This is a genomic window from Bacillus salacetis, assembly GCF_003581585.1.
Lineage (GTDB): Bacteria > Bacillota > Bacilli > Bacillales > Bacillaceae_B > Rossellomorea > Rossellomorea salacetis.
Genome location: NZ_QXIR01000013.1, coordinates 57,672 through 113,758, shown reverse-complemented (window position 1 = coordinate 113,758; position 56,087 = coordinate 57,672). Strand labels below are relative to the sequence as shown.

55 protein-coding genes (1 of these 55 only partly in view) are annotated in these 56,087 nt (G+C 44.5%); 51 read left to right on the top strand and 4 right to left on the bottom strand.

The genetic code is table 11. The features are described from left to right. Positions 1 to 384: 384 nt before the first annotated feature. The 24 genes from spoIIIAA to D3H55_RS11160 all read left to right on the top strand — a co-directional run bounded on the left by spoIIIAA (position 385) and on the right by D3H55_RS11160 (position 22,776). Positions 385 to 1,308 (top strand): stage III sporulation protein AA, encoded by a 924-nt coding sequence (gene spoIIIAA, locus D3H55_RS11275; RefSeq protein WP_119547007.1) that lies wholly within the window; start codon positions 385 to 387, stop codon positions 1,306 to 1,308. Beyond that, the gene (gene spoIIIAB, locus D3H55_RS11270; protein WP_119547006.1) at positions 1,309 to 1,824 is read left to right on the top strand and encodes a stage III sporulation protein SpoIIIAB; all 516 of its coding nucleotides are present in this window, start codon (positions 1,309 to 1,311) and stop codon (positions 1,822 to 1,824) included. It begins immediately after the preceding gene. A gap of 18 nt (positions 1,825 to 1,842) precedes the next feature. Next, positions 1,843 to 2,049: a stage III sporulation protein AC gene (gene spoIIIAC, locus D3H55_RS11265; protein WP_119547005.1), complete on the top strand. Its 207-nt coding sequence runs from the start codon at positions 1,843 to 1,845 to the stop codon at positions 2,047 to 2,049. Positions 2,050 to 2,062: 13 nt separating this feature from the next. Further along, entirely contained in the window at positions 2,063 to 2,455 is a 393-nt protein-coding gene (gene spoIIIAD / locus D3H55_RS11260) for a stage III sporulation protein AD (protein WP_205685475.1), read from the top strand. A gap of 28 nt (positions 2,456 to 2,483) precedes the next feature. Beyond that, positions 2,484 to 3,677: a stage III sporulation protein AE gene (spoIIIAE, locus tag D3H55_RS11255; RefSeq protein ID WP_168413049.1), complete on the top strand. Its 1,194-nt coding sequence runs from the start codon at positions 2,484 to 2,486 to the stop codon at positions 3,675 to 3,677. A gap of 11 nt (positions 3,678 to 3,688) precedes the next feature. Next, positions 3,689 to 4,303: a stage III sporulation protein AF gene (spoIIIAF, locus tag D3H55_RS11250; protein ID WP_119547002.1), complete on the top strand. Its 615-nt coding sequence runs from the start codon at positions 3,689 to 3,691 to the stop codon at positions 4,301 to 4,303. Then, positions 4,293 to 4,949 carry a stage III sporulation protein AG gene (gene spoIIIAG / locus D3H55_RS11245; protein WP_119547001.1) on the top strand — a complete coding sequence of 219 codons (657 nt, stop codon included), beginning with the start codon at positions 4,293 to 4,295 and terminating at the stop codon, positions 4,947 to 4,949. The genes spoIIIAF and spoIIIAG overlap by 11 nt, the downstream gene beginning before the upstream one ends. 14 nt (positions 4,950 to 4,963) lie before the next feature. After that, positions 4,964 to 5,533: a SpoIIIAH-like family protein gene (locus tag D3H55_RS11240; RefSeq protein ID WP_119547000.1), complete on the top strand. Its 570-nt coding sequence runs from the start codon at positions 4,964 to 4,966 to the stop codon at positions 5,531 to 5,533. A gap of 379 nt (positions 5,534 to 5,912) precedes the next feature. Next, positions 5,913 to 6,428, top strand: coding sequence for an acetyl-CoA carboxylase biotin carboxyl carrier protein (gene accB, locus D3H55_RS11235; protein WP_119546999.1), 516 nt, complete (start codon positions 5,913 to 5,915; stop codon positions 6,426 to 6,428). Between the two features lie 12 nt (positions 6,429 to 6,440). Next, entirely contained in the window at positions 6,441 to 7,793 is a 1,353-nt protein-coding gene (accC, locus tag D3H55_RS11230) for an acetyl-CoA carboxylase biotin carboxylase subunit (protein ID WP_119546998.1), read from the top strand. Positions 7,794 to 7,851: 58 nt separating this feature from the next. Beyond that, entirely contained in the window at positions 7,852 to 8,274 is a 423-nt protein-coding gene (locus D3H55_RS11225) for an Asp23/Gls24 family envelope stress response protein (protein WP_119546997.1), read from the top strand. Positions 8,275 to 8,641: 367 nt separating this feature from the next. Next, positions 8,642 to 9,037 carry a transcription antitermination factor NusB gene (nusB, locus tag D3H55_RS11220; protein ID WP_119546996.1) on the top strand — a complete coding sequence of 132 codons (396 nt, stop codon included), beginning with the start codon at positions 8,642 to 8,644 and terminating at the stop codon, positions 9,035 to 9,037. A 15-nt stretch (positions 9,038 to 9,052) separates the two neighbouring features. Further along, complete coding sequence (folD, locus tag D3H55_RS11215; RefSeq protein ID WP_119546995.1) at positions 9,053 to 9,910, top strand: bifunctional methylenetetrahydrofolate dehydrogenase/methenyltetrahydrofolate cyclohydrolase FolD; 858 nt, start codon at positions 9,053 to 9,055, stop codon at positions 9,908 to 9,910. Between the two features lie 166 nt (positions 9,911 to 10,076). Further along, a complete protein-coding gene (xseA, locus tag D3H55_RS11210; RefSeq protein WP_119546994.1) occupies positions 10,077 to 11,426 on the top strand; it encodes an exodeoxyribonuclease VII large subunit in 1,350 nt (449 codons plus the stop codon). Further along, positions 11,426 to 11,662: an exodeoxyribonuclease VII small subunit gene (gene xseB, locus D3H55_RS11205; protein WP_119546993.1), complete on the top strand. Its 237-nt coding sequence runs from the start codon at positions 11,426 to 11,428 to the stop codon at positions 11,660 to 11,662. The genes xseA and xseB overlap by 1 nt, the downstream gene beginning before the upstream one ends. Continuing rightward, complete coding sequence (locus D3H55_RS11200; RefSeq protein WP_276310231.1) at positions 11,659 to 12,546, top strand: polyprenyl synthetase family protein; 888 nt, start codon at positions 11,659 to 11,661, stop codon at positions 12,544 to 12,546. Before xseB ends, D3H55_RS11200 begins: the two co-directional genes overlap by 4 nt. Before the next feature lie 715 nt (positions 12,547 to 13,261). Next, on the top strand, positions 13,262 to 13,876 hold the full coding sequence (locus tag D3H55_RS11195; RefSeq protein WP_119546992.1) for a CNNM metal transporter family protein: 615 nt from the start codon (positions 13,262 to 13,264) through the stop codon (positions 13,874 to 13,876). A gap of 35 nt (positions 13,877 to 13,911) precedes the next feature. Continuing rightward, positions 13,912 to 15,804, top strand: a complete 1,893-nt coding sequence (gene dxs, locus D3H55_RS11190; protein WP_119546991.1) for a 1-deoxy-D-xylulose-5-phosphate synthase — start codon at positions 13,912 to 13,914, stop codon at positions 15,802 to 15,804. A 2-nt stretch (positions 15,805 to 15,806) separates the two neighbouring features. Continuing rightward, positions 15,807 to 16,634, top strand: coding sequence for a TlyA family RNA methyltransferase (locus D3H55_RS11185; protein ID WP_119546990.1), 828 nt, complete (start codon positions 15,807 to 15,809; stop codon positions 16,632 to 16,634). Positions 16,635 to 16,976: 342 nt separating this feature from the next. Next, positions 16,977 to 17,426 carry a transcriptional regulator AhrC/ArgR gene (gene ahrC / locus D3H55_RS11180; protein ID WP_119547018.1) on the top strand — a complete coding sequence of 150 codons (450 nt, stop codon included), beginning with the start codon at positions 16,977 to 16,979 and terminating at the stop codon, positions 17,424 to 17,426. A 16-nt stretch (positions 17,427 to 17,442) separates the two neighbouring features. Beyond that, complete coding sequence (gene recN / locus D3H55_RS11175) at positions 17,443 to 19,146, top strand: DNA repair protein RecN (protein ID WP_119546989.1); 1,704 nt, start codon at positions 17,443 to 17,445, stop codon at positions 19,144 to 19,146. Between the two features lie 276 nt (positions 19,147 to 19,422). After that, on the top strand, positions 19,423 to 20,709 hold the full coding sequence (spoIVB, locus tag D3H55_RS11170) for a SpoIVB peptidase (RefSeq protein ID WP_119546988.1): 1,287 nt from the start codon (positions 19,423 to 19,425) through the stop codon (positions 20,707 to 20,709). A gap of 391 nt (positions 20,710 to 21,100) precedes the next feature. Then, positions 21,101 to 21,880 (top strand): sporulation transcription factor Spo0A, encoded by a 780-nt coding sequence (gene spo0A / locus D3H55_RS11165; protein WP_119546987.1) that lies wholly within the window; start codon positions 21,101 to 21,103, stop codon positions 21,878 to 21,880. A gap of 164 nt (positions 21,881 to 22,044) precedes the next feature. Next, positions 22,045 to 22,776 (top strand): glycerophosphodiester phosphodiesterase, encoded by a 732-nt coding sequence (locus D3H55_RS11160; protein ID WP_119546986.1) that lies wholly within the window; start codon positions 22,045 to 22,047, stop codon positions 22,774 to 22,776. 189 nt (positions 22,777 to 22,965) lie between these two features. Here D3H55_RS11160 and D3H55_RS11155 read toward each other — a convergent pair whose 3' ends face one another. After that, complete coding sequence (locus tag D3H55_RS11155; RefSeq protein ID WP_119546985.1) at positions 22,966 to 23,205, bottom strand: DUF2627 domain-containing protein; 240 nt, start codon at positions 23,203 to 23,205, stop codon at positions 22,966 to 22,968. Between the two features lie 89 nt (positions 23,206 to 23,294). Between D3H55_RS11155 and D3H55_RS11150 the strand changes: the two genes are divergently transcribed. From D3H55_RS11150 to D3H55_RS11060, 20 genes are all read left to right on the top strand, one after another. Then, entirely contained in the window at positions 23,295 to 25,415 is a 2,121-nt protein-coding gene (locus D3H55_RS11150) for a sigma 54-interacting transcriptional regulator (RefSeq protein ID WP_240628552.1), read from the top strand. A 120-nt stretch (positions 25,416 to 25,535) separates the two neighbouring features. After that, on the top strand, positions 25,536 to 26,441 hold the full coding sequence (yqiS, locus tag D3H55_RS11145; protein ID WP_119546983.1) for a phosphate butyryltransferase: 906 nt from the start codon (positions 25,536 to 25,538) through the stop codon (positions 26,439 to 26,441). Positions 26,442 to 26,486: 45 nt separating this feature from the next. Beyond that, entirely contained in the window at positions 26,487 to 27,581 is a 1,095-nt protein-coding gene (gene bcd, locus D3H55_RS11140; protein ID WP_119546982.1) for a branched-chain amino acid dehydrogenase, read from the top strand. A gap of 363 nt (positions 27,582 to 27,944) precedes the next feature. Beyond that, positions 27,945 to 29,051 carry a butyrate kinase gene (gene buk, locus D3H55_RS11135; protein WP_119547017.1) on the top strand — a complete coding sequence of 369 codons (1,107 nt, stop codon included), beginning with the start codon at positions 27,945 to 27,947 and terminating at the stop codon, positions 29,049 to 29,051. 21 nt (positions 29,052 to 29,072) lie between these two features. Further along, the gene (gene lpdA, locus D3H55_RS11130; RefSeq protein ID WP_119546981.1) at positions 29,073 to 30,494 is read left to right on the top strand and encodes a dihydrolipoyl dehydrogenase; all 1,422 of its coding nucleotides are present in this window, start codon (positions 29,073 to 29,075) and stop codon (positions 30,492 to 30,494) included. A 109-nt stretch (positions 30,495 to 30,603) separates the two neighbouring features. Continuing rightward, positions 30,604 to 31,602, top strand: coding sequence for a thiamine pyrophosphate-dependent dehydrogenase E1 component subunit alpha (locus tag D3H55_RS11125; protein WP_119546980.1), 999 nt, complete (start codon positions 30,604 to 30,606; stop codon positions 31,600 to 31,602). Between the two features lie 13 nt (positions 31,603 to 31,615). Then, positions 31,616 to 32,599: an alpha-ketoacid dehydrogenase subunit beta gene (locus D3H55_RS11120; protein ID WP_119546979.1), complete on the top strand. Its 984-nt coding sequence runs from the start codon at positions 31,616 to 31,618 to the stop codon at positions 32,597 to 32,599. A gap of 41 nt (positions 32,600 to 32,640) precedes the next feature. Next, positions 32,641 to 33,969 carry a dihydrolipoamide acetyltransferase family protein gene (locus D3H55_RS11115; protein ID WP_119546978.1) on the top strand — a complete coding sequence of 443 codons (1,329 nt, stop codon included), beginning with the start codon at positions 32,641 to 32,643 and terminating at the stop codon, positions 33,967 to 33,969. Positions 33,970 to 34,234: 265 nt separating this feature from the next. Continuing rightward, positions 34,235 to 36,004, top strand: coding sequence for a methylmalonyl-CoA mutase subunit beta (locus tag D3H55_RS11110; protein WP_168413048.1), 1,770 nt, complete (start codon positions 34,235 to 34,237; stop codon positions 36,002 to 36,004). Next, on the top strand, positions 35,994 to 38,150 hold the full coding sequence (gene scpA, locus D3H55_RS11105; protein ID WP_119546976.1) for a methylmalonyl-CoA mutase: 2,157 nt from the start codon (positions 35,994 to 35,996) through the stop codon (positions 38,148 to 38,150). The genes D3H55_RS11110 and scpA overlap by 11 nt, the downstream gene beginning before the upstream one ends. Beyond that, positions 38,151 to 39,185, top strand: a complete 1,035-nt coding sequence (meaB, locus tag D3H55_RS11100; RefSeq protein WP_119546975.1) for a methylmalonyl Co-A mutase-associated GTPase MeaB — start codon at positions 38,151 to 38,153, stop codon at positions 39,183 to 39,185. Between the two features lie 534 nt (positions 39,186 to 39,719). Next, on the top strand, positions 39,720 to 40,286 hold the full coding sequence (locus D3H55_RS11095; RefSeq protein ID WP_119547016.1) for a cysteine hydrolase family protein: 567 nt from the start codon (positions 39,720 to 39,722) through the stop codon (positions 40,284 to 40,286). A gap of 226 nt (positions 40,287 to 40,512) precedes the next feature. Next, positions 40,513 to 41,130 (top strand): HAD family hydrolase, encoded by a 618-nt coding sequence (locus D3H55_RS11090; RefSeq protein WP_119546974.1) that lies wholly within the window; start codon positions 40,513 to 40,515, stop codon positions 41,128 to 41,130. Between the two features lie 126 nt (positions 41,131 to 41,256). Further along, positions 41,257 to 41,778 carry a DinB family protein gene (locus D3H55_RS11085; protein ID WP_119546973.1) on the top strand — a complete coding sequence of 174 codons (522 nt, stop codon included), beginning with the start codon at positions 41,257 to 41,259 and terminating at the stop codon, positions 41,776 to 41,778. 36 nt (positions 41,779 to 41,814) lie between these two features. After that, on the top strand, positions 41,815 to 42,264 hold the full coding sequence (locus D3H55_RS11080; protein WP_119546972.1) for a MerR family transcriptional regulator: 450 nt from the start codon (positions 41,815 to 41,817) through the stop codon (positions 42,262 to 42,264). A 47-nt stretch (positions 42,265 to 42,311) separates the two neighbouring features. After that, positions 42,312 to 43,574: a hemolysin family protein gene (locus D3H55_RS11075; protein ID WP_119546971.1), complete on the top strand. Its 1,263-nt coding sequence runs from the start codon at positions 42,312 to 42,314 to the stop codon at positions 43,572 to 43,574. A gap of 296 nt (positions 43,575 to 43,870) precedes the next feature. Continuing rightward, the gene (locus tag D3H55_RS11070; RefSeq protein WP_119546970.1) at positions 43,871 to 44,308 is read left to right on the top strand and encodes a BrxA/BrxB family bacilliredoxin; all 438 of its coding nucleotides are present in this window, start codon (positions 43,871 to 43,873) and stop codon (positions 44,306 to 44,308) included. A gap of 15 nt (positions 44,309 to 44,323) precedes the next feature. Then, complete coding sequence (locus D3H55_RS24245; protein WP_168413047.1) at positions 44,324 to 44,494, top strand: hypothetical protein; 171 nt, start codon at positions 44,324 to 44,326, stop codon at positions 44,492 to 44,494. Between the two features lie 98 nt (positions 44,495 to 44,592). Then, entirely contained in the window at positions 44,593 to 45,585 is a 993-nt protein-coding gene (locus D3H55_RS11065; RefSeq protein ID WP_119546969.1) for an aromatic acid exporter family protein, read from the top strand. Positions 45,586 to 45,615: 30 nt separating this feature from the next. After that, positions 45,616 to 46,119, top strand: coding sequence for a L,D-transpeptidase (locus tag D3H55_RS11060; protein ID WP_119546968.1), 504 nt, complete (start codon positions 45,616 to 45,618; stop codon positions 46,117 to 46,119). Between the two features lie 359 nt (positions 46,120 to 46,478). Here the strand turns inward: D3H55_RS11060 and prli42 are convergent, their stop codons facing one another. Then, a complete protein-coding gene (prli42, locus tag D3H55_RS25245; protein WP_168413046.1) occupies positions 46,479 to 46,574 on the bottom strand; it encodes a stressosome-associated protein Prli42 in 96 nt (31 codons plus the stop codon). A gap of 177 nt (positions 46,575 to 46,751) precedes the next feature. Between prli42 and mce the strand changes: the two genes are divergently transcribed. From mce to D3H55_RS11010, 7 genes are all read left to right on the top strand, one after another. Further along, the gene (mce, locus tag D3H55_RS11055; protein ID WP_119546967.1) at positions 46,752 to 47,165 is read left to right on the top strand and encodes a methylmalonyl-CoA epimerase; all 414 of its coding nucleotides are present in this window, start codon (positions 46,752 to 46,754) and stop codon (positions 47,163 to 47,165) included. 2 nt (positions 47,166 to 47,167) lie between these two features. Further along, positions 47,168 to 48,715 (top strand): acyl-CoA carboxylase subunit beta, encoded by a 1,548-nt coding sequence (locus D3H55_RS11050; protein ID WP_119546966.1) that lies wholly within the window; start codon positions 47,168 to 47,170, stop codon positions 48,713 to 48,715. A 79-nt stretch (positions 48,716 to 48,794) separates the two neighbouring features. Next, a complete protein-coding gene (locus D3H55_RS11045) occupies positions 48,795 to 49,916 on the top strand; it encodes a tripeptidase T (protein ID WP_119546965.1) in 1,122 nt (373 codons plus the stop codon). A gap of 412 nt (positions 49,917 to 50,328) precedes the next feature. Next, positions 50,329 to 50,832, top strand: coding sequence for a chemotaxis protein CheW (locus tag D3H55_RS11040; protein WP_119546964.1), 504 nt, complete (start codon positions 50,329 to 50,331; stop codon positions 50,830 to 50,832). Positions 50,833 to 51,607: 775 nt separating this feature from the next. Beyond that, positions 51,608 to 52,861, top strand: a complete 1,254-nt coding sequence (locus D3H55_RS11025; RefSeq protein WP_119547015.1) for a DNA polymerase IV — start codon at positions 51,608 to 51,610, stop codon at positions 52,859 to 52,861. 137 nt (positions 52,862 to 52,998) lie between these two features. Further along, positions 52,999 to 54,411: an NADP-dependent phosphogluconate dehydrogenase gene (gene gnd / locus D3H55_RS11020; RefSeq protein WP_119546963.1), complete on the top strand. Its 1,413-nt coding sequence runs from the start codon at positions 52,999 to 53,001 to the stop codon at positions 54,409 to 54,411. 390 nt (positions 54,412 to 54,801) lie between these two features. Next, positions 54,802 to 55,287, top strand: coding sequence for a GyrI-like domain-containing protein (locus D3H55_RS11010; protein WP_119546961.1), 486 nt, complete (start codon positions 54,802 to 54,804; stop codon positions 55,285 to 55,287). A gap of 55 nt (positions 55,288 to 55,342) precedes the next feature. On the opposite strand, the gene D3H55_RS11005 is transcribed toward D3H55_RS11010, so the two are convergent. Further along, positions 55,343 to 55,963: a cyclase family protein gene (locus D3H55_RS11005; RefSeq protein WP_119547014.1), complete on the bottom strand. Its 621-nt coding sequence runs from the start codon at positions 55,961 to 55,963 to the stop codon at positions 55,343 to 55,345. 20 nt (positions 55,964 to 55,983) lie between these two features. After that, positions 55,984 to 56,087, bottom strand: partial view of a glucose-6-phosphate dehydrogenase gene (gene zwf / locus D3H55_RS11000; protein WP_119547013.1) — the final stretch only. The gene runs 1,366 nt beyond the window's last position; 104 of the gene's 1,470 nt are visible here — the last part of the coding sequence; its start codon lies beyond the right edge, outside the window; its stop codon occupies positions 55,984 to 55,986.

Here is a 56,087-nt window from a genome sequence, read left to right as displayed (position 1 = left end):
TTATGGATCTTTTCATAAAATTTGTTGCTATTCAATACAAATTTCAAAATAAAATCCTGGTAAATTGTTGTAATAACCCCGGTGATCAGCAAGAAAAGAGCTGCTCTTTCTTTTTCGAGAGTAAAACCTTCGAATACAGGGGAAAGTCCGGCACCTGGGATTTTTTCCGAAAGCATCAATATATGCGAAAACAGCCTTTTCAATAGTTTAATCCATTAAAGCACTAAGAGGGACAGTCCCTTTTAGTGCTTTAATGGATTAAACAGCTGCCCCTTTTCTCTTCAAATAAAGTCATATTCTATTATTCCCTGAATACATTTTAATAACAAATGGCATGTACCAAAGACATAAGAATTGTTAACAGTTAATTGAGGAGGAGGGAATATGGAAGAGATCCTATCAATCGTTCCATCAACTATCGCCGCAAAAATCGTTGCAATGCCACCCCATATCCAGCCGCTGATTGAAGAAATAAGAATCAGGATTGACAGGCCGCTGGAGGTGACAGCCAGGGGCATACCGTATTTTCTTCCTTATATCGTGACTAGGAAAGATGGTGAGCAGCTGATCAATAAGTTAGCGAACCATTCGTTTTATACATTGGAAGAGGAATTAAAAAGAGGATATATCACTATTGAAGGCGGACACCGGGTAGGTCTCGCCGGAAAAGTGATATTGGATGGAGGGAAGGTTAAGGCGATCAGGCATCTTGCGTCTTTCAATATCAGGGTTGCAAGAGAAGCGGTCGGAATCGCCGAACCTTTAGCCCCGCTCCTGTATGACAGCAGGTGGAAACACACCATGATAATCGGAGCACCGCAAACAGGGAAGACGACTATGTTAAGGGACATAGCACGAATGGTCTCCACCGGGATTCCAGATGAAAAGATAGAGCCATACAAAGTAGGGATTGTTGATGAACGGTCAGAGATAGCCGGATGTGTCCATGGGGTTCCTCAGCTGGGATTCGGACCGCGGGTGGATGTGCTGGATGCTTGTCCGAAGGCGGAAGGGATGATGATGCTCATCCGGTCCATGAGTCCCGATATCATCGTTGTAGATGAAATTGGGCGCAAGGAAGATGGCCAGGCCATGCTGGAAGCAGTGAATGCTGGAATCACCCTGGTTATGACAACTCACGGTAACACGCTTGAAGAGGTCTCAAAGCGTCCTTATCTTAAAGAAATCATAGAAATGAATGTGATAGAGCGTTTTATTGAATTGTCCAGAGAAGAGAATCCGGGGATGGTCAGGGATATCAAAAATCAAGCGGGGGAGTCACTGCTGGGAAAAGTGAGTGTGACATAAATGATAAAGATCATCGGTGCGGTATTTATCATCCTATCAACCTCTTGGGCAGGGTTTGAAGCTTCAAGGTATCTGAGCGAAAGGCCGCGGCAATTGAGGATACTAAAATCGGCTCTGCAATCATTGGAAGCAGAGATCATGTATGGACATACCCCTCTGCACGAAGCTGCGCGTAAGCTGTCCCAGCAGCTTCAGCGACCGGTCGGCTGGTTCTTCGAGGTGTTTTCTAAAAAGATCACTACTGAAGAAACGACTGTAAGCGAGGCCTGGGAGGCAAGCCTTAAAGAAGTATGGAAAATGACCGCCTTAAAGTCGAGTGAATACGAAATTCTTGCCCAATTCGGTGAAAGCCTAGGAAAGCATGACCGATTAACCCAGCAAAAACATATTCTGCTGACACTGACTCATTTGGAACGGGAAGAAGCAGAGGCATTGGAAAAGCAAAGGAGATATGAAAAAATGACGAAAAGTTTAGGGTTTCTCTCAGGCCTGCTTCTCATCATTTTATTGCTGTAATGATCAGGAGGGGAAAAGATGGGAATGGAAGTCGATATTATTTTCAAAATAGCGGGTGTAGGTATAGTGGTAGCGTTCCTTCACACCATACTGGACCAGGTTGGGAAGAAGGAGTATGCCCAGTGGGTTACACTTTTCGGATTCATATACATTCTGTTTATGGTTGCTTCGATTGTTGATGACTTATTCCAGAAGATAAAATCAGTGTTTCTCTTCCAAGGGTGAGGGGGGATCAGCCATTGAAATCATACAAGTAGTCGGAGTTGCCTTAGTATCCACTTTCCTCGCATTGATCATTAAAGAGCAAAAACCCAATTTTGCTTTCTTGCTCGTTGTATTCGTTGGCTGCGCCATTTTCTTGTTTCTGGTAGATCAGATTTACGAAATCATTCGAATGATTGAAAAACTGGCTGCCAACGCCAATATCAACATGATTTATGTGGAAACAATCCTGAAAATAATCGGGATTGCCTATATAGCTGAATTCGCGTCGCATATCACAAAAGATGCGGGCCAGGGTGCCTTGGCTGCAAAGGTGGAATTGGCAGGGAAGGTTCTAATTTTAGCAATGGCAGTGCCGATCCTGACTGTCATCATTGAAACAATCATCAATATGATACCGAATGGATAGGGATTCTGCTGCCGATAGAGGTGAAAAGATGCGTCGATTATTTTTAATTATATGTTGTACTCTATTTTATCTAATTCTCGGAACGGCCGCCGTTCAAGCAGAAGGGGAAGACGCAGAACAGGACACTCCAGTGGGAGAAAAACTGCTTGAAGATCAACTGGAAAGATTGGAAATAGACGAACTGAAGATTTATTGGGAAGATGTGCTGACCCAATATGGAGGATTCTTGCCTGAGAGCCAGAAAGGGAGCTTGGTCGATTTTATAAAAGGGGACAAGCAGTTCTCCTTTAAGGCATGGTTTTCTGGAATTTTTCATTTTGCCTTCCAGGAATTGATTACGAATGGAAAGCTCCTTGGCACCTTGATATTGCTGACGATATTCAGCATGTTCCTGCAATCTCTGCAAAACTCATTTGAAGGAGGGAATGTGAGCAAGGTTGCCTATGCCATTGTCTTTATGGTACTGATCATCATTGCCCTTAATAGTTTTCATGTTGCGATTGAATATACAAAAGAGGCGATTGGGACGATGATTAACTTTATCCTTGCCTTGATTCCCCTGCTTCTGGCACTCATTGCATCATCAGGAGGAATGGTTTCCGCCGCCTTTTTTCATCCGGTCATTATCTTCCTGATGAATACAAGCGGATTGCTTATCCAAAATATAGTTCTTCCATTGTTGTTCCTTTCTGCCTTGCTCAGTATCGTCAGCGCCATGTCGCCCCAATACAAGGTCACACAGCTCGCCAATCTGTTAAGGAACTGGAGTATCGGACTGCTCGGCATCTTCATGACTGTGTTTCTGGGGGTTATATCGGTGCAGGGTGCCACTGCAGCAGTGACTGATGGCATAACGGTAAGAACAGCAAAGTTTGTCACCGGAAATTTTGTGCCTGTTATCGGCAGGATGTTCACGGATGCAGCAGACACAGTCATTAGTGCATCGGTCCTTCTCAAGAACACGGTCGGGATAGCAGGTGTAGCGATCCTTTTGATGATTGCCGCATTCCCTGCAATGAAAATCCTGATGATTGCACTTATCTACAAACTGGCAGCAGCTTTGCTCCAGCCATTGGGTGGAGGACCGGTCATCACATGCCTGGATACGATCAGCAAGAGCGTCATCTATGTATTTGCTGCCCTTGCGATTGTTTCGTTTATGTTCTTTCTCAGCATTACGATCATGATAGCTGCTGGGAATATCACTTTAATGGTGAGATAAGGAGGGGGAAGATGTCATTTTTAACGGAATGGGTAACCAATATCATCGTTTTCATTTTGCTTGCCAGTGTGATTGATATGCTTCTCCCAAGTTCCAACATGCAGAAATATACAAAAATCGTTACAGGGCTGCTTCTGATTACGATAATCCTGACCCCGATCTTAAAATTATTTGCCACTGATTTTGAAGAAGCTCTTGCAGAAATCGATTTTGAGGGTACTGTCCAAACAGCTTCAGTAGAAAATTCGGTAGAAATGAAGAAAAAAGAAATACAAGCCTCACAACGTGCATATATTTTAGAACAGATGGCTGTCCAAATGAAAGATGATGTAGAAAAGGAGATGATCGAACAATATGGTTTAACAGTACAGCATATCGAGCTGGACGCGGAAGACCTTGATAAGCTGCCCGAGAGCATCTTATCTGTGTCAATTCATTTGGATACCTCCAAAGAAGAAACAGTCACTGCAGTGAAACCAGTAGAAATCGATACGAGCGAAAATATCCCTGTCATGAAAGAAAGCAATCATGAGATAACTAATATGCTTTCGGAAAAATGGGATATACCAGAGGACAAACTAGTGATCACGATCGAAGGAGGTGCAGGAAAAAGAAATGAAATTTGATAAAGGTCCTCTAAAAGCCTTGCAGCAGCTCTTAATGAAAGATTCAGATGAGACAGCGGCGCCTGGGAAAAAGCCGGGTAAGTTCCACTATTTTTTGATCGTCCTTCTGTTTGGTGTGGCCTTCATGCTCATCAGTGACATGTGGGGAGGCACGGACCGGGAGGCAGCGATGGTCATGAAAACTGAAAGCGATCCGGATCAGGAAGAGGTTCCTGCTTTTGGAAATAAAGATTCCAAAGATTCCATAATGAAAGATTATGAGGACCGGTACGAAAATCAGTTGAAGGAAGCACTTGAACAAATAGCAGGAGTGAGTGATCCAACCATTGTCGTCAACGTGGAATCCACAGAGCGGAAAGTATATGAGAAAAACAATTCCATGCAAACCCAGGTGACCAAGGAAACTGACCGGGAAGGGGGGAACCGTTCAATCGAAGACCAATCTTCGGATGAGCAGCTCGTCATCATCAGAAAGGGTGAAGAAGAGGTCCCTATTATTCTCGAAACGAAAAAACCTAAAATCAGCGGCGTTCTTGTAGTAGCAAAGGGTGCTGATAATATACAAGTGAAAAAATGGATCATTGAATCTGTTACGCGTGCACTGGATGTTCCCAGCCATCGTGTAGCGGTCATGCCTAAAAATTAAGGGGGAAATGAAATATGTTATTGAAAAAGCAAACTGTATGGTTATTGACTATGTTGAGCCTTGTGATCGTTTTATCTGTGTATTACATCACTTCACCTTCACAGCAGGCAGCAGATATGGCAAATGTAGATGAGAACAGCCCGGCACAAGGTGAGGAAGCTTCGAAAGAAACATCCAAGGGTGAAGAAACGGCTGCTGACGGTGAAGTGGATATTGTGACGGAAGCCGCAGGAGACGAAGTATTTGAAACACTTCGTATGGAATTTTTAGACCAGCGATCCAAGAGCAGAGAAGATTTGGAAACCAAATTGGCCTCAGCTGACCTTTCTATAGAGGAAAAAAATGAAGCAATCGAACAAATGGATCAGCTTAAAGAGCTTGCCACAACTGAAACAGTGCTTGAAACGATGATCAAGACAATGGGCTACGAAGATGCATTGGTCAGAGCGGATGGTGAGCAGGTACGTGTTACTGTTAAAGCAAAAGAACATTCCACCGCAGAGGCAAACAAAATCATCCGCCTGGTAACAGATGAAATTGGCTCCATGCAAAAAGTAGCCGTCCAGTTCCAGCCGGCAAACTGATAAATGAACAGCCTGCAGCTTTTAGAGCTGCAGGCTTTTTTGTGTGGAATGCCACCCCTGTGAATAAGTAAAAAACAAGGAATGGACCAAAAAAGCAGCGGTGCCAAAAAAATCAGATCTAATAAACAGCTCACCAACAACTGCGCAGTCACGACCGCTGCCAACTAGTCAATACTGACCAAACAGCCCCCAATAGAGTCAACCAACCTAATGTTTTGAAAAAATCCAAAAGAAGCTTACAATAGAAACAGGGCCAACTATTAAATACAGCCGGACATGAAAGATTAGTTTCATTCTCATATTGAATTCTTACAAGGTCTTATCGTATGATATTAGTAGCTAGTCCTAATTTTGATTAATTACTCTAAGGGGTGTCATTATGTTAAAGATTCAAGAAATACGCGAGTTGATTAAACTTGTTGATCAATCAAGCATTGATGAGTTTTCATATGAACTTGATGGTTCTAAAATCAAAATGAAAAAGAATAAGGCTGTTACGTATGTAGAAGAAAAAGCAGCAATCCAAAATAACGAAGTACATAAAGCGGAAGAAGTAGTGTCAGCGCCGGCTGCCCAAGCGCCTGTGCAGTCTCCTAAAGCAACGGAAGCTCCTGCCGGGGAAACAGCGCCGGCTGCATCGGCATCAGATGAAAACCTCCATAAGATTGTCTCGCCGATGGTTGGTACATTCTATCAATCGCCATCTCCGGATGCAGGTGCCTATGTAAAGCCGGGAAGCAAAGTCAGCGAAGATTCCGTTGTATGCATCGTCGAGGCAATGAAGCTATTCAATGAAATCGAAGCAGAAGTGAAAGGCGAAATTGTAGAAATCCTAGTAAAAGATGGACAATTGGTAGAATACGGTCAGCCGTTATTCCTGGTTAAGCCTGAATAAGGAGCGATCAATATGATAAAAAAGCTGTTAGTCGCAAATAGAGGAGAAATAGCCGTACGTGTGATCCGTGCATGCCGCGAAATGGGAATAGAAAGTGTCGCCGTTTATTCCGAGGCCGACAAGGAAGCGCTTCATGTACAATTAGCTGATGAGGCTTATTGTATCGGCCCTACAGCAAGTAAGGACAGTTATTTGAATTTCACCAATATTATCAGTGTTGCAAAGCTCACGGATTGTGATGCAATCCATCCTGGGTATGGATTCCTCGCTGAAAATGCCGATTTTGCAGAGCTGTGCCGTGAGTGCAATATCACGTTTGTCGGCCCTTCGCCTGAAGCCATTTCGAAGATGGGTACGAAAGATGTGGCGAGAGAGACAATGAGAGAAGCGGGAGTGCCGATCGTCCCCGGCTCCAAAGGAATCGTGAAGGATGCAGAAGAAGCGGTTTCGTTGGCAGAGGATATCGGGTATCCCGTCATCATCAAAGCAACCGCCGGCGGGGGAGGAAAAGGGATCCGCGTGGCAAAGACCGAACAGGACCTTATCAAAGGTGTGAATATCACCCAGCAGGAGGCTGCGACGGCTTTCGGCAATCCAGGTGTCTATATTGAGAAATTCATCGAGGATTTCCGTCATGTTGAGATTCAGGTTCTTGGAGACAACTTTGGGAATGTCATTCATCTTGGCGAAAGGGATTGTACAATTCAAAGACGTCTTCAGAAACTGATTGAAGAGACTCCATCACCTGCGCTTGATGGCGAAACAAGGGAACAGATGGGGCAGGCAGCAGTAAAAGCTGCACAAGCTGTGGATTATTCAGGTGCAGGAACGGTGGAATTCATCTTTGATCATGTCAACAATAAATTTTATTTCATGGAGATGAATACCCGAATCCAGGTTGAGCATCCTGTTACCGAACAAGTGACAGGGGTTGACCTCATCAAGGAACAGATCAAGGTGGCTTCCGGTGAAAAGCTTTCGTTGAAGCAGGAAGATATCGAATTCAACGGATGGTCAATGGAATGCCGTATCAATGCTGAAAACCCGGAAAAGAACTTTATGCCTTCCGCAGGGAAGATTGACTTATACCTGCCGCCTGGAGGGCTTGGAGTAAGGGTTGATTCCGCTGCGTATCCGGGATATGTGATTCCTCCTTACTATGATTCCATGATCGCCAAGCTGATAACGTACGGTGCGACAAGGGAGGAAGCAATTGCCAGGATGAAGCGGGCATTAAGTGAGTTCGTCATTGAAGGTGTCCACACAACCATCCCGTTCCATCTGAAGGTGCTTGATCACGAAACATTCGTAAGCGGCGATTTCAACACGAAATTCCTGGAATTGCATGAGGTAATGAAGTCCTGATGAAAGCTGTGTTATAATAAAAATATGGTAAAGGCGAAATCAGTGGAGGTGTACATTCATGGCTGAAAATCAAAACCAAAACCAAGCCCTGCTTCAAATGTCACATGGGAAAGACGGTTTAGGTAAAATTGAAATAGCACCCGAGGTAATTGAAGTGATTGCAGGCATTGCAGCTTCCGAGGTGGAAGGCGTTGCCCAAATGCGCGGTAATTTTGCCAGCGGTGTTGTGGAACGACTGGGCAAAAAGAATCATGGTAAGGGAGTCAAAGTCGAACTTGCAGAGGAAGGCATCCAAGTTGATGTTTACTGCATCATGCAGTTCGGAGTTTCAATTCCAAGTACCGCTCAGAAGATCCAGGATAACATCAGACAAGCGCTTCTTAACATGACAGCTCTGGAAGCGGATGAAGTCAACATCCATGTCGTTGGAGTACAATTTGAGAACCAGAAGAATGAACAGGAGCTCGAGGAAGAGCAGTAAAGCTCCATACTTTAAAAGCAAAAACCAAGGGCCCGTGCCTTTGGTTTTTTGTTTGTATGGCCGAATATTTGAGGGATGGCTTATATTGATTTACTAATCATTGCCGCCATAGTCTCTTTCGTCGAATGGAACCGATTGTCACCGGGTATTGTAAGTTCAGCATGCAGGCAGGCTTCGGCAGGAATCCCGGCGGATGTCCAGCTTGACCGAGTGAAAATCAAGCGGCACAGTTTTTTTTGGCGGTGTATACGCAGTCGTGAAATTTTCTGAATAGAGGATTAATTGGTGTTTACGTGCTTTCATAGGCTCAGTTATGCTATTATCATTGATATGATGAAATCAGATGAGATTAAAGGAGTACAAAGTAATGAAAAGACGTACAGCGCGTGAAAAGGCTTTACAAGCGTTATTTCAGATGGATATGTCCGGAATGACTGCCGATGAGGCATTGACAAATGTATACGAAGATGCACCTTCTGACGAATATCTTGAAGCCCTTGTCAAAGGTGCGGCAGTATATAAAGAAAAGATTGACGGATTGATCAAGGAAAACCTTGAAAAATGGTCATTTGACCGGCTCGCGAAAGTGGATAGGAATATCCTGCGGGTTGCTGTATATGAATTGCTGGAGATTGATGACGTGCCTAACAAAGTGGTCATCAATGAAGCCATTGAAATTGCCAAGGCATACGGTGATGACCAGTCAGGGAAATTCATCAACGGTGTGCTTTCCAAAGTGAATTCAATGATTGAAGAACAGTGAGTAAGGGGGAGTTATATGCCCGCGAAATTGATCGATGGAAAGAAGATTGCCCATTTTTATAGAAATTCCATTGCAGAAGAAGTGAAACAATTAAAACAAGAAGGTGTAGTCCCCGGTCTGGCTGTCATCCAGGCAGGTGAAAATCCAGCATCACAAACGTATGTGAGGATGAAGCGAAAGACCTGCGAAGAGATGGGGATCTACTCTGTGTTAATTGAGTATGATGATAATGTTAGTGAGAAGGAACTGCTGGGAAAGATTGACCAGCTGAATCAGGATCCTTCCATTCACGGGATTCTTGTCCAACTGCCGCTGCCTGAAGGAATTCAGACTGAAAACGTGATTGATCAGATATCCCCGGATAAAGATGTCGATGGATTCCATCCTGTCAATATTGGCAGGATGATGATAGGAAAAGATGCCTTCCTGCCTTGTACCCCATTTGGGATCTTGAAGATGCTGGAATATGAAAACATTCAGCTCGGAGGCAGACATGCGGTGGTGGTAGGGCGCAGCAATATAGTCGGAAAGCCGGCAGGGCAGCTTCTCCTGAGGGAAAACGCCACAGTGACCTATTGCCATTCTAAAACGGAAAATCTGTCATCTTACACAAAGGATGCGGATATTTTGATTTCAGCTGCTGGAAGAGCCAAGTTCATTCACGGGAACGATATCAAGCCGGGTGCTGTTGTCATCGATGTGGGGATGAACAGAGATGAAGATGGTAAGCTCTGCGGTGATATCGATTTTGAGAGTGCCTTGGATATAGCCGGCTACATTACCCCCGTACCTGGAGGCGTAGGTCCAATGACAATAACCATGCTTATGTTCAATACTGTGAAAAGTGCCAGAAGAAGTCTTCTGGAAGCATAAAGAATCTTATCGGGACATCCTGTCGGTTTTTTTGTTAAAATAATAATGATCCTTAACTAAAGGCTGCATTCCATCCAAAGGAAGCAGCTTTTTGTTAAGGATTATACATAGGAAATCCACATCAGTATGGAAACACATACCCGGACAGAGGGGAGATGCATAACCAATGGAAGACCCTCAATACCTGACAATCCAGGCGTTGACAAAATACATAAAACGAAAATTTGATAAAGATCCGCATCTTTCGGGGATCTATGTCAAAGGGGAGATCTCTAACTTCAAAAGACACTCAAGCGGCCACATGTACTTTACTCTTAAAGATGAAAGAGCAAGGATTTTGGCTGTCATGTTTTCTTCTGCCAATGCTTCAATGAAGTTCAATCCTGAAAATGGAATGAAAGTATTGGTCAGGGGCGATATTTCTGTTTACGAGGCCGGGGGCCAATATCAGATGTACGTAAAAGAAATGCAGCCAGATGGGATTGGAGACCTCTTCCTTGCTTTTCAACAGTTGAAAGAAAAGCTTGAAAAGAAGGGTCTTTTTGATGAAGCGAGGAAAAAGCCGATCCCGAGATTCCCGCGGAAAATCGGGGTGATCACTTCTCCGACAGGTGCTGCGGTAAGGGATATCATCACAACGATCGAACGCAGATATCCTGTTGGCGAGATCTTGATCTATCCTGCATTGGTGCAAGGGGAACGTGCTGCCAGGTCAATTGCCGATTGTATTAAGAAAGCGAATGAAAATAAAGAGATCGATGTATTGATTTCAGGCCGTGGCGGAGGATCAATAGAAGAACTGTGGGCTTTCAATGAGGAGACAGTGGTCATCGCAATTGCCAATTCAACGATCCCGGTTATATCTGCCGTCGGACATGAAACGGATTTTACGATCGCCGACTTTGTTGCAGATATGAGGGCGCCCACTCCGACTGCAGCTGCAGAGCTGGCTGTTCCCCACATTGATGAGCTCCTGGAAAGGGTTCTGAGCCGGAAAATCCTGCTTATCAGAGGGATGAAGTCACGGTTGGAAAGCGAAAGGGCCAGGCTGAAGAATATCGGATCCTCAATTGTGTTCAGGAACCCCCGCAAATTGTATGAACAGAAGATCGAAGCGATCGACCGCCTGACAGATAAACTCAACCGTGCACAGCAGCTGAGAATGGACAGTCAGGCTGATAAATTGGGACATCTGGCTTCCGGCTTGAAAAGGGTCCATCCCGGGAGGCTTTGGAAGCAAAAAAATGAGCAGCATGATCGTTTGGCTAAAGAATTACAAATCAATTTCACCAACATTTTAAAGCATAAGCAGAACGAATTCGGAAGGGCCATATCCACGCTGGAGGCATTGAGCCCGTTAAAGATCATGGATAGGGGATACAGCCTTGTTTATTCCCATAATGATAAACTGGTCAAAACAAGAAGTACGGTGGCAGAAGGGGAAAAAATAACCGTACACCTGCAGGATGGAAAACTGCATTGCCATGTTGATACTATTGAGGAGGGTGATAAGTGATGGCTGAAAAGAGAAAAATGTCATTTGAAGAAGCAATGGAAAACCTTGAAAAGATTGTTCAGCGCCTTGAGGAAGGAGAAGTTCCATTGGAGGAGGCTTTGGATCAATACCAAAAGGGAGTGGAATTGTCCAAATACTGTCATGACACGTTAAAACATGCAGAAAAACAAATGACGAAATTGATGACTGATGAAGGAGAAAAAGAATTCGCTTTGTCTGAGGAGGAGAATTCGTGACAGCTATAACGCTTGAAGGGTTTACCGGAACATATAAAGAGCTGGTTGAAAGCAAGCTGGATGAACTGATGCAAAGACTGGATGCCCCCGTAACGGTGAAAGAAGCAATGGACTATTCCCTGAAAGCCGGAGGCAAAAGGATCCGTCCTATTCTCCTCCTCGCGACTCTGCAAGCCTTTAGAAAAGATCCGAGAATCGGTCTGGATGCTGCTGCAGCCCTTGAAATGATTCATACATATTCCCTTATCCATGATGATCTTCCGAGCATGGATGATGATGACCTCAGGCGTGGGAAACCGACCAATCATAAAGTGTTTGGTGAAGCAGCAGCAATCCTGGCAGGAGACGGCCTCCTCACATACAGCTTTGAAGTGCTTGCCGGCACCAAGGGCATTCCTGCCGAAAAGAGGCTCCAGTTGATTTCATTGTTAGCAAAAGCGGCCGGCCCTGAAGGAATGGTCGGCGGCCAGGCTGCAGACATGGAAGGCGAAAACAAATCCCTATCGGTGGAAGAGCTTGAATACATCCACAGAAACAAGACCGGCCGGCTGCTTGCATATAGTGTGATGGCAGGCGCCATTCTTGCAGATGCAGGAGAACAGCAGATCCGGCTGCTGAAAGACTATGCTTTCCATATCGGGCTTGCTTTCCAAATTCAGGACGATATCCTGGATGTAGAAGGAAGCGAAGAGAAAATCGGTAAGCCTGTCGGCAGTGATATCAATAAATTCAAGAGCACCTATCCGGCGATTTTGACTCTTGAAGGCGCAAAGGAAAAGCTCAGGTTTCATTTGGAGAAAAGCAAGGAAGCACTGGCTGAATCGGATATAGGTAACGGCCTCCTTTTCCAAATTGCTGATTTGATTGCATCAAGGGATCATTAATCTGCCTATTTGAGAAATTGTTTAATTTATGCTACAATGAAGATAATTGAATAGGGATGGTGCAGTATTCTAGTCAAGCTACCAGTTCCGAAGGTGGGCCTAAAAATCCACTAAAGGGCACATCGATGAAGTTCCTTGTTTCGGCTTGAGGCGCCCAGCCTTGGGTCGAAGCTGGGAGTAAGGTGCAAGGGCGATCCACAATGGCATGTGGGCGTTGACCCTTGCACCGCGGAGGTTCCGTCCAGGCCGGCATTATGCATGAGCAATCAGGACGGAGTATAGACCTGCAATGCGGCAGCAACCGCTAGCAGCGTAGCCTGCCTTGAGTGAAGTGAGAGGGGATTATGGTTACAAGGTACACATCAGTTGGCCATTGATATGTACTTTTTCGCCCATATGAAATCCACTTTGCAAAAGAGGCTAAGAACCTGGTTAAAGATTGTTGAGGAAAACTCCTAGACTGTTCCGTTTGTGACATATATTGAGGATTATGGTGCGGACTAAGTGGTAATCCAGTCTAACTGCTGGTGACACAGTTAAGTCGGGTTTAAAGGGAAACCGCCGGTATGGCGACATCCGGTACCTGATTGGGAAAACCTACTGGACCTAAGCTGCAATTTTTACTTAATGTATGACCATCCCTTCTACATATGACGAACTCAGACGTATTCAATAACATAGATTCTTAATTAAGAAACGGTGTGTAACTGCCTTTATGAAGGACGTAATGAAAAACTCAATAAAATGGAGTATTAGCATTGCCGTTATCACGTTTGTGTTAGCGGCTCTTTTTTCAATCTTTTCTAATTTGATATTAAACGAAGTTACCTGGGTGATCGGCCTGATCGTAGTGCTTATCATTGTTTTCATAGGTATCTTTTTTGATATGCTTGGGATAGCTGCCACGGCTGCCGATGAAACCCCTTTCCATGCTATGGCCGCCAAAAAGGTGTATGGTGCCCGGCAGTCCATCAAAATCGTTCGTAATGCGGACCGATTTGCCAGCTTTTGTAATGATGTGATCGGTGACATTTCCGGCATCATAAGCGGTGCTGCAGCAGCCATAGTGCTCATCGGGCTGACGCTTGATCTGCAGATCAATAGCGGTTCGCCAGTGGAATATTCCCTCAATGTTCTTCTGACAAGCTTGATTGCTGCCTTGACGGTAGGCGGAAAAGCCCTTGGTAAGACATTGGCTATACAATACTCCAAGGATATTATCTTTCAAGTAGGAAAAGTGTTACAATTTGTTGAGGATAAATTTCATATCAGCATCATTAAAGACAAAAGAGATAAAAAAGACAAACAGCGAAAAAAACGTGAAAATTGAAACCAAACATTTAGTTATGAAAGTTGGTGAACTGGATGGATCTGTTATCAATTAAAGACCCTTCCTTTCTAAAGTCGTTATCACAGCAAGAGCTTGAAGAGTTGAGCGGTGATATAAGAAAATTCCTGATAGAGACCTTATCAAAAACCGGCGGTCATATCGGCCCCAATCTGGGAGTGGTGGAGCTAACGATTGCCCTTCATAAATGTTTTGACAGTCCAAAAGACAAAATCCTCTGGGATGTCGGGCATCAGTCTTATGTCCACAAAATCCTGACAGGGCGTGCGGGTCAATTCGGCACCCTCAGGCAGTATAAGGGCTTATGCGGTTTCCCGAAGATGGTGGAAAGTGAACATGACGTTTGGGAAACAGGCCACAGCTCCACTTCATTATCTGCTGCAATGGGAATGGCCATTGCAAGGGATGTAAAGAAAGAAGATTCTTTCATTATCCCGGTAATCGGGGATGGTGCGTTGACAGGGGGCATGGCACTTGAAGCTTTGAACCATATCGGTCATGAACAAAAAGATATGATCGTCGTCTTGAATGATAACGAAATGTCCATAGCCCCTAATGTAGGAGCCCTTCATAATGTGCTGGGAAGGCTGCGTACGGCAGGGAAATATCAGTGGGTGAAGGATGAATTGGAATATATCCTGAAAAAAATTCCAGCTGTAGGCGGCAAGCTGACTGTCACTGCTGAGAGAGTCAAAGACAGTTTGAAGTACCTGTTTGTATCCGGGATGTTTTTCGAGGAAATGGGTTTTACTTACCTCGGCCCTATTGACGGCCATGATTACAATGACCTTTTTGATAATATTCAATATGCTAAAAAAACGGAAGGTCCAGTGATCTTGCATGTGATCACCAAGAAAGGAAAGGGCTTTCAACCCGCTGAGACAGACACCAAAGGAACATGGCATGGTACCGGCCCCTACAAGATGGATTCAGGTGATTTGATCAAACCTGTAAATGCCCCTCCGGCGTGGAGCAGCTTAGTAAGTGAAACGGTCCGCAGGCTGGCAAGGGAGGATGAGCGGATTGTGGCCATCACTCCGGCTATGCCGGTAGGCTCGAAACTGGAAGGATTTGCAAGTGAGTTCCCTGACCGCATGTTTGATGTGGGGATTGCAGAGCAGCATGCTGCGACGGTTTCTGCAGGTCTTGCGACTCAGGGAATGAAACCTTTCCTTGCCATCTATTCAACTTTCCTGCAGAGAGCTTACGATCAGGTCCTGCATGATATTTGCCGGCAGAATCTTAATGTTTTCATCGGTATCGACAGGGCTGGCCTTGTCGGTGCAGATGGAGAAACCCATCAAGGGGTCTTTGATATTTCCTTTATGCGCCACCTGCCTAATATGGTATTGATGATGCCGAAGGATGAAAATGAAGGGCAGCATATGGTCAATACAGCGATCAACTATGATGATGGTCCGATTGCCCTCAGGTTCCCAAGAGGAAACGGTTTGGGCGTAAAAATGGACAAGGATTTGAAGACTATACCAATTGGTGAATGGGAAGTATTAAGAGAAGGCAGCGATTCTGCAATCCTTACTTTCGGTACAACCATTCCGATGGCATTGGAAGCGGCAGAACAGCTTGAAAAACAAGGGATTTCCGTCAAGGTCGTTAATGCCCGTTTCATTAAGCCGCTGGATGAAAAGATGCTGTCAGGCATAATGGGTGAAAATATGCCGATTCTGACGATAGAAGAGGCTGTCCTTCAGGGAGGATTCGGCAGTGCGGTCCTTGAATTTGCCCATGATCATGGCTTTAATGATGTGACAATCGAACGTATTGGAATACCTGATAAATTCATTGAACATGGCAGCGTAAAAGAACTGCTGAAGGAAATCGGAATGACGACCGAGAATGTCGTAGATCGAATTCACTCCATGACACCAAAAAAACAAAAAAGGGCTTGAAGATGAAAGTAAAAAAACAACGATTAGACGTACTTCTTGTGGAACGTGGATTAGCGGAAACAAGAGAAAAAGCAAAACGGGCAGTCATGGCTGGGTTAGTGTACTCTAAGGAATCCAGGCTTGACAAACCCGGTGAAAAAGTCAACGAAGATATCCCGCTTACGGTGAAAGGAAATGTTCTTCCGTATGTAAGCAGAGGCGGGCTGAAGCTGGAAAAAGCCTTAAAACAGTTTGATCTAAGCGTCGAAGGAAAGACGATGATAGACATCGGATCCTCAACAGGAGGCTTTACAGATTGCGCCCTCCAAAATGGAGCGAAATTATCATACGCTCTTGATGTTGGATATAATCAGCTTGCCTGGAAGTTGAGGCAGGATGAAAGAGTTATCGTAATGGAAAGAACCAACTTCAGGTATGTAAAACCCGAGGATCTGGTTGCAGATATGCCTGGCTTTGCGACAATCGATGTATCGTTCATTTCTCTTTCACTCATCCTGCCAGTACTTAGGACCCTTCTGGTTCCCGGCAGTGATGTGATTGCATTGATTAAACCGCAGTTTGAAGCGGGGAAAGAGCAAGTCGGTAGAAAAGGGATAGTCAAAGATCCAAAAGTCCACTTGGCAGTCATCGAAAAGATTGTCAGCCTGGCTATTCGTGAAGGATATGACGTAAGAGATCTTTCTTATTCCCCGATTACAGGCGGAGAAGGAAACATCGAATTTCTTATTCATCTTTTGTGGGAAGGCGAGAAAGAAGCAGGCGTCAACCACATGACTTATCCTATACAATCGATTGTAGACGAAGCCCAAAATGAATTTAAGGCAAAGTAGAAAGAATAAACGACTCGTTTATTCTTTTTCTTTTGGCAGCAGACAAAGAAGGGCAGATTGGACAAGGAGATTTATTGCAGTTGGTTTATTGACCCATCCGGGATGGCACAGCAAATCGGCGGGTGCCCCCTTCTGGTGTAATTACGTTCTCACAATCGGGTCCCTTTTTGTTACAGTATTGAATACTTTTTTCATTCGCATACAGCACGGCATTATGTCACCTGAATGGGAAAACCTGTTACGGATTGTTTTTTATTGTGATAATAATACAAATAAGCTAACATGAATATAGAAGTATAAATATACAGCAGTTTAACAAGTAAGAGGTGTGTGGGAGTTATGATGAATAAAGGGCAAAGGTTAATCAAAATCAGGGAACTTATTTCCAACAATGATATAGAAACGCAGGATGAACTTGTTGACCGATTGAAAAACGCGAATTTCAACGTCACTCAAGCCACGGTATCCCGGGACATTAAGGAACTTCATCTGGTGAAGGTCCCGCTGATGGACGGCCGTTATAAATACAGCCTGCCTGCAGACCAGAGGTTCAATCCGCTTCAGAAATTGAAAAGGACATTGACGGATGCATTTGTAAAGGTTGATACTGCAGGGCATATGCTGGTGATGAAAACTCTGCCGGGCAATGCAAATGCTATTGGCGCATTGATCGATCATCTTGACTGGGAAGAAATTCTTGGTACCATCTGCGGTGATGATACCTGCTTGATCATTTGCAAGACAGAACAGGATACAGTAAAAATTTCGCAGCAATTTCTAGATATGCTCTAATTGAGGTGAAAAAGTATTGTTACAGGAACTTTCGATTAAAAACTTTGCAATCATTGATGAACTGACCATATCCATTGAAGAGGGACTTACTGTTTTGACTGGTGAAACAGGTGCCGGTAAATCCATCATTATAGATGCAGTCCATCTGCTGGTCGGCGGCAGGGGCTCCTCAGAATTTGTAAGGCATGGTGAGAAAAAGGCTGAAATTGAAGGATTGTTTACATTAGAAGATGAAAACCATCCTTGTTATAAAAAAGCAGCGGAGTTCGGGATTGATGTTGAAGAAGGGATGATCGTGCTAAGAAGGGATATCTCCAGCCAGGGGAAAAGTGTCTGCCGCATAAACGGAAAGCTTGTGACGATTGCGATTCTCAGGGAGCTGGGTTCCACCCTGATAGACATTCATGGCCAGCATGAACATCAGGAACTGATGAATGAAACACTTCATCTCACTTTGCTGGATCAATTTGCTTCGAAAGAACTGAAATCTTCTCTTTTGAATTATAAAGAAGTCTTTAAGGAATTCGAGACCGTACAAAGCCGATTAAGGAAATATAATGAAAATGAGCAGGAGATGGCCCACAGGCTTGACCTGATCCAATTTCAACTTTCAGAGATTGAAAAAGCGGCACTTGTGCCGGGGGAAGATGAGGCGCTATTAGAAGAAAAGAATAAATTGATGAATTTTGAAAGACTGTTTGATTCCCTTCAAAACTGTTACACAAGCATCCAAGGTGAAGGGCGCGGACTTGACTGGGCAGGATTAGCCATGAGCCATATCGAAGGTGCAGCGGGAGTGGATGATAAATACAACGGGCTGATGGAAACGATCTCCAATAGTTATTATTTACTCGAAGAGGCAGCTGGATCTGTTCGTGCTGAATTGGATGCGCTTGAATTTGAACCGGACAGGCTGAATATTATTGAAAGCCGACTGAATGAGATCAATACCTTGAAGAGGAAATACGGGAACTCAATTGAAGAAGTTCTGGAGTACAGCGCGCAGATAGAAGAGGAAATAGAAACCGTCTCAAATAAGGATACGCTGATCCATGATCTGGAGAAACGGCTTAAATCACTTGAGAAAGACTTGTACTTAGAAGCGGAGCAATTATCGGGCATACGTAAGAAGGCTGCCAAAAGGCTGACTGCCCGGATTCATGAACAATTGAAGGAACTCTACATGGATAAGACGACTTTTGAAGTGCGTTTTATTCAAGAGCCTTCAGAGACTCAGCCTTTTAAGTATAGAAAAGACGGTGCAGATCAGATAGAATTTTACATCTCCACAAACCCTGGCGAACCTCTGAAGCCCCTGTCCAAGGTGGCTTCCGGCGGAGAACTCTCGAGGGTCATGCTCGCCCTGAAAACCATCTTTTCCAAACATCAGGGAATCACCTCCATCATCTTTGATGAGGTCGATACAGGCGTCAGCGGCAGGGTAGCACAGTCCATTGCGGAAAAGATCTATCAGGTCTCAATCAATTCACAGGTAATGTGCATTTCACATCTGCCGCAAGTGGCTGCAATGGCAGACTCCCATCTATATATCGCCAAGAAATCAGCAGGCGGACGGACCAGTACATCTGTAACGTCCTTGAACCAAGAGGAAAAAATCCGGGAAATAGGCAGGATGATTTCAGGTGTTGAAATCACGGACCTTACCAGAGAACATGCAAAAGAACTGCTCGGCCTTGCTGAATCAATTAAAAGTAAATGAAACATGAAGCTCCACAACCATCCTGGTTATGGAGCTTTTTAATTTTGGTTCCTTTTCCATGGGGAAACAGGTATAAAATTGAACCAATAGTTTAAGTTTAAACTTACTATGGTTGATTTCTTAATTTCTATTCACCTTTGACAGTATTCCCACAGCTATCCAAAATGGGTAGCTTTTTTTCTTTATCTGAGGTTATAAATGTTCTGTATCAAGGCAAAATTAAAACTGTAGCCAAGAAGAAAGTGTGTGTGGATTAGAAGCGAGGAGAGTGAAAAAATGAATTCAGATTTATTGAGGAAACTGATTGGTGGAATTCTCCTTGTTTCACTTTGCTTCATAGGTTTTATGAAACCAGTACAAGAATATATACAATTACCAAACAATATAGTCATGATGCAGGGTGAAGAAGTTACTCTTCCGAAGGCTGCTTCAGTCTCAGCAATGGCAGGATCACATTCGAAACTTGCCTTGAGTGATACCAAGGATGCCTTAACCATCCAAGGTGACAATGTTGGGAGGGAAGAGGTCCTTCTGGAACTTTCCGGCGTCCCGATAAAAAAAGTTGACGTTGAAGTCATCAAAGACTTCAAGGTGATTCCAGGAGGTCAGTCTATTGGAGTAAAACTCAATACTTTGGGTGTGCTGGTGGTAGGTCACCATTTAGTGCAAACCGAAGGCGGCAAAGTATCCCCTGGTGAGAAGGCGGGAATACAAGTCGGAGATATGATCACAGAAATAAATGGGAAAAAGATTGAAAAGCTGGCAGATGTGGCCCCTTTTGTCCAAGAGGCAGGAGAAAATGCAGATGCTCTTGAAGTGGTCCTGAGAAGGGATAAAGAAAAGATTGAAACTGAGCTTCAGCCGATGAAAGACAGCAATGAAAATTCCTATAAGCTTGGCTTGTATATTCGTGATGCAGCAGCCGGTATAGGCACGATGACTTTTTATGATCCCGAGTCTAAGAAGTACGGAGCTCTTGGTCATGTCATTTCAGATATGGACACAAAGAAACCGATTGTAGTTGAAGATGGAGAGATTCTTCACAGCACGGTAACATCAATTGAGAAGGGCAGCAATGGTAAACCGGGGGAGAAGCTGGCCAGATTCACAGGTGAAAAAGATATCATCGGTGATATCACACGAAACAGCCCATTCGGTATTTTCGGAAAACTAAACAGGGACATCAAAAACGGCATGATGGATAAAGCCATGCCGATAACATTGTCGCACCAGGTTAAAGAAGGTCCCGCTCAAATCTTGACAGTTGTCGACGGGGAAGATGTAGAGCTTTATGATATAGAAATCGTAAGTACGGTCCCGCAGAAATTCCCTGCCACAAAAGGGATGGTCTTAAAGGTAACAGACCCTGATCTTTTAGAAAAAACCGGGGGGATTGTCCAGGGGATGAGCGGAAGCCCGATCATCCAGGACGGCAAATTGATCGGCGCAGTCACACACGTATTTGTTAATGATCCTACTTCGGGATACGGGGTCCATATTGAGTGGATGCTGAATGAAGCCGGGATAGATATTTATGAGGAAGAAAGAGAAAAAGCGAGCTGACAGACGGTTAATACCGTCTGTTTTTTTAATAGGACAGCGAGAGGAAACAAAACAATTTGCAGTTTGAAGAGGCTTTAAAGCAGCAAACCATAATAAGCTAGCCATGCGACATCTAGTTTAAAGTTCACCATTTCAGAACTTCCAATTGCCCCTGATTTTTTTGCCCTCAGATATCTGATAAAATGGGTTTGAAGATTTTTCGACAAACCAATAATGCTTTATCGAATCAGGTCGAAATTAAGAGAAAATAAGAGTAAATTAAAGAAAACATTTAATTTTTGAGTTTTTTTCGAAAAATAAAAGGATTTCTTATTGCTTTGTCGAAAATTTACTTTAGAATAAAAAATAGAGATTGGATCTGGATAATATCGGATTGAGGAGGAAAATTGTAGTGAATTCAATTAAAGTGTGTGTAGTAGATGACAATCGGGAATTAGTATCTTTACTGGAGGAATATATTTCATCCCAGAATGACATGGAGGTCGTCGGGGTAGCTCATAACGGTCAGGAATGCCTGGAACTTTTGGAGGAGGTCGAACCGGACGTTATTGTACTGGATATCATTATGCCTCATCTTGATGGTCTGGCTGTCCTTGAGAGGATCAGGGAACGTTCTGTCATGCCTAATGTCATTATGCTGACCGCATTTGGACAGGAAGATGTTACAAAGAAAGCTGTGGATTTGGGTGCTTCTTATTTCATATTGAAACCATTCGATATGGAAAACCTGGTAAGCCATATCCGTCAGGTAAGCGGAAAATCAAGCCCGGTATTCAAGAAATCTGGTTCTTCACGATCGATTGCAGAATCAAAGCCTAAGAACCTGGATGCCAGCATTACAAGCATCATCCATGAGATTGGCGTCCCTGCTCACATTAAAGGCTACCTTTATTTAAGAGAAGCCATTTCCATGGTCTATAAAGACATAGAACTGCTCGGATCCATTACCAAAGTCCTCTATCCTGATATTGCCAAAAAGTTCAATACGACGGCGAGCCGTGTAGAACGCGCCATCCGCCATGCGATCGAAGTCGCCTGGAGCCGGGGTAACATCGACTCTATTTCCAACTTGTTCGGTTATACAGTAAGCATGAGCAAAGCCAAGCCGACAAACAGCGAATTTATTGCAATGGTGGCCGATAAGCTCCGTCTGGAACATAAAGCTTCTTGAAAGAGTGAGGAATGACCGCACTTATTTTGCTCATCATTAGAAAGAAAAGGCCTGATAAATCTTTTGGTTTATCAGGTTTTTTTTCGTATTATAGGGTAGGAAGGTATAAATGTCTTTTTACCATTAATCTGACTATAATACAGAAAATGATTGGAGTGTTTTTTATGTCCTTGGTTTTTGCGCATCGTGGATCAGCGGGAACACATCCCGAAAATACAATGGAAGCATTTAAAGAGGGGGAGCGTGTCGGAGCTGATGGGATTGAACTTGATGTACAGCTCTCAAAAGATGGAGAAGTAGTGGTCATCCATGACGAAACTGTCGACAGAACCACGAATGGAAAAGGATTCATTAAGGATTTGACTTTAAAAGAAATCAGAAAACTGGATGCAGGCAATAAATATAAAAAGTTCCTTAAAAAGACGAGGATCCCGACCTTAAGGGAAGTTTTTGAATGGATGATGACCAATGAAATGATTTGCAATATCGAATTGAAAAACGGAGTCATCCCTTATCCCCGGCTTGAAGAAAAGGTAATTGAATTGATTAATGAATTCAGTTTTCAGAACAGGACAATCATCTCTTCATTCAACCATTACTCCATCGTCCATTGTTACAGACTTGATCCCGATATAGAAATTGCACCCTTATATTCAAATGGGCTCTTTATGCCTTGGGTTTATGCTCAATCCATTCACGCTGAATCCATACATCCGAATATTAAAGTGGCGCCTGATGCCCTCATCATCGACTCCATGAAAGCTGGAGTGGCTGTGCGGCCTTATACCATCAATAACGAAGCGGTGATGAAACGCCTTTTCACTATAAACTGCTCAGCTATAATAACGGACTTCCCTGAAAAGGCAATCAAGATCAGAGAGTCGATGTCCATTTAAGATTGGTGAAGATAAAAACCTATCCCTGAATATCACGGGGGTAGGTTTTTTGTTCAGCATCTGTATCTAAAGGGCTGCTAACATTTAATGGCTGTTAATCATAGGGATGCTTTTTTCTGGAAAATTCCTGCAGTCAACTCCTTGCCGGGTGGGAGATGTCCTTTGAAACACCCGATTCAGCAAGGGTGCTTATTGATTATCCTTAAAGCGATCCTGCACTTTATTTCTTTTTCTATCTCGGTGAAGTACAAATCCTGCTATGAAGCCCAATCCTCCCAGGAAAAAAAGAAGCCCTGCCATGAATTGCATCCATAAAGCGGGAAACGGCGGCTGCAGGATCCCGAACAGCATGTCTCTCATCAATTTGATGCCCCATGCAGCCAGTACCCCTGGAATCAGCATGATAATTAAAGCAATCAATCTCTGCATACATTTATTCTCCTCAAATCATTTTCATGAGCTATTATAACATAGTTGAAATTTGTCAGGATACGGAACTTGCGTTAAACTAAAAAAGTATGAAAGATATTGCAGTCTCAAAACCAAGAGGTGGAAAGAAATTGCAAAAGGTGTTGTTAGTTGGTGCTGGCAAAGGCGGAATAGCCGTTCTTAAAATTCTAACAGAGTCCTCAGTTTTGGAAGTAGCTGCGGTTTGTGATTTGTATGAGGATCGCCCCGGCATTGATTATGCCAAGGAGAATGGAATACCTTATGGACAGGACTGGAGAGACTTTCTGGGTGAGGGAATAGATATCATCATTGAAGTGACGGGGGACCAAAAGGTATTTGAGGAATTAAGGGATTCCCGTGGAAAGAATACAGTTGTAATCCCCGGAAGCGTAGCCTTCCTTGTGGCAAAGCTCCTTAAAGAAAAGGAACACTTGATTGATGAAATAAAGAATGAAAGCTTTAAACGGGACCTTATCCTGAATTCAACTGATGACGGGATGGTAGGGATCGATACGAGCGAAACAATCATCCTGTTCAACCGCAGCGCTGAAAAGATGATTGGGATTTCATCAGAAGAAGCGCTGGGAAAGAATATCTTTGAGGTTATTCCAAAAAGCGGGCTGCCCAGGGTTCTCGAATCGAAACGGAATGAAATAAACAAAGAATTGATTTTGGAAAATGGACTGAAAATCATTACCAACAGAATACCGATGATCACCGGGGAGCAGGAGGTCATTGGGGCTTTTTCAGTGTTCAAGGACATTACGGAAGTTGTCAACCTTGCAGAGGAGATAACAGATCTAAAAGAAATTCAGACAATGCTTCAGGCGATCATCCAATCAAGTGATGATGCCATATCGGTTGTGGACGAAGAGGGCAAAGGGATATTGATAAACCCTGCTTATACAAGGATAACCGGACTTACTGAAGAAGAAATCATCGGAAAGCCGGCCACTGCTGATATATCCGAAGGGGAAAGCATCCATTTGAAAGTGCTTCAAACCCGAAGGGCAATAAGGGGAAGCAAAATGAGGGTCGGCCCAAATAAGAAAGAAGTCATTGTCAATGTCGCTCCGATTATTGTTGATGGGAAGCTTAAAGGAAGTGTCGGTGTTATACATGATGTCTCGGAAATCCAGTCTCTGACCAGTGAACTGGATAGAGCGAGGCGGATTATCCGAACCTTGGAAGCCAAGTACACATTTGATGACATCATCGGTGTCTCAGAAGAAATGACCCTTGCTGTAGAACAGGCTAAGCTGGGGGCAAAGACACCTGCCACCGTTTTGCTGAGAGGTGAATCCGGTACAGGCAAAGAGTTGTTTGCCCATGCCATCCATAATGCAAGTGACAGGAAGTATAACAAGTTCATACGTGTCAACTGCGCAGCGATTTCTGAACATCTGCTGGAAAGTGAATTGTTCGGCTATGAAGAAGGAGCATTTTCCGGTGCGAAGCGCGGAGGGAAAAAGGGATTATTCGAAGAAGCGAACAATGGCAGTATTTTCCTTGACGAAATAGGTGAATTGAAAGCGAATACGCAAGCAAAGCTCCTGCGAGTCCTACAGGAGAATGAAATTGTCAGGGTTGGCGGTGTGAAATCCATCAGCATAAACGTCAGGGTGATTGCTGCGACGAATGTGAACCTGGAAAAGGCGATTGCCAGCGGGGCATTTCGTGAAGATCTTTATTACAGGCTTAACAGGATGCCGATTCAAATTCCTCCCTTACGGACCAGGAAGACGGATATTCCGTTGTTGTGCGAAGTACTTATCGAGAAGATCAATCAGGATTACGGCCGGAATGTTGAAGGGATCAAACCCTCTGCCATGGAAAGGCTGATGGAGTATCACTGGCCGGGAAATGTCAGGGAGCTTGAGAACATATTGGGACGGGCCATCATCTTCATGAAATACAATGAAGCGGTTATTGAACCAAAACATCTCCCATTCCTGGAAAAGATGCCGGCAAGTAATGAAACTGCTCGCCACAGCGGAGAGGCAGGCGACCAGGATCTGGCCGCTCTAGTGGAAGAGTATGAAAAGAATATTATTAGACAGGTTTTAGAGCATAATAAAGGAAATAAAACCGCTGCTGCAAAAGCCCTGAATGTATCTGTAAGAAATTTATACTACAAGCTGGGAAAATATAAGATTGAAACAGATGGCATGCAAAAGTTTGCAGACTAAGAAAAAAACTGCACATTTTTTCAGAGTGAAATAAAGCGTTTTCAAGGATTTTGAGTTGGCACGATTCTTGCGTGTGATGAAGTGGATAGAAAGTTTTGAGGAAAGGGGTTGAAACAACTTATGAAATTAAATCACTTGATAGAACAGGCAACCCAATTGAAGAATGCGACAGTTGCAGTAGCTGCGGCGGAAGACAGCGAAGTGCTCGAAGCAGTTTCTATGGCCGTTGAACGCAATATGGCAAAGTTTTTACTGTTTGGCGACAGTGAAAAAATTAATAAAATATTGGGTGGCATTTCTTCGGAGCTTTTAAACAACTCGGCAATATCGGTTTTGCATGCGGATAGCGTGAAAGAAGCTGCGGAGTCTGCTGTGAAAGCTGTCAGGAATAATGAGGCGACCACGCTGATGAAGGGGAATATTTCTACTTCAGTAATATTGAAAGCAGTGCTTAATAAAGAGTTTGGTCTCCGGACCGGAAGTGCCCTTTCCCATGTTGCGGTCTTTGAAATACCGGGCTATGACGGTTTGAAGATATTGACGGATGCCGGCATGAATATAGCACCTGACCTGGAACAGAAGGTGCAGATCATTAATAATGCAGTGGGCGTAGCAGGGGGGATCGGGATGGATAATCCGAAAGTGGCTCCCCTGGCAGCTGTAGAGGTTGTGAATCCTGCAATGCAGGCAACTGTTGATGCTGCAGTCCTGACCCAGATGAACAGAAGAGGGCAGATTAAAGGCTGTATTGTGGACGGACCGCTCGCGTTGGATAATGCTGTTTCGCTTGAGGCGGCTGAACATAAAGGGATTCAAAGTGAAGCAGCAGGGAAAGCAGATATCCTGCTTGTGCCCAATATAGAAACAGGCAATGCGTTATATAAATCGCTCATCTATTTTGCAGGGGCGAAAGTAGGGGCGGTCATTGCAGGTGCCAAGGCGCCGATCGTCCTGACTTCAAGAGCGGACAGTGCTGAAAGTAAGCTGTTTTCACTTGCATTGGCGATTTGTACAGCATCCAAATAAATTTAAATACATTAAATTGAACACTCAATCAGGGAGGAAATTAAAATGAAAATCTTCACTTATATGGAAAAATACGATTATGAGCAACTGCTTTTCTGCCAGGATGAAAATTCCGGTTTGAAAGCAATCATTGGAATTCATGATACTACTCTTGGACCTGCTCTTGGGGGAACACGCATGTGGACATACGATTCAGAAGAAGCAGCGATTGAAGATGCACTTCGCCTGGCAAAAGGGATGACTTACAAGAACGCCGCTGCGGGTCTTAACCTTGGCGGAGGGAAAACGGTGATCATCGGCGATCCCCGCAAAGATAAGAACGAAGAAATGTTCCGTGCATTCGGCCGTTTCATTCAAGGATTGAACGGTCGTTACATAACGGCAGAAGATGTGGGGACCACTGTTGCTGATATGGACCTTATCCATGAGGAAACGGATTATGTAACGGGTATCTCCCCTGCTTTCGGTTCATCAGGCAACCCTTCTCCCGTAACAGCTTACGGTGTATACCGCGGAATGAAAGCAGCTGCAAAGGAAGCCTTCGGAACAGATTCACTTGAAGGTAAAACGATAGCTGTACAAGGTGTGGGGAACGTAGCATTCACACTTTGCCGACATCTGCATGAAGAAGGCGCGAATCTAATTGTTACTGATATCAATAAAGATGCTGTGCAGCGTGCAGTTGATGAATTCGGGGCAAAAGCGGTCGATATTAATGAAATTTACAGCGTGGACTGTGATATTTATGCGCCATGTGCCCTTGGAGCTGTAATCAATGATGAAACAATCCCTCAAATTAAAGCAAAAGTTATAGCAGGTGCTGCTAATAACCAGCTTAAAGATACTGCACACGGAGATACCATCCATGAAATGGGCATTGTTTATGCTCCTGATTATGTCATCAACGCCGGTGGTGTTATTAACGTAGCTGATGAATTATATGGATATAATCGTGAACGCGCAATGAAGAAAGTGGAGCAGATCTATAATAACGTTGAACGTGTCATTGAAATTGCGAAGCGTGACAACATCCCGACATACCTTGCAGCTGACCGCATGGCTGAAGAAAGAATTGAAAGAAACCGTAAGTCACGCAGCCAGTTCCTGCAAAATGGAAAGCATATCCTGAGCTACCGCTAAGCTGCCGGCTGGAAACGCTTGGCTTCGGAGGAAGCGAAGCGTTTCTCGGTTTAAGGGAAGGCCAGCAAAAGATATTGAAATGGTTTGGATGAATTTTTGCAGAGAAACTCAATAATCTTTTTCAATGGCTCTTTTCGTGAATTTTGTTGCTATTCACTATAAATTTCAAATAATATCCTGCTAAATCGCCGTGAAAAACCCGGTGAGCAGGAAAGAAAAGAGCTGCTCGTTCATTTCGTGAGTAAAACCTCTATATATGCGAAAACAGCCTTTTCAGTAGCAAAGAACAAGGGATGCGGAGATCTAGAAAAAAGGGGACCACTAGTGAAAGGCAAATGCTTTTCAGAATTGGAGGTAACAACATTGGAAGAGAAAGAACATCGAATTCTGGTCATCAATCCTGGTTCTACATCTACAAAGATTGGTGTATTTGATAACGACCTCTCGATTTTCGAGAAATCACTGAGACATGATGCTGAAAAAATTAATGAATTTGACAGTATCATCGATCAATATCAGTTTAGAAAAGAAACTATCCTCGAAACACTTGATGAAGAGGGGATCAACATATCCAAGCTTAGTGCCGTCTGCGGACGCGGCGGACTGTTAAAGCCGATCGAAGGCGGGACTTATTCCGTAAACGAAGAAATGCTTAAGGACCTGCGCGAAGGCTATTCAGGGCAGCATGCCTCAAATCTCGGCGGAATCCTTGCATATGAAATTGCTTCGGGCCTTAATATCCCCTCCTATATCGTCGACCCGGTTGTAGTGGACGAGCTTGCCCCTATTGCAAGAATTTCAGGGGTCTCCCTTATAGAAAGGAAAAGCATCTTTCATGCGCTGAACCAGAAAGCGGTTGCGAGAAGGGTAGCCAAAGACCTTGATAAGAAATATGAAGACCTGAACCTTATCATTACGCATATGGGCGGGGGGATTACGGTCGGAGTCCATAAGAATGGGAAAGTCATTGATGTAAACAACGGCTTGCATGGAGATGGGCCTTTCAGCCCTGAACGAGCAGGGACAGTACCAGCTGGTGACCTTGTAGATATGTGTTTCTCAGGCAATTACTATCGTGATGAAATCATGAAAAAGCTGGTTGGACAAGGTGGCCTTGTCGGCTATCTTGGAACGAACGACGCAGTGAAGGTAGAGAAGATGATAGAAAATGGCGATGAGAAAGCAAAGCTTGTTTATGATGCGATGGCTTATCAAATCGCTAAGGAAATCGGGTCCGCGAGTGCCGCGCTTGAAGGCAAGGTCGATGCGATTGTCCTTACCGGCGGTTTAGCATACGGAAAAGGGTTTGTTAAACAAATCAGCGAAAGAGTGAACTGGATTGCCGATGTAATCATTCACGCAGGGGAAAATGAGCTTCAAGCACTGGCAGAAGGTGCACTTCGTGTTTTGAGAGGCGAAGAACAGGAAAAAGATTATCCAGGAAATGTAAAAACAAAAGCAACCGTTTAATATACAGAAGGAGGAATACCATTGGCTCAAGAATATGATTTGGTCATCCTGGGCGGCGGTACCGGCGGCTATGTTGCTGCAATACGTGCTTCTCAAATGGGACTGAAAACAGCTATTGTCGAAAAAGGAAAATTGGGCGGTACATGTCTTCATAGGGGCTGTATACCAAGTAAGGCGCTCCTCCGCAGTGCAGAAGTATATGCCACTGCAAAAGAGGCTGACACCTTTGGGGTAATGATCAATGATGTTAAGCTGGACTTTACCCGCGTCCAGGAAAGAAAAGAAAAGATCGTTGAAGGCCTTCATAAAGGGGTTCAACATTTGATGAAGCAAGGGAAGATTGATGTATACGAAGGAACAGGAAGAATCCTTGGGCCGTCAATATTCTCCCCTATGCCTGGTACAATATCTGTTGAAATGAATAATGGCGAAGAAAACGAAATGCTTATACCGAAAAATGTAATTGTGGCTACCGGGTCCCGTCCAAGGACACTGCCTGGATTGGATATTGACGGGGAACTTGTCCTATCTTCAGATGAAGCATTGGAACTGGAAAACCTTCCAAAGTCCATCATCATTGTCGGAGGTGGCGTGATCGGAATCGAATGGGCTTCCATGCTTTCCGATTTTGGTGTTGAAGTTACTGTAATTGAATATGCAGACAGAATCGTGCCTACAGAAGATCATGAAATCTCCAAGGAAATGCAGCGTTTGATGAAGAAAAAAGGCGTCAAGATTGTAACTGGAGCTAAAGTTCTTCCGGAAACAATCGAAAAAGAAGGCGGGGTAACAATCAAAGCTGAAGTCAAAGGCGGAGAGAAAGAATTCGCGGCGGATCAACTGCTTGTATCTGTTGGGCGGCAAGCCAATACAGAAGGCATCGGTCTTGAAAACACCGATATTGTTGTGGAGAAAGGTTTCATCAAGGTCAACAAGCATATGCAGACAAAAGAGTCTCATATCTATGCAATCGGTGACGTGATCGGAGGCCTTCAATTGGCGCATGTTGCTTCTCATGAAGGGATTTTTGCTGTGGAGCACATGGCGAATGAAAATCCTGAACCAATAGACTACAGCCTGGTATCAAAATGTATTTACAGCAATCCTGAAATTGCGAGTGTAGGGTTGACTGAAAATGAGGCTAAGGAACAGGGCCATAATCTGAAAGTCGGCAAGTTCTCTTTCCGGGCTATCGGAAAAGCGCTTGTATATGGTGAGTCCGATGGGTTTGTCAAAATTGTTGCAGATAAAGACACCAATGATATTCTCGGCGTCCATATGATCGGGCCGCACGTTACGGATATGATTTCCGAAGCGGGACTTGCACGTGTATTGGATGCGACTCCTTGGGAAGTTGCGCATACTATCCACCCTCACCCATCGTTAAGTGAAGCAATCGGTGAAGCTGCGCTGGCTGTCGACGGAAAAGCAATCCATTCATAGGATTGGCAGTTTGGTTATTTCACACGTTCATATGGAATGTGAAGCACTTATTTTTGAATAGGGGAGCCTATGAAGGTTCTCCCCCTAAATGATTGGGAGGTAAAAATAAATGGCTGAAAATCGTCATGAAGCTCTTGGTTTATCCAATGAGAATGTATTAGAAATGTATGAAACTATGTTGATGGCTCGTCGTATCGATGAACGCATGTGGTTGTTGAACCGTTCAGGTAAAATTCCTTTCGTTATTTCCTGTCAGGGGCAGGAGGCTGCCCAGATCGGTGCAGCATTCGCTTTGGATACGGAAAAAGATTATGCACTGCCTTATTACCGTGACATGGGGGTCGTCCTCAGGTTCGGTATGACCGCTAAGGAACTGATGCTTTCAGGTTTTGCCAAAGCGGAAGATCCAAACTCTGGCGGACGCCAAATGCCGGGACATTTCGGACAAAAGAAAAATAACATTGTTACGGGTTCATCCCCGGTAACAACTCAAGTACCGCATGCTGTTGGAATTGCACTTGCCGGAAAAATGGAAAAGAAGGACCTGGTGACATTTGTTACATTCGGTGAAGGTTCATCCAACCAGGGAGACTTCCATGAAGGCGCCAACTTTGCGGGAGTACATAAACTTCCGGTCATCTTCATGTGTGAAAATAACAAATATGCGATTTCTGTACCTATTGAGAAACAACTGGCTTGCGAGAAAGTTTCGGACCGTGCGATCGGTTACGGCATGCCTGGTGTGACAGTGGACGGAAATGATCCATTGGAAGTATACAAAGCTGTAAAAGAAGCGGCAGACCGCGGCCGCAGAGGCGAAGGGCCAACTTTGGTGGAAACGGTTTCTTACCGATTGACGCCACACTCCTCTGATGACGATGACCGCAGTTACCGCTCACCTGATGAAGTGGCACAAGCGAAAACAAAAGATCCGATCATCACTTTCGGTGCTTATTTGAAGGAAACAGGTGTAATGGATGATGAATTGGAAAAAGAAATCAATGACCGCGTAATGAAAATCGTCAATGAAGCAACTGACTATGCAGAGAATGCTCCATATTCAGAGCCGGAAAGTGCGCTTAAATACGTCTACGCAGAAGAGAAGTAAGGGGGAATAATTCATGGCAGTAATTTCTTATATTGATGCAGTAACAAAGGCCATCCGTGAAGAAATGGAAAGAGACGAAAAAGTATTTGTGCTTGGTGAAGATGTCGGTAAAAAAGGTGGAGTTTTTGGTGCCACCCGGGGTCTTTATGATCAATTCGGCGAAGACCGTGTTTTGGATACTCCTCTTGCTGAATCTGCGATTGCAGGTGTAGGAATTGGAGCAGCGATGTATGGTATGCGTCCGATTGCTGAAATGCAGTTCGCGGATTTCATCATGCCTGCAGTAAACCAAATCATCTCGGAAGCAGCCCGTATCCGTTACCGTTCCAACAACGACTGGAATTGCCCGATGGTGATCCGTGCCCCTTATGGCGGCGGTGTCCATGGAGCACTTTACCACTCTCAATCAATAGAAGCGGTATTTGCTAACCAGCCTGGTTTAAAAATCGTCATGCCTTCAACTCCTTATGACGTTAAAGGATTATTGAAAGCGGCTATCCGTGATGATGACCCGGTTATGTTCTTAGAGCACAAGCGTGCATACCGCTTGATCAAAGGCGAAGTTCCAGATGAAGATTATGTTCTTCCAATCGGTAAAGCGGATGTGAAACGTAAAGGAGAAGACTTAACAGTCATCACATACGGACTTTGCGTGCATTTTGCCCAGCAGGCGGCGGAAAGACTTGCAGAAGACGGGATTGAGGCAGAAATCCTTGATCTGAGAACGATTTATCCACTGGACAAAGAAGCAATCATTGAAGCGGCTTCCAAAACGGGTAAGGTCCTTCTGTTAACAGAAGACAATAAAGAAGGAAGCATAATGGGAGAAGTAGCGGCAATCATCTCTGAAAACTGCTTGTTTGACCTTGATGCACCAATCATGCGCCTTGCTGGTCCTGATGTTCCTGCAATGCCTTACTCACCAACTATGGAAAAATACTTCATGGTGAACCCTGATAAAGTTGAAAAAGCAATGCGTGAATTGGCTGAATTTTAATATCAGTTTACTAAAAAAAATGCAATAAGGAGGGCTCCTCTTTGGGTATTGAAAAAATGAAAATGCCTCAGCTTGGGGAAAGTGTAACAGAAGGTACCATCAGCAAATGGCTTGTGAGTCCCGGAGACCATGTAAACAAATATGATCCGATTGCTGAAGTGAATACAGATAAAGTAAATGCGGAAGTCCCATCATCTTTTACTGGGACAATCAAGGAATTGATTGCTGAAGAAGGCGATACATTAGAAGTCGGTGAGTTCATCTGTTCAATCGAAGTTGAAGGCGGCGGGTCAGCGGAAGAAGCTCCTGCGCAGAAAGACCCTGTCAGTGATGAATCCCCATCCCCATCATCAGAAGATAAACAAGATATGAAGAAGCCGGCGAAAAAAGCGGAAAAAGGAAAAGTACGATATTCTCCTGCAGTTCTCCGTTTATCACAGGAACATGATATAGATCTTGATCAAGTTGAAGGTACAGGCAGGGAAGGAAGAATCACCCGCAAAGATCTGCAGAAGCTGATCGACTCCGGGAACATTCCAAAAGCAGGTGATGCAAAACCAGCAGCTCCTGCGAAGGAAGAACCTAAGCAGGCTCCAGTCCAGGAAGCGCCGGCTGCAGCAGCACCTTCTAAACCGGCTGCACCTGCGCCGAATGTTCCGGTCATGCCAGGCGATGTAGAGATCCCTGTAACCGGGATAAGAAAAGCGATTGCTTCCAACATGCTTCGCAGTAAGCACGAAGCTCCACATGCGTGGACAATGATGGAGATAGATGCAACGAACCTTGTGAATTACAGAAATACAATCAAAGGAGAATTCAAACAGCGTGAAGGCTACAACCTTACATTCTTTGCTTTCTTTGTAAAGGCAGTGGCGCAGGCTCTTAAAGAATTCCCAATGATCAATAGCATGTGGGCAGGCGACAAGATCATCCAGAAGAAAGACATCAATATCTCCATTGCTGTCGCGACTGATGATGCGCTGTTCGTTCCGGTCATCAAAAATGCCGATGAAAAAACAATCAAAGGCATTGCCCGTGAAATCACGGAACTTGCCGGCAAGGTGCGCAGCGGCAAACTGAAATCTGAAGATATGCAAGGCGGAACGTTCACAGTGAACAATACCGGCTCATTTGGTTCTGTACAGTCCATGGGTATCATCAACTACCCTCAGGCAGCAATCCTACAGGTAGAATCAATTGTGAAGCGTCCAGTAGTCATGGATAATGGCATGATTGCCGTCCGTGATATGGTGAACCTGTGTATGTCACTCGACCACCGTGTACTTGACGGATTAGTATGCGGACGCTTCTTGCAGCGTGTCAAAGAAATCATCGAAAACATCTCAAAAGAAAATACTTCTATCTATTAATAGAAGAGGTCAAACCGGTTTGCAGAATGCAAACCGGTTTTTTGTGATTCGACACTTTAGTACTTTAGCGTAACAGGGGACTGTCCCTCAGCGCTTTAAAGGGGTGAAGTGTTACTTTTGAAGTTTTTTCTGCTTTCATTGAAGTCGAGTGCATTTTTTTATATACTGAAATAGCATTAGTATAAAGATTTTGAATAGTCTACAGGTTCTTATGAAACCGATTACAAAAAATCGGGAGGGGGAAGCGTTAAGCGAATTTATGAGTATGAAAGAAATGAGAAATGCTTCATTTGATTTCGTGAGTCTTGATGACTGGAAAGCAAAGGCTGAGGAATCATTAAAGGGGAAACCAATAGAGAAATTATATAAGAAAACATATGAAGGCATCACTTTAAAGCCCTTATACACTAAAGAGGATGTAGAAACCGGACGGGCAGCAAGCCGCGATGCTTCAAAAAGGGAGTGGAAGATTGCCCAGAGAATCACTGCAGAAGAACCCGGGAATCTGCCAGAACTGCTGGAAACCGCTTTATCAAGGGGACAGGATACAGTTTCTTTTGCCGATCCTAAAGGAAAAATAGATCCGGAAATTTTACAAAAGATATTCAGACTTGCTGAAACAGAAGCGAAGCCTTTGTTTCACTGCACGTCCACCTCATCGCGGGGATTTGATTTATTGAAAAAAGACTTTCCGGAAGTAAAAGGTACTTTCGCGGCGGATCCCATCCCTTCATTGCTGAATGAAGAAACCTCAAGAAAACTTGAATCCTGGATTGATACTATTACATATGTAAAGGACAATGCTTCAGGTATTCGGACCCTGATGGTCGATGCCTCTGCAGTGAACGAAGCTGGTGCAAATGCCATTCAGGAATTGGCGTACGCTGTTTCAGCCGGCATTACATTGATTGAATTCCTTAAAAGCAAAGAATGGACAGAAGAAGAAACCGCCTCCAAGCTGGTTTTTAATTTCTCCGTAGGAAGCAGCTTCTTTATGGAGATTAGTAAATTACGTGCTTTCAGGATCCTTTGGAAAAATGTGATGGAGGAATACGGGATCAGCGGCTCCAAAACGATTATTTCAGCTGAAACTTCAGAATTTACTAAGTCTTTGCTTGACCCATATGTAAATATGCTCAGATCAGGCAATGAGGCGTTTGCTGCTGTCCTTGGCGGTGCAGATTATCTTCATGTATCACCTTTTGATCAGGTATCAGCCAAAAGCTCGGCTTTTTCTGAGCGTATCGCCCGCAACACCCAATTGATTCTCAGCCAGGAATCACACCTAAATAAAGTGAGTGATCCAGCGGGAGGGTCCTACTATATAGAGTCTTTGACAAACAACTTAGCAGAAAAGGCATGGAAAAAAGTCCAGGATATCGACCGAACAGGCGGATTGATACAAGCGCTGCAGACCGGGATATTCCAGGATGAAATCCAACAGGTTCTCCAAAAGAGAGAGTACGATACTGCTGTTAGAAAACAAAATATCATTGGGACAAATGTGTATGCCAACCTTGAAGAGGAGCTGCTGGAAGGGGCGGGTCCAATTCATGAGGAATCAATGCCGGGGTTACCGGCCAAGCGAGTTTCGGAAAGCTTTGAAATCCTGCGCACAAGGGCAGCCAAGCTTAAAGCAGAACCGCAGGCGGGCTTGATCTTGCTGGGGAATATCAAAAATCACAAAGCAAGGGCTGATTTTGTAACAGGTTTCCTGGCAGCAGGCGGCATCGGGGTACTCCCCAGCCCTGAGTGCATGACCACTGAAGACGCAGCCCGTTTCGTTAAGGAATCCAACGCTGATTACTTTATAATCTGCGGGCAGGATGCCGATTACGTATCAATGGCTGGAGAAATTTTATCCTTAATAAAAGATAAAAAGATAATTGTAGATTTAGCTGGAAAATTAAATGACGGCGAAATGGGTAAGTTAAAGAGTTCCGGTCTGGACGGCAATTTATATTATGGCCAGAACATGATCGAAAAACTGGATGGGATTTTAAGCAGATGGGAGGCTGATCGATATGGGAAGTAAGCCGGATTTTCAAAATATACATTTAAAGGTCGAAGGCTCATCAACGGGTCATTCTGCAGAATCATCTCATTTTCAAACGAATGAAAAAATTCCCGTGAAATCTTTTTACAATGAGGCAGATACAAAGGACATACTACATGGAGGGGACCTCCCCGGTATTGCTCCTTATACCAGAGGGCCTTACCCGACAATGTATGTGAACAGGCCATGGACTGTCCGGCAGTATGCCGGTTTCTCAACTGCCGAGGAAAGCAACGCCTTTTACCGCAGGAACCTTGCCATGGGACAAAAGGGATTATCCGTCGCATTCGACCTGGCCACACACAGGGGCTACGATTCTGATCATCCAAGAGTAGTCGGAGATGTGGGAAAAGCCGGCGTTGCCATTGATTCCATATTGGATATGAAAGTACTCTTTGATGGAATCCCGCTTGACCAAATGTCGGTATCGATGACGATGAATGGCGCTGTATTGCCGATACTCGCTTTCTATATCGTAACAGCAGAAGAGCAGGGAGTCCCTTCTGAAGAATTATCAGGGACGATACAGAATGATATCTTAAAAGAATATATGGTCCGCAATACCTATATTTATCCGCCTGAAATGTCGATGAAGATCATTGCAGACATTTTCGAATATACCTCCAGGAAAATGCCTAAATTCAACAGCATAAGCATATCAGGCTATCATATGCAGGAAGCTGGCGCGCCGGCTGACATTGAATTGGCCTATACATTGTCGGATGGACTTGAATATGTGAGGACTGGTTTGAAAGCAGGCATTCCAATAGACAAGTTCGCTCCAAGGTTATCCTTCTTCTGGGGCATCGGCATGAACTATTTCATGGAAGTGGCCAAAATGCGGGCGGCCAGACGGATATGGGCAAGCATGATGAAAACTTTCGAACCGGAAAATTCCAAGTCGATGGCGCTCAGGACACACTCACAGACGTCCGGCTGGAGTTTAACCGAGCAGGATCCATATAACAATGTCATAAGGACCCTGATTGAAGCTCACGCTGCGGCCATGGGCCACACACAGTCGCTGCATACAAACGCCCTTGATGAAGCAATCGCCCTGCCGACAGACTTTTCGGCAAGGATTGCAAGGAACACGCAGCTCTACTTGCAGGAAGAGACGGGAATAACCGATGTCATCGATCCCTGGGCAGGTTCTTACTATGTAGAAAGCTTGACCCAGCAGTTGATGGACCGTGCCTGGAATCATATTGAAGAGATTGAAGAGCTTGGCGGAATGACGAAAGCGATTGAAACCGGGCTTCCAAAAATGAGGATTGAAGAAGCAGCAGCTGAAAGGCAGGCAAAGATCGATTCAGGAAAAGAAGTCATCATAGGCGTGAACAAATACCGCCTTGATAAAGAAGATGAACTCGATGTCCTTGACATTGATAATACAGAAGTCCGCCGTAAACAGATCGAACGGTTGGAACGGTTACGGGCAGAGCGTGATGATGAAAAAGTCAGGAGCGCATTGGAGTCATTGGCCAATGCTGCGGGTACAGGGGAAGGCAACCTTCTCGAACTCGCTGTGTCGGCCGCCAGAGAGCGTGCCTCCCTTGGTGAGATTTCCGATGCCATTGAAAAGGCTTCAGGCCGTCATAAGGCGGTTATCCGATCAATCAGCGGCGTCTATAGCTCCAATTTCTCAAATGAGGAAGAAATCACCAGAGTGAAAACAATGGCCGGGGAATTCAGTGAAAATGAAGGACGCCGTCCAAGAATCATGATTGCCAAGATGGGACAGGATGGCCATGACCGCGGTGCAAAAGTCATTGCCACTGCATTTGCCGACCTTGGATTTGACGTGGATATCGGGCCTTTATTCCAGACCCCGGAAGAAACAGCCCTTCAGGCAGTGGAAAATGATGTCCATGTCATTGGGGTAAGTTCTCTGGCGGCAGGACACAAAACCCTGCTTCCGGCCTTGGTTAAGGAACTCGAAAAGTTGGGAAGAGAAGATATCATCATTGTAATCGGCGGAGTCATCCCGCCGAAAGACTACGAATTCCTATTGAATAATGGAGCAGCTGCAATCTTCGGACCTGGAACGGTCATACCTGTGGCGGCACAAAAAGTAATCGAAGAAATCTACCGCAGACTCGGGTACGAGGAAGTGACTGAGTAGATGGCAGACGCCTTTAATCAGGAAAAACCGGCACGGAAGTTCAGGAAAAAGTCAAAGGTTCTTCAACCCATTGATGACCTTATTGAGGGAGTAAGGGCTGGAAACAGGCGTGATCTGGCGAGGGCCATCACTTTGATCGAAAGTAATTCACCGGAACATTTCAACCACGGGCAGGAGCTGTTGAAAAAATTGGCCCCCCACACCGGGAACAGCATCAGGATCGGCATCACGGGTGTTCCTGGGGCGGGAAAAAGCACCTTTATCGAAACTTTCGGAGAATCGCTCTGTGAACAAGGGCATACCGTAGCCGTATTGGCAGTGGACCCGAGTTCGACAGTAACTGGCGGAAGCATTCTGGGGGATAAAACCAGGATGGAAAATCTCTCCCGCAACCCCGGCGCATTTGTCAGGCCGTCTCCTTCCGGAGGTGTCCTTGGCGGTGTGCACCGGAAAACAAGGGAAACGATGCTATTGTGTGAAGCGGCCGGCTATGACATCATTTTGGTGGAAACGGTTGGTGTCGGGCAGAGTGAAGTCATTGTCAGAGGAATGGTCGACTTCTTCATGCTCCTGGTGATTACGGGAGCAGGCGATGAACTTCAGGGTATGAAAAAAGGAATTATGGAGCTGGCAGATCTGATTGTTGTCAATAAAGCAGATGGCGATAATTTTCATGCTGCCCAGAAAACACGGAGGGAATACAAAGGAATCCTTCATTTTCTGCAGCCTGCAACAAAAGGCTGGGAAACCCAGGCGCTAACTTGCTCAGCTCTCCGGAGCACTGGCATCGAAGAGATTTGGAATACAATTTCTTTGTTCGAAAAGATCACGAAGGATTCCGGTGTGTTTGATGAACGAAGAAGGTCACAAACAAAAGAGTGGCTTCACTCCATGATTTCTGATCGTGTCCTCAATCATTTTTTTCAGGATCCTGTCATTAAAAGCAGTTTTCCGGATATTGAATCATCTGTGATTGCCGGGAGCCAGACAGCTTCGCAGGCGGTTGAAAAATTAATGAACCTATATAAAAAATAGCTCTCTGCAGTTTATTCAAAGCCCTTCAGCGGTTTTGGGTAGACTGCTTTATTTTGCATTTTTCAGGTTGTTTTCGCAATCTTTTTCTCTGTTTGAACTATCTTCATACAACATCCTGGAAATTATTTACACTTTACCGAAGGAATCGATAAATGTAAAAGCAGTCTTTTATATCAAAAAAACTTAGGCTGAGGAAAATCCCATTCTACATCCCTGACACCGGATTTTCATCAAATCCGGTGTTTTATTTCAATGGTGAGCTGCTCTTTCCTTTAAAATATACAAAAGTTTCTGCAGATGAAATTGCATGAAACAACTGCGAGGTTAACGAAAGGCTGTTTTCGCATATAGTGTCGCTTTCGGACAAATCTCAGGTGCCGGAGGGCTTTTACAACGATTTACCATGACTATATTTGAAATTTAAAGTGAATAGCAACAAAGTTTACGAAAAGAGCTTTTATAAAATCCATTCTTCATGGAGACCTTAAGGTGAGACAAACAACTGGATGGGAGAATGACGCCATGGTCAATTTAATGAGGCTGCCGGCTTTACTGATACTAGATGTGCAAAAAGGATTCGATGATCCATATTGGGGTCAGCGGAATAACCCTGAAGCAGAGCAGAACATAAGCAGGCTGCTCCAGGAATGGAGAAGCAGAAAGGGCACAGTCATCTTTTCACAGCACCTCTCTCTGCAGCCGAAGTCCCCGCTATATCACCGCAGCCCCAAAGGTACGGAATTTAAAGATATGGTTTATCCTGCCGATGGAGAAAAGATCTTCACGAAAAATGTAAACAGCGCCTTTATCGGTACAGAACTTCAATCTTACCTTGATCAACGGCAGGTAAAGTCTGTTGTGATAACAGGATTGTCCACCCAGCACTGTGTATCAACGACTACCAGGATGAGCGGGAACTTCGGCTACCTTACCTATCTTGTGTCTGATGCGACAGCTGCGTTTGAAGCAGCCGGCCAGAAAGGGGAAAGGCATACAGCGGAATCTATCCATGAAGCCGAACTGGCAATGCTTAATAAAGAATTCGCTACGATAATTACAACGGATGAATTATTGAATCAGAAAGCTTTCAAGTCGTTTTAAATCTCTCAGGATGGGTAACAATTGTGCTTTCTGGTACCAGCGAAAATCCAAAGGAGTGTCAAAACAACATCGTTTCTGGCACTCCTTTCTTCAGCATTGAGTGAATTTGCAGCAATAAAAAAAATCAGTAGGATACGTCTCGTAAACTCAAAAAAAAAAAGGAAAACGAAGGACGGAAGCGAATAGCTTAAACAGTGCAAATCAAAGATAGAAGGAGAGTATATTCATGGATAGTATTATTTTTGACTTAGATGGAACGCTATGGAATCCTATCGATACTGTTCTGTCAGCCTGGAACAGTATACTGAAGGAACACCCCATAGTGCAAAGAGAGCTGGCCAGTGAGGATTTCAGCCAGACCATGGGACTTCAGATCCAGGAAATAGGAAGATTGCTATTTCCTTCATTAGCGGATGAAGAGAGGGAACAACTCCTGAAAGAGTGCTGTGCCCTTGAAAATGAGCATTTAGGCAACAATGGCGGAGAGTTATATGACGACATTGAAATCGTCTTGAAGGCTCTTTCAGAGAAATACAAGCTGTTCATTGTAAGCAATTGTCAGGATGGATACATAGAAGCCTTTTATAAATATCATGGACTGGACCCTTATATTATAGATTATGAGAATCCAGGAAGGACCGGGCTTTCCAAAGGGGAAAACATTCAATTGATCATGGAAAGAAATGATCTCTGCAGCCCTGTTTACGTTGGCGATACAGATGGGGACCGTGAGGCGGCGAAGTTTGCAGGCATCCCATTTGTATTTGCCCGGTACGGTTTTGGAAACGCAGCTGCATATGACCATGAAATAAGGAAATTCAGCGATTTATTGGAGTTGTTCTGATAAAAAAGAAAGGGAAAATGACTCGCTCAATGCCGGACTTGATTAAAAGCATCCGGCTTTTCTTTATGATTCTAAAAAAAAACGAAAAAAAATAGAATAGTAATAAATGGAATGGGGAGGATTCTGATGAACTTTCAGGTCAAAGAAGCAATCGAAATACTGGAACGGACACCGCAGACGCTGGACTCCCTTTTGTCAGGAATATCGGAGAGCTGGCTCGTAAGCAATGAAGGGAAAGGAACCTGGAATATTTTGCAGGTGATTGACCACCTTATAGAAGCGGATATCACCAATTGGATACCAAGGCTTGAGCTCATGGTGCAAAGGGGAGGAAGTGAAGTATTCCCGCCCTTTGACCGATTCGCCCATCTGAAAAACGATCCGGATGCTTCGCTGGTTCATAGATTACATGAATACAAAAAGATCAGAGTGAATAACCTTGCCAAACTTAACGAAATGATTACTTCTGATAAAGTATTGGAATATATGGGAGAGCATCCGGACTTCGGCGAAGTTAGGGTAAGGGAGCTGCTGTCCACATGGGTTGTCCATGATTTGACGCATGTATCCCAAATCGTCCGCATTCTTGCTGAAAGATACCGGCAGGACGTCGGTCCGTGGGCTGATTATCTGGGGATACTAAAATGAATTGAACCATAACGTGCAACTGTACACTTTCATAGAATAAGAGTATACTTATTACGAGGTGATGAAAGTGGGAAGTTATACAGAATAGGAGAAGTCGCAGCACTGAGCAAAGTATCCAAACGAACGATCGATTATTATACAAGGATCGGCCTGCTTGAATGTACCAGGTCAGACAGTAATTATCGTTACTATGACAGCAGTGTGCTGGATAATTTGAAAGTGATCGAACAATGCCAGCAAATGCATATGACCCTTAGTGAGATTAAACACAGATTGACCTTGAAGAATGTAAATAATATTGATTACAGATCATTTGAAAAACAGGTCCAGCATATAAAAAACGAGATGGACCACCTGAATGAAGAGATAAAGGATGTCCTTCAGGCAGCAGAGGCGCTTGAAGATGAAGATAAGAAGAGGATCCTTCACAAGATATCCCCCCAGGCAGCAGCGCTGTTACAGTCACTCATTATGTTTTCCGGGTGATGTACGTTAATCATAGATGACCAATTTTTTAGGAGAGTGACGTTTTCTTGGACGATATACCACTGTATTCATTGATTTTCTTAGGTGTTTTAATTCTGTTGTCTGCCTTTTTCTCATCGGCGGAAACAGCTTATTCCAGTGTCAACAAAATCCGGTTAAGGAATTTTGAGAGTGAAGGGCAGAGAGGAAGCAAAAAAGCACTTTATATTGCTGAGAACTTTGACCGCGCCCTTTCTACTATTCTGGTAGGGAACAATATTGTGAACATAGCGGCGGCAAGTATATCGGCAAAACTGGCAACCGACCTTGTTGGAGGCAATACGGGGTTGTTGATCAGTACGTTTGTCATGACACTGCTGATTCTCATTTTCGGTGAAATCCTGCCAAAATCTTTAGCAAAAGAGAATGCGGAAAGGTATGCCTTATCCATCTCTGCGATTCTTTACCTGCTCATTAAAATCCTTACACCAGTTAACTTCTTTTTTATCAAATTAAAGGAATGGGTTTCCAGGATCTTTTCCAAAAACGATTCAATGCCGTCCGTGACTGAGGAAGAGTTAAAGGTCATGCTTGATATCAGTGAAGAAGAAGGCGTTATTGACAAGGAAGAAAGAGAATTGATACACCGGTCAATGGATTTTGACGATATTATGGTTGCGGAGGTATTGACGCCCCGGATAGATGTAAAAGCTGTTGAAGTCAACCAGTCGATTGATGAAATAAAGGAAATGTTCTTTGAAGAGCGTTTTTCGCGAATCCCTGTTTACGAGGACCATATCGATAACGTGATTGGTATCCTGTCAGAGAAGGAATTCTTCACGCACCTTTTGAAATATGGAGAAGTGAATATCCGGGAATTGATCAGGGAGCCGATGTTTGTGTTTGAATCAGCCAAGATTTCCACTCTGCTGTCTAAACTTCAGAAAGATAAAGTCCATATGGCTATCGTAGTGGATGAATTTGGAGGCACAACCGGCCTGATTACACTCGAAGATATCCTGGAGGAAATTGTGGGGGAAATCTGGGATGAACAGGATGAACAGTTTCTCTCCATGACAAAAATCAGCGATAATGTTTATACCTTCGATTCCCAATTCCAGCTGGATGAATTCACTGAATTGTTGAACCTGCCTGAGCCTGAGAGTTCCTACCACACAGTGGGCGGCTGGGTAGTCGAAAGTTTTGAGGAAATTCCCGCTGAAGGGGAAACCTTTGAATATGAAAATGTGAAAGTGACCGTGGAAGAAGTAGAGAACCGGCGGATACGTACCATTAAAGTGGAAGTCTCGGAAGAGGCAGCTGCGGAGTAATCAAATAGCAGTAATAAGACGGGGGTGTTTTATGCTTCCGTCTTTTTTCAGCCGAAAAAAAGAGGATAGCCCGCTTAAGAGCTATCCACCATCTAGGGAGTTTAGGGGTATGGATCTAGATGTATTTTTATAGTACCCGGCATCGTGGTTAATAAACCTAAAGTTTCTTTTTTTCGTAAATTAGTAATGAAAAGATAATTTGATTGATAACGCAGAGGTAAAATTGATATGATATAAATACCGCATTATTAACAATCTTTCACCGGTGCTATACTGAGGAAAAAGGAGAGAGTGACATGGAAATGGATTTCGACTTATTTATGAATGATGTTGTTCGCCAGGCTCGTCAAGAGATGGAGATTTCAGGATATAAGCAGCTTACGACTGCCGAGGAAGTAGAAGAGACTCTTGGACAAAAAGGGACTACTCTAATCATGGTCAACTCTGTGTGTGGCTGTGCCGGCGGGATTGCACGCCCTGCTGCTGCCCATGCTGTCCATTATGACAAACGCCCTGACCGGCTTGTCACGGTTTTTGCCGGACAGGATAAAGAAGCTACAGCGAAAGCGCGCAGTTACTTCACAGGTTATCCGCCGTCCTCCCCATCATTTGCATTATTGAAAGATGGAGAGATTCTAACGATGGTCGAGCGTCATGAAATTGAAGGCCACGACCCTATGTCGGTTGTCAACAAACTGCAAGGTTACTTCGACGAGTATTGCGAAGAAGTATAAGAGGGGGAAAAAAGAGTGATCGATTCACTCTTTTTTCTTTGTTTAGAGGTCAATACGGATATTTCCTTCGGGCACCCGGGACCTGCAGTGCGCGAGGCCGATGGAATAAGAATAAGGCGGTTCATCTGGAAGGACAGCTTGTATGTCAGGAATATGAAGCTGCTTGTACCATTTATCCATTTCTAAAGGGATGTAGATTCATGGATTTTTTTATTACGTGAAATTATTTGATTCGGAAATACTACTTAATACATAAGAAATTTAACAACGGGAGCTGCAATATTATGTTTCGTATAGGTTATCGTACCGCCAAGACAGCTGTGGGAACGGCAGTCGCCATTTTGGTGGCCCAGTGGTTCGGCCTTGAAAACTTTGCCTCTGCAGGGATACTGACCATCCTCTGCATCCAGGATACAAAGAAAAAATCGCTGAAAGCAGCGTGGAGCAGATTTCTCGCCTGTGTATTGGCCATGGTCTTTGCTTCCGTACTTTTTGAATTGCTTACCTATCATCCAATCATCATTGGTGTGCTGCTGCTTTTCTTTATACCGGTAACTGTCATGCTGAAGATCACGCAAGGCATTGTTACAAGCAGTGTCATCATCCTGCATGTCTATTCAGCCAATGATGTGACAGCGGATCTGATAGTGAACGAGCTGGGCATCATTGCGGTCGGCATCGGAATCGCTCTGCTTGCTAACCTCTATATGCCGAGTGTGGAAAAAAAGCTTGCGGCTTACCAGGAGCAGGTGGAAGAGAACTTCCATAGGATATTTACAGAAATCGTCCGGTATCTTAGGACCAATGAAGACAGAGGCTGGGCAGGAAAAGAAATCACTGAGTTGGAAACGCTGCTTAATGAAGCCAAGACGCTGGCATTCAAAGATGTAGAAAATCACTTTCTCCGCCATGAAAACCTGTATTATCTATATTTTAAAATGAGAGAAAAACAGTTCGATATCCTGCAGAGGCTTCTCCCTCTTGTTACATCGATATCTTTGAAGGTAGAGCAGGGAAAAATGGTTGCTGATTTCATGGAGGAACTGAGTGAACATATTCATCCTGGCAATACGGCCCTGCTGTATTTGAAAAAACTCTATGATATGCGGGTGAAGTTCGAGGAAATGGAGCTCCCTCAAACAAGAGAGGAGTTTGAAGCAAGAGCGGCACTTTTTCAATTTTTGAGGGAGATGGAGGATTACCTGCTCATCAAGAGTTCATTTAAAGGGATAAAATCTCGCAGAGAGAATGAGATGGAGGTTGGAGAAGCAAACTAATTCCACTAATCCTTGAGAGGATGTGATGGAATGCGTTTGCTTCTTTCCATTTTGTTGATTGTTTCCCCGATTTGGCCGCTCGGTAAAAACCCTTTGCCGGGAGATCCCTTTTTGATCGTGAACAAACAGACCAATATGGTCGCCTTTATTCAGGGAGGAGCGATAAAGGGACAGTACAAGGCAGCCACTGGAAAAACGGACGATTTAACTCCCCAAGGTCTCTTTACGATCATTGTAAAAGCAAAGGACCCTTATTACCGGAAGTCAGACATCCCCGGAGGAGCTCCTGAGAATCCTCTCGGCACCCGCTGGATGGGATTCGACGCGAACGGAACCGATGGAAGGATGTACGGCATCCATGGAACCAGCCGTCCCGACAGCATCGGGAAATATGTTTCCAACGGCTGCATCAGGATGCTGAACTCTGAAGTCGAGGCTCTTTTTGACAAGGTTCCGCAGGGGACAAAGGTGCTGATTGTAAAGAGCCGGAAGTCGTTTGAAGCACTTGCTGAGGAATATGGAGCGATGAATTAAATGCCCTGCTGTTTTGGGGAGGTTCGATCTGTCGCTGTGGAAACATAGTCATCTGTATGGAACTTCCCATTGGGGAAAAGCGATAGGAAATGCCGGAGGAATGATCCTCCAGGACATGAAAATGGACCAAGCCCCCGGCTCAAAAGTGTCCCCAACCCAATCTTCATTTACACTACTTCAAAAACAATCTAAACAGGTCTCACAAACAGTGAAAGGTCCAGCCATCTGCTGAAAATGGCTGGACCTTTTTATCGAATTTTATCCTTATCTCTCTAATTTACAAAGGTTATTCAGGTGAGTTAGGGATAGACCCTTTTGAAAATTGCATGAGTTAGCAGCAAAGCTTATGAAAAAGATCCTTATAAAAACATGGTAAGTCCCATCATGATAGTTGATGCAATCATTGCAAATAACATTAAATACACAACCGTTTTTTGAAGTGTCTTGTTTCTCATTTTTTCAACTCCTGTAGAGAAAAATCATGTACACACCTTATTTTATCTTCCTGCGGCCGGGATGACAACCCCTTATTGACTTGAAATCGCTTACGGAAATTTGGCTTTTTTGCAGGAAATTGAAAGATCTTGGCGAATATAATACATGTTAAGCTTCTTTATAAAGGGGAGATATCTTTGAAAAAAGTCGATCATATCGGGATAGCTGTAAAGTCTGTCGAAGAGGCCCTGCCTTTTTACACTGAGACTCTCGGCCTGTCCCTTCTTCAAATTGAAGAGGTGCAATCCCAAAAGGTAAAAGTAGCATTTATAGATGGCGGCAACATAAAACTGGAATTATTGGAACCATTGGACGAAGTGAGCCCGGTTGCAGCCTTCCTTTCCAAAAGGGGCGAAGGCATCCATCATGTGGCCTTTGGAGTCAACGGAATCCAGGAGAGAATTGAGGAACTGAAGGACAAGGGTGTCAATATGATCAATGAACAGCCGAAGCCCGGGGCAGGCGGTGCGCAAGTCGCGTTCATGCATCCGAAATCTGCTCATGGTGTACTATATGAGCTTTGTGATAAGAATAACATCAAGGGGGAGTAAGCATGGATATCTATGAAAAAATAAATGAATTATACGACCGCCGCAGAGAGGTAGAGCTTGGAGGCGGAGATAAGCGGATTGATAAGCAGCATGAAAAAGGAAAGCTGACTGCAAGGGAACGAATCGACATCCTGGTGGATGAGGGTTCATTTGTGGAACTTAACCCGTTTATAGAACATAGAAGCACGGATTTTGGCCTGGATGGGATGAAAGGTCCGGGAGACGGCGTTGTCACCGGGTACGGAAAGGTCAACGGCAGACCTATTTACTTGTTCTCGCAGGATTTCACTGTATTCGGCGGTGCTCTTGGGGAGATGCATGCAAAGAAAATCGCCCATGTGATGGACCTGGCTGTGAAAAATGGAGCACCATTCATCGGTCTTAATGATTCAGGAGGCGCCCGGATCCAGGAAGGAGTCGTGTCACTGGACGGATACGGCCATATTTTCTATCGTAACTCGATCTATTCAGGGGTGATTCCGCAGATTTCCGTTATCATGGGACCTTGTGCAGGGGGAGCCGTTTATTCACCCGCCATCACCGACTTCGTCTTTATGGTGGATAAGACAAGCCAGATGTTCATCACCGGACCCAAAGTCATTGAAACCGTAACTGGCGAAAAGATCAGTTCAGAGGATCTTGGCGGAGCGAAGGTACATAATACAATCAGCGGCAATGCCCATTTCAGGGGAGAAACAGAAGAGGGGGTTCTTCAGTCGGTAAGGGAATTGCTCTCATACCTGCCGCAGAACAATGAAGAAAAACCGCCTATGCTGAAAGCCGATGAGGAAGACGATTATCGTCCCGACCTGACCGATTTGATCCCGTTTGATGCGATCCGGCCATATGATGTTCGCAAGGTCATTGGCCAGGTTGTCGATGAGGGCTCATTCATGGAAGTTCAAAAGGAATTTGCCAAAAATATAGTCGTTGGCCTTGCCCGCATTAAAGGTGAGGTGGTCGGCCTTGTGTGCAACCAGCCAAAAGTGATGGCTGGAGGCCTCGATATCGATTCTTCCGATAAAGCTTCCCGATTCATCCGATTCTGTGACAGCTTCAATATCCCCTTAATTACGTTTGAGGATGTAACGGGCTTCTTCCCTGGAATCAAACAGGAGCACGGCGGGATCATCCGGCACGGGGCGAAAATCCTTTACGCATACTCTGAAGCGACTGTTCCGAAGATGACGGTCATCCTCCGAAAAGCATATGGAGGAGCATATGTCGCCTTGAACAGTAAATCAATCGGTGCAGACCTGGTATTCTCCTGGCCGAATGCTGAAATTGCGGTCATGGGGCCTCAGGGCGCAGCAAATATCATTTTTGCAAGGGAGATCCAACACAGCAATAACCCGGAAGAAGTACGCGAGCAGAAGATTGAAGAGTATCGTGAGAAATTTGCCAATCCTTATGTAGCGGCAGCCAGAGGAATGGTCGATGATGTCATCGATCCCCGTGAAACAAGGATCAAGTTGATTCAAGGCCTTGAAATGATGCGAAACAAGAAAGAGGAACGCCCGAAGAAGAAGCACGGCAATATTCCGCTTTAATAGCAGGATTGCAATCATTTGTAGACCTTCACCATTAGAGATATACTATTCTAGTGACTACATAACTGGAGGTAAAAGTATGATTAATCATGAACGTTTACTGAACGAATTCCTGGAATTGGTACAGATTGATTCCGAAACGAAACACGAAGCGGAAATTGCCAAAGTCCTCACGAAAAAATTTGAAGATCTTGGAGTAGAGGTTTTTGAAGATGACACGATGGACCAGACTGGTCATGGAGCCGGCAACCTTGTGTGTACACTTCAAGGCACAAAAGAAGGTGCAGATACGATCTACTTCACTTCCCACATGGATACGGTGGTTCCTGCGGTGGGCGTCAAACCTTCTGTGAAGGATGGATATGTTTATTCCGATGGTACGACAATCCTTGGAGCCGACGATAAAGCCGGCCTTGCGACAATGCTTGAAGCGGTCCGTGTATTGAAAGAGCAGAACATTCCGCACGGCACCATCCAATTCATCATCACGGTCGGTGAAGAATCCGGCCTTGTGGGTGCGAAGGCCCTAGATGCATCTTTAGTGACAGCTAAATACGGATTTGCATTGGATAGTGACGGAAAAGTGGGCAATATCATCGTAGCGGCTCCGACTCAGGCAAAGGTAAGGGCCACCATCAATGGAAAAACAGCTCATGCCGGAGTAGCTCCTGAAAAAGGTGCATCTGCCATTACGATGGCTTCAAAAGCGATTTCAAGAATGCCTCTTGGCAGAATCGATGAAGAAACCACAGCAAATATCGGACGCTTTGAAGGCGGCGGCGCGACAAACATTGTTTGCGACAGAGTGGATATCCTTGCTGAAGCACGTTCATTGGTTCCGGAAAAAATGGAAGCACAGGTGGCGAAAATGAAGGATGCATTTGAATCTGCTGCCTCCGAAATGGGCGGCAGTGCAGAAGTTGAAGTGATTGTCATGTATCCTGGCTTCAAGTTCGGTGAAGGCGACCATGTCGTTGAAGTTGCCCGTAAAGCAGCCAAAAAGATTGGCCGTCCTAGTGAATTGTTGACAAGCGGCGGAGGAAGCGATGCAAACGTCATAGCCGGTTTCGGTGTTCCGACAGTAAACCTTGCTGTAGGGTATGAAGAAATCCATACAAAAAATGAAAGGATGTCTGTAGAGGAACTTTCCAAGCTTGCTGAAATGGTGATTGCCATCGTTCAGGAAGTTGCAGGCGAATAAACACTTCAAACTGACAGGCTCCGTGTAAATGCGGAGCCTGTTTTTTAGGCTCTTTTCGTAAGCTTTCTTGCTGTTTAATATATAGCTCAAATAATATCTTGATACTACATTGAAAAAAACCGTAAGAAAGAAAAGAGCACTCTCCCATTTTCGAGTGTAAGGATTTGGAATACAAGGGCAAATCCGGCTCTTGAGATTTTTCAAAAGCAATAATTAATGCGAAGACAGCTTTTTTTATGGCTGTATCCTGGCACCTGATTTTCATCAAATAATAATAATGTACTTATGTATGAACATATTCAACCGATATAAAAAGAGAAAGGTTTAGCTGGTCTTGAAAATACAATGTGTCATTTCTGTGGTACATTAGTCTTATTAGTACATATTTTTGATCTTTAGAAGGGGCGTTAGCATGGATATAAACAATAAAGCTGTCATTTTCCATTCAGGCAAGGAAGAGTACGCGATTCCAGTCGGACATGTGATTTCTATTGAAAAGCCTGAAAACATCACTCCCATCCCCCAACTGCCCGGGTATGTGCTCGGTCTTACAAAAGTAAGGGGAGAACTGGTTCCAGTCATTGATTTTACAAATATCCTATATGGCCGAAGTGAATCCGCGGCTGACGGAAAATTAATCGTTTTAAAATCAGAAGTTCTCTCGCTGGGGATTGTCGTTCATGAAGCGAGAGAAATATTGGAGATACCCCAAGGGGCCTTGACTCAAGTGGGATTGATCGCGTACTCCAGGACAAAGTACTTTTCGGGCGTCATCAACCTTGAAAATAGGCTTATTACGATGATCGACCCTGACGTATTGGTAGAAAGCCTTGAAGGAATCAGGGAAATCCAGGATTACATGAAGGATCGCCAGCAAGAAGACAAGATGGAAACAGTACAGAATCCAGGTAAATAAAGTGGAAAGATTTCCTGTTTGAGGACGAAGGATCATAATTCGTCCTCTTCTTTTTTTTTGAAATCTTAATCGGCTTCAAGAACTCACTCTGTTCGTTGTGCTCCCTGTATCTCGTTCGTGGGCCTTCCGCTTCCGCTTTTTATTAATCCAGCTCCAGCGCCCAGCCCCTCGGGGTCATATAACCCGACGAAAATAAAAGGGAAGAGCGCCTTTTCTTCTCGACGGAACATTTGCCTGTCGGGTCTGATCAGGGCGCTTCCGCTTTTTAGTCAATCCAGCTCCAGCGGCCAGCGCCTAGCGGATTTCGGTCACTCTCCTTGCGATTAGTCATCATCGAATCGCTGACGCTCTTCGTGATTCCTATATCTCATGCGAGTGCCCTGAAATCCGTACGGCGCTGAACGGCCGCTTCCGCTTTTTAGTCAATCCAGCTCCAGCGCCCAGCCCCTCGGGGTCAAATAACCCGACGAGAATAAAAGGGAAGAGCGCCTTTTTTTCTCGACGGAACATTTGCCTGTCGGGTCTGATCAGGGCGCTTCCGCTTTTTAGTCAATCCAGCTCCAGCGCCCAGCCCCTCGGGGTCATAAGCCAATCCGTCAAGAAGGTTAAAGAGAAACCTTCCCGCCGGCTCGTCTTATGCCTGTCGGGTCTGATCAGGGCGCTTCCGCTTTTTAGTGCGAACGTGTGTGCTCTGGCGTATAATGTAGTACACTAGTAGAAAGGGAAGGGGATTTTGAGCTCCTTCAAAGAGTATCCGGAAAAAGGGCTGGTGTGCATGCATCCTCATTATCCTAAGAATGGAAGAGTCATTCTTCATGTTGATATGAACAGCTTTTACGCATCTGTAGAAGCTGCATATAATCCCGAGCTCAAGGGAAAGCCCCTTGCTATTGCGGGAAACCCCGATGAGAGGCGCGGGATCATCGTGACCTGCAGCTATGAAGCAAGGCGCTTTGGTGTCAAGACGACAATGCCTTTATGGGAAGCGAAAAAGCTTTGCCCCCAATTAATTATCATGAGGCCGAATTTTGACCGATACCGCTCCGCATCCCAAGGGATGTTTGATATCCTTAGGCAGTATTCCCAGTGGGTTGAGCCTGTCTCCATTGATGAAGGATATGTCGATATTACTGAAAGTTATACCCTTGGAAGTCCGCTGTTTATCGCTGAATCAATCCAAAATCAGATTCTTTCCCAGCTCGACCTGCCGTCAAGCATCGGTGTCGCCCCCAATAAATTTCTAGCAAAGACGGCATCTGATATGAAAAAGCCAATGGGCATCACCGTTTTGCGCAAAAGGGATCTCCCGGGGAAATTGTGGCCGCTGGATGTAAAGGAAATGCATGGAATCGGAGAAAAGACAGCTCAAAAGTTATATTCAATGGAAATTCCAACAATAGGCGAGCTTGCAAAGGCGAATGAAATCATTCTTAAATCTCAACTTGGAATCAATGGGCTGAGGTTGAAAGCACGGGCAAATGGCCAGGATGACAGGCCGGTGGATCCTGACTCAGTATATGATTTTAAAAGCGTCGGGAATTCTACCACGCTTCCACGGGATACGGCAAACCAGAAAGAGTTGTTGAACACGCTGAATCAGCTTTCTGCCAAAGTGGCTTCCAGGATGAAAACGAAAGATACCCTGGCATCCACTGTTATGCTTACCCTGAGGTTCAAGGACCGCAAAACCATAACCCGGAGCAGGAAATTAAGGAATCCGGTAGGTTCGCAGGAAGATATTTATACAACAGCCAAAGCACTATTCCTGGAGCACTGGAATGGGAACTCCATCAGGCTTTTAGGTGTGACCGGCCAGGATCTTGTTGAACGGGATGATGCCGCACTGCAGCTCGATATCTTTTCTTTTGAAGAACATGCCAGGAAAGAACCGCTGTACCAGACCATTGAAAAGCTTCAGGACAAGTTCGGAAAGAAAATGATCCAAAAAGGATTTTCGATAAAAAAAGAAAAGCGCGATCCTCATAATGACACAAGTTTTAACAAAGATTTTTTGCGGGATGATAAATAGAGTATATTCATTGATTAATTTCCCCTGCACAGCGTCACACTAGTGATGAGGTGTATTGTTTGCACTTCAGCCAAAAACTTTGTTAAATTTATAAAGATTGTTAACTGATTAAATACACTATGAAAGGACGTATGAACATGTCGAAACAACAAATCGGTGTGATCGGCCTTGCAGTAATGGGTAAAAACCTGGCATGGAATATCGAGAGCAGAGGATATTCAGTGTCTGTTTATAATCGTTCACGTGAAAAAACGGATGAAATGCTTCAAGAATCCAAAGGGAAAAATGTAGTGGGTACATATAGTATTGAAGAATTCGTTCAGTCCCTTGAATCACCACGCAAAATCCTTCTTATGGTGAAAGCAGGAGGCCCTACAGATGCGACAATTGAACAGCTTAAGCCTCATCTGGATAAAGGGGATATCCTGATCGACGGTGGCAATACATTCTTCGAAGATACACGCAGACGAAATCATGAGCTCAGCGAGTCCGGCATCCACTTCATCGGTACTGGTGTCTCAGGCGGGGAAGAGGGTGCCCTTACAGGTCCATCCATAATGCCTGGAGGTCAGAAAGAAGCGTATGAGCTTGTGGCTCCGGTCTTCAAAGATATCGCCGCAAAAGTGAATGGAGAAGCCTGTACGACTTATATCGGTCCAGACGGTGCCGGCCACTATGTGAAAATGGTCCATAATGGGATCGAATATGGGGATATGCAGCTGATCTCTGAATCTTATTTCCTGTTGAAACACATGCTGGGATTCAGTGCAGAAGAACTGCATGAAACATTCGCTGAATGGAACAAAGGGGAGCTTGACAGCTACCTGATTGAAATCACGGCGGATATCTTCACGAAGAAAGATGAAGAAACAGGCAAGCCGATGGTGGATGTCATCCTGGATAAAGCAGGACAAAAAGGCACCGGTAAATGGACTAGCCAAAGCGCGCTTGATCTTGGCGTGTCCCTTCCTATCATCACGGAATCAGTGTTTGCCCGCTTCATCTCCAGCATCAAGGATGAGAGAGTCAAAGCAAGCAAAGTTCTTTCAGGTCCGGAAGCAAAACCTTTTGAAGGCGACAAGAAAGCATTGGTCGAATCCATCAGAAAAGCGCTGTACATGAGCAAAATCTGTTCATATGCACAAGGATTTGCCCAAATGCGCTCTGCTTCGGAAGAATTTGGCTGGGATCTGAAATACGGGGAAATTGCGATGATCTTCCGCGGCGGATGCATCATCCGTGCTCAGTTCCTTCAAAAAATCAAAGAGGCATACGACAGAGATTCAAACCTGTCCAACCTGCTTCTTGATGATTACTTCAAGGAAATCGTTGAAAGCTATCAATATGCACTTCGCGATGTCATTTCCACTGCAGTACAAAATGGCATCCCGGTACCGGGCTTCTCTGCAGCGCTTTCATACTATGACAGCTACCGCACCGAAACACTTCCTGCGAACCTCATCCAGGCACAGCGTGATTACTTCGGTGCCCATACGTATGAACGTACGGACAGGGAGGGTATCTTCCACACTGAGTGGATGGACAAATAATTTTATGAAATCAAGAGAATAGAAAAGAAACGTCCCGTTAAACCGGGGCGTTTCTTTCATTGCGGCCTGCTGTAGAGGATTATCTTAAAGCGTGTGCCATGCTCTCTTATCTAGAAGGGGAAAAATCACCTGAAGCACAAGTTTGTGAAGGTGGAAGGAAATCATCTGGGATTGTGGAAGCGGAAGGGAATTACCCCGGAAATGGTTTGCAATGGACGTTAAGCATTGCAGCGGGCTTAATGCCATGAAGGTGGTTCCATATCTGCTTCATCGGTGCTTTGTGCCTTTTTCTGAATGGCAGGTCCATTCTCTTTGAAATGCTTGAAGGATATTCCAGCTCGTTGTGGAACTAGATAACAATAAGCCCAATGACGAGAGGGGAACAGATGAATGGAAAAAGTGGATTCACATGTTGTTAAAGGAGTTACGGAACTGAAGGAAATGAAGTTAATCGGCTTCCGGGTCGTGTGCGAAGACACGGAAAGCTATGGCCGCGAAATTCCCAAAGCTTTCGTGTTATTGGACAGCCGGCGGGATGAAATCAAGAATTTAATAGACCCGGTAAAGCTTATTGGGGCCTTTAAAGTTGTAGATTCGCCTCACGAAGACGATGGCTACTGGGTTTGCTTCGAGGTGAATGAAATTGAGGATATTCCGGAGGGGATGGTGAGCCTGGTCATCCCTGCTCAAATCTTTGGTGTTCTTCACTTCCAGGGGCATGCTTCTCAAATCTTTGGTGTCTATTCTCACCTGCATCAATGGCTGGATGAAAAAGGGTATCGGGGGAATCTGGAAGGCTGGAACCTGGAAATCTACAGCCGGTGGTCTGAAAATGATAATGTAGTGAATCTTTATAATCCGATTATCCCCTCATAAATCGCTTCACTGATTGAACATAAAAAGACTCGTCAAAATTGACGAGTCTTAAATTTTATCCAATTAATTCATCCATCAGGATGACGCGTGCTGGTGATGCATCAGTTCCCTGGATCTTCAAAGGTGCTGCCACCATGAAGTAGGTGCCTTCTTCTATGTCTTTCAATTGCAGGCCCTCCATTATGATGATCCCGCTGCCCATCAACGCTCTGTGGGTCGGATGGCCATCCTGTGCTCTTTCGATCCCGAGGGAGTCGATGCCTGTGCCGTCGATCTTTTTTTCTTTCAAGTATTCCGCTGCATCCTCTGCCACATAAATGAATTCAAAGTTGAACTCTGTGTCCCGGGAGTTCTTTGTTTTGAAAAGAAGAAAGTCATTTTCCTGAATGTCGTGGTTTTCAATATCCCTTTTTGTGATTTTTTCCTCTACTGAAGTTAAATCAAGAACTTTGACCGGACGGACGAGCTGCTGCATATCGATTGTTTCAATTGTGTCTCCATCATTGATCATGTGGAGGGGTGCATCGACATGTGTTCCAGTATGAACATCCATGGAAATTCTTGATTCGGTCACATGGCCGTTCGTGTTCGTATTGATTTCCGGCTGCTTTTCGGGCTTGTTTTTATAAACCGGCATTCCAGTATAGATTGGTGCTGTAATATCGTAGACCTTCACATTCATTCATCCTTTCTCTATTAACATTCATCAACTTCGAGTGCAGAGAATGGCCACCAGAAGAATCCATCCTGGGCCAGCAGCTTGTCTGCCGCTAATGGACCCATTGAACCGGCCTGGTAAT

Excerpts from the sequence above, each read along its gene's own strand:
- spoIIIAA (WP_119547007.1), top strand. The coding sequence starts at position 385 with ATGGAAGAGATCCTATCAATCGTTCCATCAACTATCGCCGCAAAAATC.
- spoIIIAB (WP_119547006.1), top strand. The coding sequence starts at position 1,309 with ATGATAAAGATCATCGGTGCGGTATTTATCATCCTATCAACCTCTTGG.
- spoIIIAC (WP_119547005.1), top strand. The coding sequence starts at position 1,843 with ATGGGAATGGAAGTCGATATTATTTTCAAAATAGCGGGTGTAGGTATA.
- spoIIIAE (WP_168413049.1), top strand. The coding sequence starts at position 2,484 with ATGCGTCGATTATTTTTAATTATATGTTGTACTCTATTTTATCTAATT.
- spoIIIAF (WP_119547002.1), top strand. The coding sequence starts at position 3,689 with ATGTCATTTTTAACGGAATGGGTAACCAATATCATCGTTTTCATTTTG.
- spoIIIAG (WP_119547001.1), top strand. The coding sequence starts at position 4,293 with ATGAAATTTGATAAAGGTCCTCTAAAAGCCTTGCAGCAGCTCTTAATG.
- D3H55_RS11240 (WP_119547000.1), top strand. The coding sequence starts at position 4,964 with ATGTTATTGAAAAAGCAAACTGTATGGTTATTGACTATGTTGAGCCTT.
- accB (WP_119546999.1), top strand. The coding sequence starts at position 5,913 with ATGTTAAAGATTCAAGAAATACGCGAGTTGATTAAACTTGTTGATCAA.
- accC (WP_119546998.1), top strand. The coding sequence starts at position 6,441 with ATGATAAAAAAGCTGTTAGTCGCAAATAGAGGAGAAATAGCCGTACGT.
- D3H55_RS11225 (WP_119546997.1), top strand. The coding sequence starts at position 7,852 with ATGGCTGAAAATCAAAACCAAAACCAAGCCCTGCTTCAAATGTCACAT.
- nusB (WP_119546996.1), top strand. The coding sequence starts at position 8,642 with ATGAAAAGACGTACAGCGCGTGAAAAGGCTTTACAAGCGTTATTTCAG.
- folD (WP_119546995.1), top strand. The coding sequence starts at position 9,053 with ATGCCCGCGAAATTGATCGATGGAAAGAAGATTGCCCATTTTTATAGA.
- xseA (WP_119546994.1), top strand. The coding sequence starts at position 10,077 with ATGGAAGACCCTCAATACCTGACAATCCAGGCGTTGACAAAATACATA.
- xseB (WP_119546993.1), top strand. The coding sequence starts at position 11,426 with ATGGCTGAAAAGAGAAAAATGTCATTTGAAGAAGCAATGGAAAACCTT.
- D3H55_RS11195 (WP_119546992.1), top strand. The coding sequence starts at position 13,262 with ATGAAGGACGTAATGAAAAACTCAATAAAATGGAGTATTAGCATTGCC.
- dxs (WP_119546991.1), top strand. The coding sequence starts at position 13,912 with ATGGATCTGTTATCAATTAAAGACCCTTCCTTTCTAAAGTCGTTATCA.
- D3H55_RS11185 (WP_119546990.1), top strand. The coding sequence starts at position 15,807 with ATGAAAGTAAAAAAACAACGATTAGACGTACTTCTTGTGGAACGTGGA.
- ahrC (WP_119547018.1), top strand. The coding sequence starts at position 16,977 with ATGAATAAAGGGCAAAGGTTAATCAAAATCAGGGAACTTATTTCCAAC.
- spoIVB (WP_119546988.1), top strand. The coding sequence starts at position 19,423 with ATGAATTCAGATTTATTGAGGAAACTGATTGGTGGAATTCTCCTTGTT.
- D3H55_RS11160 (WP_119546986.1), top strand. The coding sequence starts at position 22,045 with ATGTCCTTGGTTTTTGCGCATCGTGGATCAGCGGGAACACATCCCGAA.
- D3H55_RS11155 (WP_119546985.1), bottom strand. The coding sequence starts at position 23,205 with ATGCAGAGATTGATTGCTTTAATTATCATGCTGATTCCAGGGGTACTG.
- D3H55_RS11150 (WP_240628552.1), top strand. The coding sequence starts at position 23,295 with ATGAAAGATATTGCAGTCTCAAAACCAAGAGGTGGAAAGAAATTGCAA.
- yqiS (WP_119546983.1), top strand. The coding sequence starts at position 25,536 with ATGAAATTAAATCACTTGATAGAACAGGCAACCCAATTGAAGAATGCG.
- bcd (WP_119546982.1), top strand. The coding sequence starts at position 26,487 with ATGAAAATCTTCACTTATATGGAAAAATACGATTATGAGCAACTGCTT.
- D3H55_RS11125 (WP_119546980.1), top strand. The coding sequence starts at position 30,604 with ATGGCTGAAAATCGTCATGAAGCTCTTGGTTTATCCAATGAGAATGTA.
- D3H55_RS11120 (WP_119546979.1), top strand. The coding sequence starts at position 31,616 with ATGGCAGTAATTTCTTATATTGATGCAGTAACAAAGGCCATCCGTGAA.
- D3H55_RS11110 (WP_168413048.1), top strand. The coding sequence starts at position 34,235 with ATGAAAGAAATGAGAAATGCTTCATTTGATTTCGTGAGTCTTGATGAC.
- scpA (WP_119546976.1), top strand. The coding sequence starts at position 35,994 with ATGGGAAGTAAGCCGGATTTTCAAAATATACATTTAAAGGTCGAAGGC.
- meaB (WP_119546975.1), top strand. The coding sequence starts at position 38,151 with ATGGCAGACGCCTTTAATCAGGAAAAACCGGCACGGAAGTTCAGGAAA.
- D3H55_RS11095 (WP_119547016.1), top strand. The coding sequence starts at position 39,720 with ATGAGGCTGCCGGCTTTACTGATACTAGATGTGCAAAAAGGATTCGAT.
- D3H55_RS11090 (WP_119546974.1), top strand. The coding sequence starts at position 40,513 with ATGGATAGTATTATTTTTGACTTAGATGGAACGCTATGGAATCCTATC.
- D3H55_RS11085 (WP_119546973.1), top strand. The coding sequence starts at position 41,257 with ATGAACTTTCAGGTCAAAGAAGCAATCGAAATACTGGAACGGACACCG.
- D3H55_RS11070 (WP_119546970.1), top strand. The coding sequence starts at position 43,871 with ATGGAAATGGATTTCGACTTATTTATGAATGATGTTGTTCGCCAGGCT.
- D3H55_RS11065 (WP_119546969.1), top strand. The coding sequence starts at position 44,593 with ATGTTTCGTATAGGTTATCGTACCGCCAAGACAGCTGTGGGAACGGCA.
- D3H55_RS11060 (WP_119546968.1), top strand. The coding sequence starts at position 45,616 with ATGCGTTTGCTTCTTTCCATTTTGTTGATTGTTTCCCCGATTTGGCCG.
- prli42 (WP_168413046.1), bottom strand. The coding sequence starts at position 46,574 with ATGAGAAACAAGACACTTCAAAAAACGGTTGTGTATTTAATGTTATTT.
- D3H55_RS11050 (WP_119546966.1), top strand. The coding sequence starts at position 47,168 with ATGGATATCTATGAAAAAATAAATGAATTATACGACCGCCGCAGAGAG.
- D3H55_RS11045 (WP_119546965.1), top strand. The coding sequence starts at position 48,795 with ATGATTAATCATGAACGTTTACTGAACGAATTCCTGGAATTGGTACAG.
- D3H55_RS11040 (WP_119546964.1), top strand. The coding sequence starts at position 50,329 with ATGGATATAAACAATAAAGCTGTCATTTTCCATTCAGGCAAGGAAGAG.
- D3H55_RS11025 (WP_119547015.1), top strand. The coding sequence starts at position 51,608 with ATGCATCCTCATTATCCTAAGAATGGAAGAGTCATTCTTCATGTTGAT.
- gnd (WP_119546963.1), top strand. The coding sequence starts at position 52,999 with ATGTCGAAACAACAAATCGGTGTGATCGGCCTTGCAGTAATGGGTAAA.
- D3H55_RS11010 (WP_119546961.1), top strand. The coding sequence starts at position 54,802 with ATGGAAAAAGTGGATTCACATGTTGTTAAAGGAGTTACGGAACTGAAG.